The organism is Frankia nepalensis (assembly GCF_016786325.1).
GTDB lineage: Bacteria > Actinomycetota > Actinomycetes > Frankiales > Frankiaceae > Pseudofrankia > Pseudofrankia nepalensis.
Genome location: NZ_JADWYU010000220.1, coordinates 5,468 through 51,311, shown reverse-complemented (window position 1 = coordinate 51,311; position 45,844 = coordinate 5,468). Strand labels below are relative to the sequence as shown.

The window sequence follows — 45,844 nt, the reverse complement described above, 5'->3', positions numbered from 1 at the left end:
AGGACGCGGCGCGGAGGTCCCTTGGGAGCGCAGCGAGCAAGGGGCCGGAGCGCCGCGCCCGGACGGAGCGAACCAGACAACTCAGCGCGCGGTCTCGATGGCGCGGGTCTCGCGGACGACGGTGACGCGGATCTGGCCCGGGTAGGTGAGCTCGTCCTCGATCTGGCGGGCGACGTCGCGGGCGAGCAGGTGCGCGGCGGTGTCGTCGACCTCGTCGGGGACGACCATCACCCGGACCTCGCGTCCGGCCTGCATCGCGAACACCCGCTCGACGCCTGGCCGCTCGCCGGCGATCTGCTCGATCCGTTCGAGGCGCCGGACGTAGGACTCGAGGCTGTCGCGGCGGGCACCTGGGCGGCCGCCGGAGATCGCGTCGGCGGCCTGGGTGAGCACCGCCTCGACCGAGCGGGGCTCGACCTCGTTGTGGTGGGCCTCGATGGCGTGGACGACGTCCTCGTGCTCGCCGTAACGGCGGGCGATCTCGGCGCCGACGAGCGCGTGCGAGCCCTCGACCTCGTGGGTGAGCGCCTTGCCCAGGTCGTGCAGCAGGGTGCCGCGTTTGGCGATCGCCCCGGGCAGCCGCAGCTCGGCGGCCATCACGCCGGCCAGGTGCGCCGACTCGACGAGATGCGCGAGCACGTTCTGGCCATAGCTGGTGCGGTAGCGCAACCGGCCGAGCAGCACGACCAGGTCCGGGTGCATCTCACCGATGCCGACCTCGACGAGGGCGTCCTGTCCGGCACGCACGCAGCGGGCCTCGACCTCGCGCTGGGCGCGCTCGTACTCCTCCTCGATGCGCTGCGGATGGATCCGGCCGTCGGCGACCAGCGCGGACAGGGTGATCCGGCCGACCTCCCGGCGGACCGGGTCGAAGCAGCTGAGCAGGACGGCCTCCGGGGTGTCGTCGATGACGACGTTCACCCCGGTGACCGACTCGAAGGCGCGGATGTTGCGGCCCTCCCGGCCGATGATCCGCCCCTTCATCTCGTCGCCTGGCAGGTGCAGCACCGAGACCACCGATTCGGCGGTCTGCTCGGCGGCGACCCGCTGGATCGCGAGGGTGACGATCCGGCGGGCCCGGTCGGTGGCCTCCTCCTCGGCGCGGGCCTCGATCTCGCGGGCGAGCGTGGCGGCTTCCAGGCGGGCCTGCCGCTCGACGACGGCCAACAGCTCGGTACGCGCCTCCGCCGACGTCATGCCGGCCGCCTGCTCGAGCGCGGACACGCGGCGGGCGTCGAGCTCCTCACCCTCCCTGGCGCGCCGGGCCAGCGCGGCGTCACGCTCAGCCAGCTCCCGGTCGCGGGTCTCGATCCGACGGGTCTGGTCCTCCAGGGCGGCGAGCCGTTCCTCGATGCGGGCCTCCCGCTGGCCGAGCCGGTTGTCCCACTCGCGCAGTTCCTCGCGCTGGCCGCGCAGCTCGGCGAGGGTCTTGTCCCGCTCGGCCAGCGCCTCGCGGCGGGCGGCCTCGGCGCGGTCTCGTTCCGCCTCGGCGAGCTTGCGGGCGAGTGCCTCGGCCTGTTCCCGGGTCGTGGCCTCGGCCTTCTCCCGCGCGGCGGCCTCCGCGCGGGCGACGGCCTCGGCCTGGGCGGCCAGCAGCGCGGCGGTCCTCTCGGTTCCGCCCGGATCGGCCTCATCGAGCGGGGAGATCCGCGCGGCGGCCTCGGCCGTGGGAGGTGGGGGGACGGCCGCGGCGCCGGTGGCCCGAGCCCCCGCGCGCATCAGTCTCAGGACGACCACGGTCAGGGCGACGACGGCGACCAGCACCACCGCGACGAGGGCCACGAGCACGCTGACCAAAGCTGCTCCTCCCGCTGCCGCCAATGCCCGTGGAACGGGCCGGAGCGGCGAAGGACCCGCGCAAGACGGCGGCGTCCACCAGGGCGGGGAGAAGACGCGGCCACGCCTTCATGCACCGTCGACAATCGACGTGTGATCCTGAGCCGACAGCGGCGTGAACAACGACACCACGCCGTGGCAGGGCCCTTGAGCACGTTCGCCGAACGCTCGGAGTTGCCCTCGTGTGCAGTTAGCCAACTATCGCGACCGCGTTGTCCGCGGGAGTCCTCGCACTGTTGGCGAGCGTAGGTCGATCGCTTTTCCTGGGTCAAGAAATAGCGATGAGCGGACCGACGGTTCCCGCCCGGTCCAGATGAGCCGACACCCCTGGAGGCGCCCTCAGTGGATCACGGACCGATCGTCGGGTCGTCAGATGTCGTCCGCGAGATCGGCTTCGGCCTCGTCGCCGGCCTCGTCGCCGCCGGGTCCGAGCAGGTCGGTGACCACCCGGACCGCGAGGTCCGTCGAATACCCCTTCCGGCCGAGCATGGCGACCAGTCGACGCAGTTGGACGCGCCGCTCCAGTCCGTCCATGGTTCGCAGCCGGCGGGCGGCGAGCGCGCGGGCAGTCGCCTCCTCGTCGCCGCTGAGGCCGGCGAGCGCGCTCGCCGCCACCTCGTCGTCGACCCCCCGGCGGCGCAGCTCGGCCGCGAGCCCTTGCCTCGCGAGACCCTTGTTCTCGCGGCCCGAGGAGATCACCGCGGCGGCGAAGGCGTCGTCGTCGATCAGCCCGACCGCTGTCAGCCGGTCCAGGGTCTCCTGGGCGACGTCGTCGGCGACCCCACGCCGCCGCAACGTCGCCGCCAGTTCCGCCCGGCTGCGCGCCCGCACCGTCAGCTGCCGCAGACAGATCTCCCGGGCGACGCCCACCGGGTCCCGACCGGCGTCCACCGCCCCACGTCCCGCCGACCCCGACCCCACCATCGATCCTCCTGAACCAGCTCACCGTTGAGATCTAGGGTGGCCCGGCCGTCGGGCGCCGGGGCCGGGCCGCCCCCACGACCACGCGTGCCGCCGACCGTCGGACGAGCCGCGGCACACCCGGCACGGCGGATGTCACGAGGCCGCCTGACCGAGACGTCCAACCGGCGGGGGCCAGGGGCGAGGCCCCCTGCCGCGGAGTCCGCCGCACCCGGCCTCCTCGCGGGCCGGGCCGCCGTGTTCACCGCCATCGGCGGCCTTCCGGCGGCCCGTCGCTCCTCTACAGGTCGACCGGGACGGGGGCGTCGCTCTCGAGGGTGGGGACGATGCCGAGCTTCTCCTTGATGCGCTTCTCGATCTCGTCGGCGAGGTCGGGGTTGTCGCGCAGGAAGTTGCGGGCGTTCTCCTTGCCCTGGCCAAGCTGGTCGCCGTCGTAGGTGTACCAGGCGCCGGACTTGCGAATGATTCCGTGTTCCACACCCATGTCGATGAGCGAGCCTTCACGGCTGATGCCGCCGCCGTAGACGATGTCGAACTCGGCGGTGCGGAACGGCGGAGCAACCTTGTTCTTGACGACCTTCACCCTGGTCCGGTTGCCGACGGCGTCCTGCCCGTCCTTGAGGGTCTCGATCCGGCGGACGTCGAGACGGACCGATGCATAGAACTTCAGCGCCTTGCCACCGGTGGTGGTCTCCGGCGAACCGAACATCACGCCGATCTTTTCGCGAAGCTGGTTGATGAAGATCGCGGTGGTGTTGGAGTTCGACAGCGCACCGGTCATCTTCCGCAGCGCCTGGGACATCAGCCGGGCCTGCAGGCCGACGTGGCTGTCGCCCATCTCGCCCTCGATCTCGGCGCGGGGCACCAGCGCGGCGACCGAGTCGACGACGATGATGTCCAGCGCGCCGGAGCGGACCAGCAGGTCGGCGATCTCCAGTGCCTGCTCACCGGTGTCCGGCTGGGAGACCAGCAGGTTGTCGGTGTCCACGCCGAGCTTGGCGGCGTAGTCCGGGTCGAGCGCGTGCTCGGCGTCGATGAAGGCGGCGAGGCCGCCGGCGGCCTGGGCGTTGGCGACCGCGTGCAGCGCGACCGTCGTCTTGCCGGATGACTCGGGGCCGTAGATCTCGATGATCCGGCCCCGCGGGAGGCCACCGATCCCGAGCGCGACGTCGAGCGCGATCGAACCGGTGGGGATGGCCTGGATCGGCGGGCGTGTGTCGTCCCCCAGGCGCATCACGGAGCCCTTGCCGAACTGCTTGTCGATCTGCGCAAGAGCGTTTTCCAACGCCTTCTCGCGGTCGGGTCCTGCCATGGGAGCTACTCCTGGCTGAGGTCGTCGAGTCTTTGTGGCCACGAGGGCGACGTTAGGACGTGGGTCCGACAGTTTCGAGACCCGGCCCGGAACTGTGGACAACGGCGCGCATGTGGATAACCCTAGCCGAACATCCGTTCGACTTCGAACTCGACACGCCCGGGCTACCCCGGAGCCCACTCCACATGGGCCGCGACGGGCCACGTGCCGGACCGCCGACGGCCCGCGGCACCCCGGCCGACACCTTGGGCGTCCCACCCGAGTTCCCCGACACGAACCCGGCGCCCGTCAGGCCCGCCGGACTCTCAGCGCTCCCTGGCGGGCACGTCGAACTCCTGGCAGACGGCCCGCCAGACGGCCTTCGCGTCGTCGCCGCGGGCGAGCGCGCCCTCGATGGTGGCGCCGCCGAGGCCGGCCAGCACATGATCACGGGCGATGGACTCCGCGTACCCGGAACCGAACTGTCGGTTCATCTGGGCCCAGAACTCGGTAAGTCGCACCCCTTCAGTCTGCCGCGCCCGGCCGGCGGGCCGGCGGGGCGGTCGGGGCGGTCGGGGCGGCTACCGCGACTCGGGCGCGAGCACCGTGGTGGGCAGCCGGCGGGCGATGAGCACGCCGACGAGGCCCACGGCCGAGGCGAGCGCGAACGCGGCCGCCAGCCCAGCCGTGGACGCCGTGGACGTGGACGCCATGGATGTCGTGTGCGCGGCGGTGGCCACCGTGTCCGCGGCCGTCCCGCCGCTCTTCGCGGTGCCGGCGACGATGACGCCCCCAAGCCCCGCGCCGAAGGCGACCCCCAGGTTGTCCGACAACGAGACCGCGCTGCTCGCCGCGCCCTGGCGGTCCGCCGGCGCCGCGTTCAGCGTCACGTTCATGATCGGCGAGTAGGCGACGCCGATGCCGAAGCCGGCGACGCCCCACAGGGCGATCCCGACCGGGAGGGGTACCGCGGGCACGAGCAGCGTCGTCCCCGCGCCCGCCACGCCGAGCACCACCGTGCTCATCCCGAGGGTGACCAGGAACCGGGCGGAACGGCGGGCGGCGAGCCTGGCCTGGGTCCACGAGCCGACGGTCCAGATCACCGCCGCCACCGAGACCGCTATCCCCGCGACCGCGGTCGAGGCGTGCCGCGCCGACGTGATGGCCAGCGGGATGAACGTGTCCGCGCCGAAGAAGGCGAACGTGAGCAGCCCTCGCACGGCGACCGCGGCCGGGGCGCCGGGGCGGGCCCGCAGCGCGCCGACGGGTAACAGGCGGCGCAGCGGCCCGGCCCCGGTCAGCAGACCGGCCGCGACCAGCGGGATGCCGAGGGCGGACCGGCTGGTCAGGCCGGCGAGTACCAGGGCAGCTCCCACCGACACCCGGACCGCCCTCAGCAACGGCCCCTTCCCGCCCTCCACGGCGGGCCAGATGTCCGGACCGCCTTCGTCCCACGCCGCCGGGGCGCTCCCGGCCGCCCGGATGCCGGCGGGCGCCGGCCCCGCGGCCGATGACTCCCGAGGAGACCCCGACCCGCCGTCCACGGCGTCCGCGGGGAGGTCCACGCCCGCGGGAGGATCCACGCCCGCGGGAGGATCCACGCCCGCGGCGGCCGGCGCGGGCCGGGCGGTGGCGCGGCGCAGCGCCCTGGCCGTGACGCCGCCGGCGACGACGACCAGCGGAATCAGGCCGCCGAACACCCACCGCCAGCCGACGTGCTCGGCGAGGAACGCGGCCGCCGCCGGCCCGCCGAGGCTGGGGATCACCCAGGCGCTGGCCAGCACGGCGAACACCTTTGGCCGCAGTTGCTGGGGATATGTCCGGCCGATCGTCGCGAAGCTGACCGCGGCGATCGCGCCGTCCCCGAGCCCCTGCAGCCCTCGGCCGACGATCACCATGGGCATGCTGACGGCGGTCGCGGCGACCGCCAGGCCCCCGCCGAACAGCACCAGGCCGATGACGAACGGGCGGACCGGGCCCGGCCCGGTCCATCGCCGAGCCGGCCAGCACGAGACCGACCACCGTGGTGAGGAAGAACGCCCCGGTGAGCCAGCCGTACAGGGAGAGGCCGCGCAGCTCCGCCGACACCATCGGCGCGACCGTCACGATGGCCAGCGCCTCGAAGGCGACCAGGGTGATCGTCGAGACCAGGCCGACGGTCAGGACCCGCAGCTCGGGGCCCCAGATCCGTGCCGGCGCCGCCGGCGGACGCGGCCGGTCCAGCACCGCCTCCGTCATCGCGGCTGTGCCCGCAGCCGCAGGCCGCCGCGCGGGGTCGGGTGGAAGCCGGCCCCCAGCAGCGCCTCGCCGAGCGCGCCGTCGACGACGGGACGCCCGTCGGCGCGTTCGACGGTGAGCTGACCCAGCCGGCCGTCGCGCACGGCCAGCGCGAGGGCGTCCACCGCGGGCCGCAGCGCCCGCGCCGCCTCAGGCCAGGACAGCAAGGTCTTCCCTCCGCGTTCGACATAGAGCACCAGGTCGCCGTCGACCAGCACCACCAGCGCCCCCGCCTTGCGGCCCGGGCGGTGGGCGGGCCCCTCGTCGCCGTCGAGCCGCGCCGGCCAGGGCAACGCCGCGCCGTAGGGGTTCGCCGGGTCGGTGGCGGCGAGCACGACGGCCCGCCGATCCTCCCGGGGCTGGCTGCCCCGAGGGGGTGGCGCGAATCCGCCGGGAGCTCCAACCGCGCCGAGGGCGCCCGGCATTCCGGCGGGGACCGGTCCGCTCGCTGGCCCGGTGGCCCACTCGGGCTCCTCGTCGGCGGCGCGCAGCTCGCCCGCGACGGCGCGTAGCCGGTCCACGGCGCCGGGCATGGCGAACTGGGCGGCGCCGAGGCCCTCGACGAAGTAGCCCCGCCGCGCCCGCCCGGCGTCCTCGAAGGCCGACAGGACCCGGTAGACGGCGGCGAACCCGCCCGGCGCGTGCTCGGCGGCGACCGCGCCGCGGGTGACGACGCCGTGCCGGTCGAGCAGTGTCTCGGCGAGCGCGTGCGCCCGCCTGGTCGGGTCGGGGTCGCGGTCCGGCAGCAACGACCACCGGCCCGCCACCGTGGGCGGCCCGGAGCGCCTGGGCGTCACCGGGCGGCCCCGGCCCGGGGAGGCGCGAAGATGTTCGTCCTTCGCGCCTCCGGCGGCCGCTTGGGAGAAGCTTCCGGTTCCGTAGCCGGAGGCGAAGCGCAGGCTGGTCCGGCGTGGCCTGGCTGGCGCTCGGTGGGTGACTCCCGAACCGCCGCCAAGGCGCACGCGCAGCGGCGCGAGCGTGTCGTTGGTGATCAGCCCCGCCCAGACCAGGTCCCAGATGGCGTCCGCCAGCGCGGTGTCGTCGGGGCCGCCGACGCGGTCCGACAGCGCGCGGAAGAACAGCGCGGCCCCGTCGGCGAGTGTCTCCAGGACCGCCTGGTGCAGCGGCGTCGCGGCCGCGGCGCCCAGGCTCGCGAGGTCGACCACCTCGTCCCCCGCGGCGCCATCGCCGGTCCCCGAGGCCGCGGACGCGGGCTCCACCGGCGCAAGGAGCACCGGGGCGGCCTCGGCGAGCACCAGCGTCATCCAGCCGTCGTCGCCGGGCAGCCCGCCGGCGCCCGCCCACAGCACCTCGCCGCTCGAGCACAGCTCGTCGAGCATCGACGGCGCGTAGTCGGTGACGCGCGCCGGCAGCACCAGCCGTTCCCAGGCGCTGGCCGGGATCAGCGCGCCCTGCAGCTGCTCGACCGCGCGCGCGACCGCGTCGACGCCGCGCGCGCGACCGGAGCTCACCGACTGCCAGGCCGGCAGGAACGCGCCGAGCGCCCGCGGCGGCACCGCCTCGACCTCGCGGCGCAGCGCGGCGAGGCTGCGGCGGCGCAGCCGGCGCAGTACCTCCGCGTCGCACCACTGCTCCCCGGAGCCGCCGGGCCGCAGCTCGCCGCGCACCAGCCGGCCGGCGCCGACCAGTCGTTCCAGCGCGGCGACCACGACCGAGACCCCGAGGCCGAACCGGGCGGCGAGCTCGTCGGCGTCGAACGGGCCCCGGGTGCGCGCGAAGCGGGAGACCAGGTCGCCCAGCGGGTCGCGCACGGGCTCGGTGAACGCCGCCGGCACGCCCACCGGGAGTGGCACCCCGAGGGCGTCGCGCAGCCGGCCGGCGTCCTCGACGGCGACCCAGCGCGCCTCGCCACCGATCCGGACCCGCAGGGCCCGGCCCGCCGCCGCCAGCGCCTCGAGCCACTGTTCGGTCGCGCCTCTGGCCAGCGCCTCGGCGGTGGTCAGGTCGCCCAGGACCCGCAGCAGGTCCGCGGTCCCCTCGACGTCGCGGGCCTGGCGGTCCGGCGTCAGCCGGGCCAGCTCCGCCTCGACGGCGGCGAGCGCCTCCGGGTCGATCAGCTCCCGCAGGTCCGCCTCGCCGAGCAGCTCCGCCAGCAGGCGGCTGTCCAGCGACAGCACCTGCGCGCGCCGCTCGGCCAGCGGCGCGTCCCCGTCGTAGAGGAAGGTGGCGACGTAGCCGAACAGCAGGGATCGGGCGAACGGCGACGGCGCGGGCGTCTCCACCTCCACCACGCGCAGCCGGCGGGCGTCGACGTCGCGCAGCAGGCCGACGAGGCCCGGGAGGTCGAAGACGTCCTGGAGGCACTCGCGCATCGTCTCCAGCACCACCGGGAAGTTCTCGAACTCGGCCGCCACCGACAGCAGCGCCGCGCTGCGCTGGCGCTGCTGCCACAGCGGGGTGCGCCGGCCGGGCGACCGGCGCGGCAGCAGCAGCGCCCGCCCGGCGCACTCCCGGAACCGGCTGGCGAACAGCGCGCTGCCCCCGACCTCGGCGCGCACGACCGCGGCGATCTCCTCCGGGTCGAAGACGACGTCGGCGGCGGTGGGCGGGGTGTCGGCGTCGGGCACGCGGGCGACGATGCCGTCGTCGGTGTGCATGATCTGGACCTCGACGCCGTGACGCTCGCGCAGCCGGGCGCCGATCGCCAGCGCCCAGGGGGCGTTCACCCGCGCGCCGAACGGGGAGTGCACCGCGAGCCGCCAGTCGCCCAGCTCGTCGCGGAACCGTTCGACGACGAGCGCGCGGTCGTCGGGCAGCCGCCCGGTCGCCTCCCGCTGCTCGGCCAGGTAGGCGAGCAGGTTGCCCGCCGCCCACGCGTCGAGGCCGGCGGCGCGCAGCCGCGCGTCGGCCTCGTCGGGGGCCAGCCGGGCGAGCTCGCGCAGGAAGGCCCCCATCGCCCGGCCGAGCTCGACGGGCCGGCCGGGCGAGTCGCCGTGCCAGAACGGCAGCCTGCCCGGCCGGCCCGGCGCCGGGGTGACGACCACCCGGTTCGGGGTGATCTCCTCGATCCGCCAGCTCGACGAGCCGAGCAGGATGACGTCCCCGGTCCGGGACTCGTAGACCATCTCCTCGTCGAGTTCGCCGACGCGGCTCGCCTTCTCGCCCACCAGGAACACGCCGAACAAACCCCGGTCGGGGATCGTGCCGCCGCTGGTGACCGCGAGCCGCTGCGCCCCGGGCCGGCCGCTCACCGTGCCCGCCGCGCGGTCCCAGACGATCCGGGGGCGCAGCTCGGCGAACGCGTCCGACGGGTAACGGCCGGCGAGCATGTCCAGGGTGGCGTCGAACGCGGACGCCGGCAGCGTCGCGAACGGGGCGGCCCGGCGGATCAGCGCTCCCAGCTCGTCGACCCCCCAGGTGTCCACCGCCGTCATCGCGACGATCTGCTGGGCGAGGACGTCCAGGGGGTTGCGCGGGTAGTGGGCCTGCTCGATCTCGCCGTCGCGCATCCGCTCGGCGACGACCGCGCACTCCAGCAGGTCGCCGCGGTGGCTGGGCAGCACCACCCCGCGGCTCGACGCCCCGACCTGGTGGCCCGCGCGGCCGACCCGCTGCATCCCGGCGGCGACGCTCGGCGGCGCCGAGATCTGCACGACCAGGTCGACGGCGCCCATGTCGATGCCCAGCTCCAGGCTCGAGGTGGCGACCACGGCCGCCAGCCGGCCCGCCTTGAGGTCCTCCTCGATCAGCAGCCGCTGCTCCCGGCTGACGCTGCCGTGGTGCGCGCGGGCGATCTCGGCGAACGCGGGCGGTGGCTGGGCGAGGCCCGCGGCGCCCATCATCTCGGCCGGCGTGAACCTCGGCGCGCCCGGCGCGAGCAGGTCGTCGAGGTCCACCCTGCCCGCGCCCCGCTCGACCGACGCCGCCTCGGCGGCGAGCAGCCGTTCGGCGCGCAGCTCGTTCAGCCGGGCGCAGAGCCGCTCCGCCAGCCGCCGGGAGTTGGCGAACACGATCGTCGACGTGTGCGCCTCGATCAGGTCGAGGACCCGGGCCTCCACCGCCGGCCAGATCGACGGCCGGGTCGCGACGGCGGCCGGCGGGCCCTCGTCGGGGTCCGCCAGCCCGGCGAGCCCCGCCACGCCGACGGGGTCGCCCGGCTCGGTCATGTCGGGCACCGGCACGACCACGTCCACCCGCAGCGTCTTGTCGGCCGGCGGCCGCACCACGGTCACGGGGCGGGCGCCGCCGAGGAACCGGGCGACCTCCTCGACGGGGCGCACCGTGGCCGACAGGCCGATCCGGCGCGCGGGAGTCTCCAGCAGCGCGTCCAGCCGCTCCAGGCTGAGAGCCAGGTGGGCGCCCCGCTTGGTGCTCGCGACCGCGTGCACCTCGTCCACGATCACCGTCTCGACCCCGCGCAGCGCCTCGCGCGCCTGGCTGGTCAGTACCAGGAACAGCGACTCGGGGGTGGTGATCAGGATGTCCGGCGGGGTACGGCCGAACGCGCGCCGCTCGGCCGCCGGGGTGTCGCCGGTGCGCATCGCGACCTTCACCTCGGGTACCTCGAGGCCCAGGCGGGTCGCGGCCGCCTGGATGCCGGCCAGCGGCGCGCGCAGGTTGCGGGCCACGTCGACGGCGAGCGCCTTCAGCGGGCTGACGTAGAGGACGCGGCAACGCCGTTCCGGTTCCGCCGGCGGGCCGGTGCGCCCCAGCTCGTCCAGCGACCACAGGAACGCCGCCAGCGTCTTGCCCGAGCCCGTCGGCGCGACCACGAGCGCGCTGCCGCCGGCGCGCACGGCCGCCCAGGCGCCGGCCTGGGCCGGGGTCGGCTCGGGGAAGGCGGCCGTGAACCACGCCCTGGTCGGCGCCGAGAAACCGGCGAGTGGGTCGGAGGCTGACACACTGGCCAGTCTGCCTCCCACCTGTGACACGACGCGCCCCCACGACACGCCGCCACGGCGCGTGGGGCGACCGCCGGCTGGGAGCCGGCGCCGTCAGTGCCCGGCTGGCTCGTCCCCCGGCAAAGCGACGCGGCGCGTCGGCGCCAGGCCGGGCGCGGAGACACTGAGGTCGCGCAGGGCGGCGGCGTAGCCGCGCAGGCTCTCGGCCCGCTCGGCGAGCCCCGCCAGGTCGACCGGCGTGACCCCGAGAGCCGCGCCGCCCGCGGCGAGCCCGGCGGAGGCGTCGCCCGCGGTGGCGCGCACTCCGGCGCCGACCACCTCGGCGGTGGCCGCTACCAGGTCGTCGAGCGCGCGTGCCGCGGCGGTCATCTCCTCGACGAGCGCCTTGGCCGTGGCGGTGAGCTGGGCGCGCCCGGCCGGGTCGGCCACGGCCTTGGCCGCCGCCTCGCAGGCCACCACCCTGCCGGCCCGCAGCCGCAGCCCGTCGACCACCTCGGCGGCGGCCGCCATCGCGGAGCGGATCACCTCCGCCGTCGGGCCGGGCGGCACCGGGCGGGAAAGCGCCAGGAACGCGGTGATCGTCCCCTCGCCCCGGCGCAGCGGCCCGGCGGCGGCCGAACCGCTCAGCGCGCGCACGCTCGGCGCCGGCGCCTGAGGGATCGGCGGGCCGGGGTTGCGCCGCTCGGCCCGGGCCGCCTGCCAGGCCCACAACCCTCCGTTGGCCAGCGCGCCGGCGCCGGTGGCCAGCCAGAGCCACCAGTCGGCGCCACCGACCGCCACCCCCACCGGGGTGCTGACCGCGGCGAACGCGGCCCAGCAGCCGGCGGTCCACCGGGCCCGCCTGGAGAACCGGGTGGCCTGCCTGGCCTCCCGCCACGCCGCGCGCCGGTCGAGATCGCCGGCCACCGCGTCCGACACCTTGGGCGTCACGGCCCTGCGCCAGTCCCAGCCCTCCGTCCGGACCCAGGGCCGACGGCCCAGGCCACGTGGACCGCCCGTGGGCGGCGGCGCGGGCGGGTACGGCCACGACGGCGGCGCGCCATAGGGCGGCGGCGCGCCGGGCGGACGCTGGCCCGGGCCCCAGCCGTGGCCCGGGCCTGGTGCCTGGTGGTGTCCCGGCCAGGTCACTCTGCGGCTCCTTCGCCGCGGCTGCGGGTCACTGGTCGGGCCCCGCCGCGTTCACGGAGCCGGCGCCGCGCGCCTGGTGCGCGCCCGGCGAAGGCGGCGGCGCGGTCTTGCCGAGGGCGACGCGGTCGGCGCCGGCGGGCACCTGCCCCGCCGGCTGGCCGGACGCGCCGCCCTCGGCGCCCGCCCCGGCGGTCATGCCAGCCCGCAGCTCGGCGAGGCGGTTGCTCGCCCTGGCGTCGATGCTGGCCCGGCGGACCTCCAGCATCCGCGCCTCCACCCCGGACGACGCCAGCTCGTGGCGGCCCATGGCGACGGCGTAGCGCTGCTCGACCTTCTCCCGGATCTCGGCGAGCGTCGGCGTGTCGCCCGCCGGGGTGAGATCGGACATCGAGTCCATCGCCTTGCTCATCTGCTCGCGCATGGCGGCGTGCTCGATCTGGGTGAGCAGCCGGGCCCGCTCGGCCAGCTGCTGGCGCAGCCGCTCCGTGTTGTCGTCCACGGCGCGGCGCGCGAGCTCGGACGACTCGACCGCCTGCTGGTGCAGGGCCCGCATGTCCTCCAGCGACGACTCGGCGGCGACCAGCTCGCTGGCGAACGCCCGCGCCGTCTGCTCGTACTGGTCGGCCGCCGCCCGTTCGCCGTCCGCGCGGGCGTTGTCGGCGAAGGTGAGCGCCGAGCGGGCGGAGTCGGTCAGCATGGTGACGTTCTCGATCTGGCGCGCCATCCGCATCTCGAGCTGGCGCTGGTTGCCGATCACCCGCGCGGCCTGCTGGCGCAGCACCTCGTGCTGGCGGCGGCTCTCCTCGATGGCCTGGTCGATCTGGACCCGTACGTCGGCCTTCTCGTCGAACTTCCGGTTCGCCGACGCGGACAGGTACCGGTAGACCTTGCGAACGACATTCGCCATGCTTCGATCGTCGCACGTCCACGCCGGACGGAAAGCCCTCCCGGCGGACCGCCGTATGCCAGCGGATGTCTCATCCCGGACAAGTTCAACAGCCATGGCGCCCGTCCGACTTCACGCGTGGGACGGCGATGCCCGGGCCGGCTCACTGGCCGGCCCGGGTGCGTCGCGATCGGCTCACCGCCGCGTCGCGGTCAGCTCATCGCCTGGAACATCCAGTGCTGTTCCTCGACCTCACGGAGCAGACTGATGAACAGGTCCTGCGTCACCGGGTCGGCCTGCTCGGTCGCCGCCATATGGGCCCGCATGTGCCGGCTCACCTCGCTGAGCCGGTCGGTCATCACCCGCACGACCTTCTCGTCGGGGAGGTAGCCGGTCTCGACGCCGTGCAACGGCGACCGGTCGTCCACCGTCGAGGCCTGGCCATCGGGGTTGTACCCGATCGCGACGGCGCGTTCGGCGGTCAGGTCGGTGTACCGGCGGGCCAGGTCGACGACCTGGTCCAGCTGCTTGTGGACGCTACGGAAGCTGTGACCGATGACGTTCCAGTGCAGCTGCTTGGCGAGCAGCGAGAGGTCGATCAGCTCGACCAGCGCGGCCTGCAACGCCTCGCCGGTGGTCGTCCGGGCGTCCTCCGCCAAGGGACTGCGAATGGTGCTCATCGTCGTCCTCTCACCTCGGGATCTGGTCGACGCGACCGTGCCCCGAGGTGGGCGAACTAACCGAGCATCACGCCAGCATGCGCTCCGTCACGCCGATGCCTGACCGCGCGTCAGCGCCTGCCCGTGGGCAGGGCGAGCCGCGGGCATGCCGCGCGGCGCGCACGCCGCGGCCGGCGCACCGGCCGGCCCGGGTGCCCGGCCGGGCCTACGCGGCGCGGTCGACCATCGGGGCGGGCGAGCGGGCCGGGACGACGACCGACGCGCCGACGCGGGCCGCGCCGGCCGCGAGCTCGGCCACCTCGGCCATCTCGACGTCGTCGCTGACCTCACGGAGCAGGTCCGCGAGCCGCACCCCGAGGGCGTCGCAGATCGACGCGAGCAGCTCGGAGCTTGCCTCCTTCTGCCCGCGCTCGACCTCGGACAGGTAGCCGAGCGACACCCGGGCCGCGGACGACACCTCCCGCAGCGTCCGGTGCTGATCCTGGCGGCGACGGCGGAGCGCCTCACCGATCATGCGTCGGAGCAGGACCATCGCGCCTCCTCCTTCGTCCACGGGCTGGGTTTCACCGTATACCCACCGGCGCCGCCACCGGGCGGCCATTGACGGGACCGTAGCTGAGTAACCACCATGCGACCGGCGAACAGTCCCAGGGATGCCCAGGACGCGGCCTCGGAAGCGTCCTGGGAGAACGGGACGGCCGACACCGGCCAGCGGGGCGTGCCGCCGGCCTGGCGCGCCGACGGCCGCGGGGACCCGGGAGGAGGGCACCTGGACGCGTGACCGACCGCCACGAGCATCAGCACGCCTCCTTCCGCCGTCAACTGGCGGGGATCTCTCCCGTTGGCCCGGCGCCGTGCACCGGCAGTCCCGAGAGCGTACGACGTAACACGTCGAGCGCCTGCACGACGGCGAACGTCTGGATGCGTGGACGGTCACCGGGCAGCCGCAGCGAGCGAGTGGTCGTGCCGTCCGGACCGGCCAGTCCCAGGTGCAGGGTGCCGACCGGCTTGCCCTCCTGCTCGTCCGGCCCGGCGACACCTGTGGTGGCCAGCCCCCAGGTCGCGCCGAACAGATCGCGCGCGCCGGCGGCGAGCGCCGCGGCCGCCCGCGCCGACACCGCCCCGTCGGTCGCCAGGATCTCCGCGTCGACGCCCAGCACCGACGCCTTGGTGTCTGTCGCGTACACGACCGCGCCGCCCCGGAAGTAGGTGGAGGCGCCGGGCGTCTCGGTGAGGGCCGCGGCCAGCCGGCCGCCGGTGAGCGACTCGGCCACCGCGACCGTGGCGCCCAGGGTGGCGAGCCACGCCCCCACCACCCCCGCCAGGGTCTCGTCGTCTACGCCGTAGACCGCCGGCCCGAGCGCCGCGCGCGCCGCGGTCTCGACCGGCGCGATCAGCCGCAGCGCCTCGGCCCGGTCGCCGGCCCTGGCGGTGACGCGCACCCGGGTCTGGCCCTCGCTGGCGAGGAACGCGATCGTCGGGTTGCCGACGTCGCGCAGCCTGTCGACCTCGCCGGACAGCGCCTCGGCGACCGACGACTCCCAGATGCCCGCCGTGCGCAGCACCCGGTGCACCACCACCGACGGCTGGCCGGCCCGGCGCAGCAGGTCGGGCAGCACGCTCGCGGTGAACATCGCGTACAGCTCGTGGGGCACGCCGGGCAGCGCGTAGAGCGCGGCGCGGCCGATCTCGATCCGGATCCCTGGCGCGGTTCCCGGCCCGTTGGGCAGCGGCTCGGCGCCCTCGGGCAGGTCGGCCTGCCGGTAGTTCATGGCCGGGACGTCGCGGCGCAGCTCGGTGAACCGGCGCCGCAGCAGCGACTCCAGGAACTCGTCGCGGCGCAGCGCCACCCCGGCGGCCGCGGCGATCCCTTCCCTGGTGAGATCGTCCTGGGTGGGTCCGAGCCCGCCGCTGACGATGACGACGTCGGCGCGCCCGGCGGCGGCCCGCAACGCCCGCTCGATCATCTCGACGTCGTCGCCGACCACCACCGAGGTGGCGACCCGTATCCCGACGTCGGCGAGCTGACGGCCGAGCCACGCGGCGTTGCCGTTGATGATGTCGCCGTAGAGCAGCTCGTCGCCGACCGCGACGATCTCAGCCAGCATCGATGTCCCGTCCGCCCCCATCGGCGACCTCCCCTGACCCGGCCCCGGCCGCGGGGGCGTCTCTCACGGCGGAGACGCGCCGCAGCCGCAGCGCCCGGGCGACGTAGTCGACGCCGGTGACGACCGCGACCAGCACGCCGGCGGCGAGCACCGCCGAGCTCACCGCGGCCGCCGGACCGGTGAGCGGCAGCACGGCCAGCCCGAGCGAGATGTTGAGCAGCAACGTCTTGAGCTTGCCACCACGGCTCGCCGCGATCACGCCGAACCGGATCACCCACAGCCGCAGGAGGGTTACTCCCAGTTCACGGACGACGATGACGGCCGTGACCGCCCACGGGACCTCGTCGAGGATCGACAGCGACACCAGCGCGGCGCCGGTCAGCGCCTTGTCGGCCACCGGGTCGACGAACGCGCCGAAGTCGGTGACGAGTCCCCGGCTACGGGCGACGGCGCCGTCGATCTGGTCGGTGATCGCGGCGACCGCGTACGCGGCGAACGCGGCGATCCGCCAGACGGCGTCATCCGGGCCGACGAACAGGAAGGCGACGAAGACCGGCACGAGCACCAGCCGCATGATCGTCAATATGTTGGCGATGTTGAGCAGCCGTGCCTGAGTCGCGGGGGGTGCCGGAGGACCCGGGAGGTCGGCGACCGGAGGGGGCATCGCGGCGGGCATGGCCTCGTCGTCCGGAGCCGGCACGCCGGAGGTGACCGCGGAGCCGCTCACGGTGTCCCCACCCGGACGCCGGTCACCGTCACGCGCGCGCCCCGGCCAGCGGGACGTCCCGGCCTGGCATGGCCGTCCCCTCGCGGACCCCGGGGGGCGTGCCGGGAACGCGGGCCCGATCGAGCACCGAGACGAAGTCGGCCACGAGGTCGACCCCCTCCGCGCCGATCACCCGGGCCGCCACCAGGTCGCCGACCGCCACCGGCGGACCGTCCGCCCCGCCCGGCCCGCCGGGCGCGCCCGGCAGCCGCACGGCGCAGGCGCCGTCGGTCTCGGGCTGCTGGTGCGCCGCGCAGCCGTAGGCGTGGCCGCCGTCGGAGATCTCCTCGACGAGCACCTCGACGGTCTCGCCGACGCGCCGTTCGGCGCGCGCCGCCGTCAGCTGCTCCACCAGGTCGGCGACCTGGGCGCGGCGATCCTCGATCTCGTCCGGGTCGAGCTTGCCGGGCAGCCCGACGGCCTCGGTGCCTTCCTCGTCCGAGTAGCCGAACACGCCCACCGCGTCCAGATCCGCCTCCTCGAGGAAGGCGGTCAGGATGTCGAAGTCCGCCGCGGTCTCGCCGGGGAAACCGACGATCACGTTCGAGCGGGCGCCGAGCGCGGGCGCGAGGGCGCGGCCCCGGCGCAGGAGATCGAGGAAGTCGACCGAGCCGCCGAAACGGCGCATCCGGCGCAACACCGTGGGACTCGCGTGCTGGAACGACAGGTCCAGGTAGGGCGCGACGCCGGGCGTCGTCAGCAGCACCTCGAGCAGCGAGGGGCGCAGCTCGGCCGGCTGCAGGTAGACGGGCCGGACCCGGACGATCCCGGCGGTCGCGGCGAGCTGGGGCAGCAGCTTCTCCAGCGCGCGCAGGTCGCCGAGGTCCTTGCCGTAGGAGGTGGAGTTCTCGCTGACCAGCACCAGCTCACGGGCGCCCTGCCCGGCGAGCCACTCCGCCTCGGCGAGGATGTCCTCGGGCGGCCGGGAGACGTGCGAGCCTCGAAACGAAGGGATCGCGCAGAAGGCGCATCGCCGGTCGCAGCCGCTGGAGATCTTCAGGGCGGCCACCGGGCCGTCGTCGAGCCGGCGCCGGACCACCGGAGCCGCCACCGCGCGCGCCGTCTCGGACGCCAGGGTGCCGTGCCCCGGCACCACCACGCCGGCCACGGCCGCCCGGCCCCGGTCGACCGGCGTGATCGGCAGCAGGCTCCGGCGGTCGCGGGGGGTGTGCGCGGCCGGCCGCTCGCCGTCGAGCACCGCGCGTAGCTTCGCGGCGATGTCCGGGTAGGCGTCGAAGCCCAGCACGGCGTCCGCCTCGGGCAGGCTCTCGGCGAGCTCCGCTCCGTAGCGCTCGGCGAGGCAGCCGACGGCGACGACGGCTCGCGGCCCCGCGCCCGGGCTTCCCGCCGGATCGCCGACGGGAGCGACCCCGTCGCCGGTCCGGGAGGTCTGGGCGCCGGGCGCCGCGCGCAGGCCGTCGGCGGCGAGCAGCGCGTCGATCGAGTCCTTCTTGGCGACGTCGACGAAGCCGCAGGTGTTCACCACCACGGCATCGGCGGTGGTGGCGTCGTCCACCACCTGCCAGCCGCCCGCGGCGAGGCGGGCGGCGAGTTCCTCCGAGTCGACCTCGTTGCGCGAACAACCCAGCGTGACGAGCGCGACGCGACGGGTTTGACCAGCGGACACCAGGTCAGGCTACCGGGCAACCGCGAGCGGACGCCGCCGCTCCTGCCGCCCACGCCGAGCAAAACGCGCTACCCGGGGGCTCGGCGGCCTTTCTCACGCCGTTTCGCGGCTAGTTGGGCCCACCCGCCGCCGGAGGGGCGCCGTTGACCGCGCAGTTCCCCGAGGGGGTAAGCGCGACCTGCACGGTGACCACCTGGCCCGGCCCGCCCAGCTTGCCCAGGCTCTGGCCGTTGCAGGACAGGTCCATCGCGCCCGCGTTGCCCATCTTGACCCGCAGCGACTTGGCGGTCAGCGTCCTGCTGTCGCCCTGGGCGAGGATCTGGCGCAGCACCACCTGGTCGCTGTCGTCGCTGACCTCCAGCCAGCTCTGGGCGTCGACGGCCGCGAGGCGCAGGCTGACCTGCGTCGGCGGCGCGGTCGCGGTGCTGGGAGGCGCCGCGACCGCCGGCGCGGCGCTGGCCGTCGGCGTGGGCGTGGCCACGGCCGGGGTCTCGCCGTCGTCGCCCGACGAGCCAGGAATCACCAGCGCGATCAGCGCGAGCAGGCAGAGCACGGCCGCCGACACGACCATGGCGGTGCCCCAGCGCCGCCCGCCGCGGCGGCTCTCACCGTGCCGCAACGGGTCGAAGGAGCTCGTGGGCGCGAACGACGGGGTGGGCGCCCGTTCGTGGGTGGAGTCGTAGGCGGCGAGCAGCGGCTCCGGGTCGATCTCGAGGGCGCGGGCGATCCCCCGGATGTGGCCGCGGGCGTAGACGACGCCGCCGACCATGGAGAAGTCGTCCTGCTCCATCTGGCGGATCAGCGTCGCCCTGATCCGGGTACGAGCGCTGACCTCGTCGACCGACATCCCGGTGGCGGCCCGCGCCCTCGCCAGGCGGCCGCCAACCGTGGCGGGCTCGTCGGCGCCGGCCCGGGCGTCGGGCACGACGGCTTCCTGCTTCTTCACTAGCCGCCCCTCGACGAGCCGCCCCTCGACGGGCCCGTCGTCGGAGTCATGGTGCTGGTCGCGCGGTTCGACAGCCACCACGAGCGAACCTCCGCACGCGTCCGGCGCTGATCCGCGCCGTCGCGGCGCCGATGACTCGACATCGACACGGCGGCGACGAGCGCCGGCGGCCAAGGACGATCAACGGGCAACGGGTGGGAGCGGTCAACGACGATGAACAGACGTTGCCTGAGTTTACGATTCACCGCCGGGAATCGAAACCCGCCACAAGTCCCCGGCAGAGCAACTGACCGACGTCAGCCACTCCGGAGCGTGGTGAGAAGTCCTTCCAACTCATCGGGCATCACCAGGACATCACGGGCCTTCGAGCCCTCGCTGGGCCCGACGATCCCTCGGCTCTCCATGAGGTCCATCAGCCGCCCGGCCTTCGCGAAACCGACCCGCAGCTTGCGCTGCAACATCGAGGTCGACCCGAACTGGGTGCTCACGACGAGCTCAACGGCCTGCAGGAACAGCTGCATGTCGTCGCCGATCTCCTCGTCGATCTCCTTGCGCGGCCCGGACTCCTCCTCGAACACGTCCTCGCGGAACGCGGGGGGCGCCTGTTCCTTGGTGTGGTCGACGATCGCCGCGATCTCGTCCTCGGAGACGTAGGCGCCCTGGATGCGGGCCGGCTTGCTCGCCCCCATCGGCAGGAACAGCGCGTCGCCCAGGCCGACGAGCTTCTCGGCCCCGGCCTGGTCGAGGATCGTGCGGCTGTCGGCGAGCGACGCGGTCGCGAACGCCAGCCGGGAGGGCACGTTGGCCTTGATCAGACCGGTGACGACGTCGACGGACGGCCGCTGGGTCGCCAACACGAGGTGGATGCCGACGGCACGGGCCATCGCGGTGATCCGGCAGATGGCGTCCTCGACGTCGCGCGGGGCGACCATCATCAGGTCGGCCAGCTCGTCGACGATCGTCAGGATGTACGGGTAGGGCGTGTAGACGCGCTCCGAGCCGGGCGGCGCGACGATCTCACCATTGCGGACCTTGCGGTTGAAGTCGTCCACATGGCGCACGCCGCAGGCCGCGAGATCCTCATACCGGTTTTCCATCTCCTTCACGACCCACTGCAGCGCGTCCGCAGCTTTCTTGGGATTCGTGATGATGGGCGTGATGAGGTGCGGAATTCCTTGATAGCTGGTCAGCTCGACGCGTTTGGGGTCGACGAGCACCATCCGTACCTGATCGGGGGTCGCCCGCGCGAGGACGCTTGTGATGAGCGTGTTGATGCACGTCGACTTACCGGCGCCAGTCGCGCCGGCGATGAGGATGTGCGGCATCTTCGCCAGGTTCGCGAGGACGTATCCGCCTTCGATGTCCTTGCCGAGCCCGACGAGCAGGGGGTGCGGGTTGCCTGTGGCGTCGGAGCTTCGCAGCACGTCGCCGAGCGAGACCAGCTCCCGGTCGGTGTTCGGGATCTCGACGCCGACCGCGCTCTTACCCGGGATCGGGCTGATGATACGGACATCTGGACTTTTCACCGCATAGGCGATGTTCTTCGCCAGTTGGGTGATCCGCTCGACCTTGACGGCCGAGCCGAGCTCGACCTCGTACCGGGTGACCGTCGGGCCGCGGGTGAAGCCGGTGACCCGGGCATCCACCTTGAACTGGGCAAACACGTCGGTGAGCGAAGCGATCACCGTGTCGGTCGCGGCGGAACGCAGCTTCGGAGGGGTGCCGGATTTCAGCAGCGTCGGCGACGGGAGCGTGTAGTCGCCCTCGACCGGGACCGGCACGAGCCGCTCGATCTCGTCGTCCGCCCCGGCCGCTCCCCCGCCAGCCCCGCCGTCCGCCCCGGACCGGGCCGATCGCTGGCCCTGCCGCCGGTCGGACGCCGGCCCCGGCTGACGTGCCGCGCGGCGGGGGGCGGCGGGCTCGGCCACCTCGGCCTCCGGATCGAGCCCGAGGTCGAGGCCCAGATCGAGATCGAGGATGTCGCCGACCTCGACGCCTGGGCCGTGGCTGTCCGGCGGCGGAACCCTCCGGCCGGCCGGGCCGGCGAACTCGGCGTCGGCGTCGTACACCTCGGCGCCGGCCTTGCCGACCCGGCGCCGAGCCCGGGAGCGGCCCCGTCCGCCTGCCGGCGCGGCACCGTCGAGCAGCTCGTCGACGAGCCCCGCCCGGCCGGGTGGGACGACCGGTTCGTCGTCGAGCTCGTCCAGGCCGTCGCCCGGGAGCCGGGACCCGCGCGGGGCCCGGCCGCCGGAGTTCGGGGAGTCCCGGTCGTCCCGCAGCCCGGTGGCGAGCTTGTCGACGACCCCGGCGAACAGGGCCGGGACCTGGCGCAGCGGCGTCCGAGTGATCACAAGGGCGCCGAACAGCGCCAGCAGGATGAGCAACGGCGCGGCGACGTACGGCGTGACAGCGGCCCCGAGCGGCGAGGCGCCGGCGAACCCGACCACGCCGCCGGCCGCGCGCAGGGACCTGGAGCCGCCCGAGAAGTCCGGGGTGCCGCGCACCACGTGGTAGAAGCCGAGCGCGCCCAGCGTCGTGGCGAACCAGCCGATGACCACCCGGCCGCGGCTGTCCGGGTCCGCCGGCGCCCGCACCAGCCGCCAGGCCGCGCACAGCCCGATCACGGGGAGCAGCAGGGCGCCGGCGCCGAACAGGAACCGCAGCGAGACGTCGAGCACCGAGCCGACCGGGCCGGCCGCGTGGAACCACACGGCGGCCATCGTCAGGATCGCGCCGCCGAGCGTGGCGAGCCCGACACCGTCGCGCCGGTGCTCCGGCTCGATCCGCAGCTCGCGCCCGCCACGGTTGAGGTGCCGCAGCGTCGAGCCGAACATGGCCGCGAGCGCGCGCCACAGCCGCGCCACGCCGCGCAGGAGCAGCAGCGTCAGCGCGAGCGCCCACGGCGTGCCGGGGTCGCGGCGCGCGGCGCCGCCTGACGACGAACGGGTCGTGCCCGCGCCACGGCCACGGGAGGCCGGCCGGCTGGTGCCGCTGGCGCTCCGGGACGAGGCCGCTCCTCCCCGGACGCGTGCACTCGTACCGGTCGTGCGTGTGGCCACGTCAGAACGTTACAAGCCCCGCCGCACCACTCCCGGCAACCCCGACCTTCCGGGCGCGCCGCGGACCCATCGGGGCGTCATACCTCGACGACGACGGGGACGATCATGGGGCGGCGGCGGTAGGTGTCGCTGACCCAACGACCCACGATCCGGCGGACGAGCTGCTGGAGGGCGTTGACGTCGGTCATGCCGTTGCGCATGCCATCGGCGAGCCCGTCGGCCACCATCTTGCGGACCTTGTCGAAGGCGCCCCTGTCGTCGGAGAACCCACGGGCGACCAGGTCGGGCCCGGCGACGACCTTGCCGGCGGCGGCGTCCACCACGGCGGTGATCGTGATGAAGCCCTCCTCGCCGAGGATGCGCCGGTCCTTCAGGCTCGACTCGCCGACGTCGCCGACCGCCATCCCGTCGACGTAGACGTAGCCGCAGGGCACGGACCCGGTGATGTTCGCCTGGCCCTCGACGAGGTCGACGACCATGCCGTCCTCGGCGAGCACGATCCGGTCGGCGGGCACGCCGGTCAGCTCGGCGAGCGCCGCGTGTGCCCGCAGGTGCCGCCACTCGCCGTGGATCGGCATCATGTTCGACGGCCGCGTCGCGTTCAGGACGTAGAGCAGCTCGCCGGCGGGCGCGTGCCCGGAGGTGTGCACCTTGGCGACGCCCTTGTGGACCACCTTGGCGCCCCACCGGGTCAGCCCGTTGATGACCCGGTAGACCGACTCCTCGTTGCCGGGGATCAGGCTGGAGGCGAGCACGACCGTGTCGCCGGCCTCGATCCGGATCGCGTGGTCCCGGTTGGCCATCCGCGACAGCGCCGAGAGCGGCTCGCCCTGCGAGCCGGTCGAGACCAGGCAGATGTTGCGGTCGGGCAGCGACTCGACGTCGCGGGCGTCGACGATCAGGCCCGGCGGCACCCGCAGCAGGCCGAGATCACGGGCGACACCCATGTTGCGGACCATCGAGCGGCCGATGAAGGCGACGGAACGGCCGTGCGCCTCGGCCGCGTCCAGGACCTGCTGCACCCGGTGCACGTGGCTGGCGAAGCAGGCGACGATGATCCGCTTGCCTGCGTCGCGGAACACCCCGTCGAGCACCGGGGCGATCTCCCGCTCGGGGGTGACGAAGCCGGGGACCTCGGCGTTCGTCGAGTCCGACATCAGCAGGTCGATGCCCTCGAGGCCGAGCCGGGCGAACCCGCCGAGGTCGGTGAGCCGGCCGTCGAGCGGCAGCTGGTCCATCTTGAAGTCGCCGGTGTGCAGCACCAGCCCGGCCGCCGTGCGGATCGCGACCGCGACCGCGTCGGGGATCGAGTGGTTGACGGCGAGGAACTCGCAGTCGAACGGGCCGAAGGTGTGGTGCTGCTCCTCGGCGATCTGCAGCGTCACCGGCTTGATCCGGTGCTCCTGGAGCTTGGCGACCATCAGCGCCAGCGTCAGCCGGGAGCCGATCAGCGGGATGTCCGCCCGTTCGCGCAACAGGTAAGGAACCGCGCCGATGTGGTCCTCGTGCGCGTGGGTGAGGATGATCGCCTCGACGTCGTTCAGCCGGTCCCGGATCGCGCTGAAGTCCGGCAGGATCAGGTCGATGCCGGGCTGGTCCGACTCCGGGAACAGCACGCCGCAGTCGACGATGAGCAGCCGGCCGTCGAACTCGAAGACGGTCATGTTCCGACCGATCTCGCCGAGTCCACCGAGCGGGATGATCCGCAGGCCCTCGGGAGGCAGCGGCGGCGGGGCACCGAGCCCCGGGTGCGGATGGCTCATGAAGCCACGCCAGCCGCGACCGGCGCGGTGGCCCGCGCCTCGCTTCCCGGCGGTTCCAGAACCGCGGCGGCCAGGTCGAGGCGCAGCTGCGCGATCTCCGCCTCGGTCGCGTCCGCCAGCGGCGGGCGGACCGGGCCGGCGGGCAGCCCTCGCAGGGTCAAAGCGGCCTTCGTGGTAATCACTCCCTGAGTTCGGAAAATGCCCTTGAAAATGGGCAGCAGGTCCTGGTGCAGCCGCCGGGCCGCCACCGGGTCGCCGGCGTCGAACGCCGCGATCATGGCGGCCAGCGCCGGCGCCGCGACGTGCGCGGCCACGCTGACGAGACCGACGGCACCGACCGCGAGGAACGGAAGGGTCAGCACGTCGTCGCCGGAGTAGTAGGCAAGATCGGTCCTGGCCATGACCCAGGAGGACTCCTCCAGGTCGGCCTTGGCGTCCTTCACCGCGACGATGCGCGGGTGCTCGGCGAGCGCCACCATGGTTTCGGTGAGCACCGGCACCCCGGTCCGCCCCGGAATGTCGTAGATCATCACCGGCAGTCCGGTGGCGTCGGCGACCGCGCGGAAGTGCGCGGCGAGGCCGGCCTGCGGCGGCTTGCTGTAGTACGGCGTCACCACCAGCAGGCCGTGCGCGCCTGCCCGCTCGGCCGACCTGGCGAGCTCGATGGTGTGGCGCGTGTCGTTGGTGCCCACGCCCGCGAGGACGGCCGCGCGGTCGCCGACCGCCTCGAGCACGGCGCGCAGCAGCAGGTCCTTCTCCGCGTCGGAGGTGGTCGGCGACTCACCGGTGGTCCCACTGATCACCAGGCCGTCGTTGCCCGCGTCCACCAGGTGGCTCGCCAGGGCGGCCGCGCCGTCGAGGTCGAGGCCGCCGTCCGGGAGGAACGGCGTCACCATGGCGGTGATCAGGCGCCCGAACGGCGCCACGGGCAACACTGACATACCGGCCACGTTAGCTGGCACCTCCGACATCACGATCGGCTCGAACTCCCGGCGGCCTCGGCCCGCCCGGCCTCGGGTCCACGGACCCGGGCTCCCATTCTCCCGCCGGACCCGACCGCGCGCCGACCCGCCGACGTTCACCACCGGACGAGAGCCCAGCCACACCGACGATACGGCGCGAGATCCCACCACCCCGGCCACACCGCGCCCAAGGCGCCGCCATCCCTAGATCCGCCCCCGCGAAAATCCCCGCGTCACCACGGGCATCCCCGCGCCACCGCGAAGGCCCTCAGCGACCACGAAGGCCCCACGCCACCGCGAACATTCCACGTCCCCGCGAAGACCCAACGTCCCCGCGAACGCCCTCACGCGACCGCTGAGACCCTCACGCCACCGCGAACATCAACCACCCGGTCGGGCAACCACCCGGTCGGGCGAAGCCCGACACCGGGGGTCCGGGGGTCGCCCCCCGGGGCAGACATGGCTGAGTGGGCCTCCGGGAAGCCGCCCGAAGGGCGGCGACCACGTTCACCCAGCCCGCTCAGCCCTCCGCTTTGGGCGACGTGGGGTCGACGGCACGGCCCCGGAAGGTCATGCTCCGGTCGAGTCGCTGCCAGAGGTCCCGGCGGGCGAGCCGGACGAGGGAGCGGCCGGCGCCACGCGGGTGCGTGCGCACCGAGACACCGAGACCGAAGTTCTTCGGCATGATGATCCGTCCGTCCGGCGGCGAGACTTCCTCCGGTCAGGCTAGCGCGCCGCGACGCACCCGTCAGCGGCACGAGCGCATCCGTCGGTCGATATGCCCTAGTCTGCACCGGTGACCACGGGCAGTGACCACCTTCTGGCTACTCGAGCGGGCGGATAGGCACGATGACAGCCGCGGATGACCCCGCGCGCAGGTGGCGGCGGCGGGACGACGCGTCGGAGGCGCCGGTCCTCGACCTGACCGACGTCGACGAGGTGACCACGACGCTGCTCGCGCCGCCGGAGGAGTTCCGCGGCCTGCGCCGGCGGGTCGTCGACCAGTTCACCCTGCTGTCGGCGAACCGCGCGCGGCTGGCCCGGTCGGTCAACTGGGGGCCGCTGGACGGCCTGCTCGCCGCCGTCGTCCCGCCGACCGGCCGGGTCGACACCCGCGGCCATCTGCCGGCCGAGGTGTCCGTCCTGCTTCCGCTGTCCACGCTGCCGAAGCGGGCGCTGGTCGCCTTCGACCTCGCCGGCCCTGGCGGTGACGCCGCCCACCTGGTGCCCTACCCCACCTCGGTGGCCCTGCAGGGCAACGTCGTCACGCGGCTCGCCGAGGAGATCGGCCTGCCGGCGGCGCCGACCGTGCGCCGGGTCGTGGACGCCATCTCCCGGTTCCGGCCAGGGAAGCTTTCCGGCAACCACCTCGGGCTCGTCTCGCCGAGCCGGCGCCGTCCGCTGGCCGTCGGCGAGCTGCGCACCTACCTGGAGCAGTCGGCGGACCTGGCGGTGCCCGAGCCGAGGCTGCGTCGCTGGGCGGCGCTCGCCGCGCCCGCGCAGCGCGAGCTGGTCGCGGCCCTCGACGAGCCGTTCGACCCGCTGTCCAGCGCGGACACGCTGCTGATCGCCGTCGGCGAGCTGTGGCGCGACCCGGACGTGCCCACCCCGCTGGGCCTCGACGACATCGAGGGCTACCTGGCCGCGTTCGTCGACTGGGTCGGCGACCTCGCCACGGCCGGGCCCGCCGCCGTGCCGGTGCTCTCGACGGTCGCCGAGTACGGCCGGCGCTGGGAGGCCCTGGCCGCGGTCACCCTGGACCCGTACCGGCCCAGCCTCATCAAGATGACCGAGGAACGCCGGGCGGCCCTGAGCCGCCGTCCCCCCGCGCCGGTGCTCGCGAGCCGCGGCTGGCGGTGGCGGCGCGTGGCCGGCGCGGTCGCGCTGGCGCCGGTCGCGCTGCTCGACCTCGACCCTGGCAGCTTCGGCAGCTATCACGTCAGCATCGGCACCGACGACTCGAGCATCGAGATCAGCCACCCGGTCGTCCTCGACCTGCTCGGCCGCCCGGTCGAGCGGACCTACGTCGAGGACGTGCAGCACAACCGGGAGGTCTACGCGTACTACACGACAGACGTGCGCCGTCCGAGCCGGGCCCAGCTCGCCGTCGGCCTGTCGATCTCACCCGACGTCTCCCGGGTGACCGTCGCCATCCTCGTGCTGATGGCGCTGGCCGTGGCCCTGGCGGCGCTGCCGTTCGAGCTCGGCCCCGACGCCGTGGCGGTCATCGCCGTTCCGTCGTCGTTCGCCGCGACGATCCTGCTCACCCGGGAGCGCAGCAGTCTCGCCGCCTGGGTCCTCGGCCCGGCCAAGGTCGCCATGCTGGCCCTCCTGGTCGCGCTCGCCGTCCTGTCCGGCCTGCGCGCCCTCGGCTGGCACCAGTCGGGCGACTCCGCGCCGGCGCCGTCGCCCGCCTCCGCGAGGAACGCGCCCGACCACGACCGGCCCCGGTGAGCTGGTCGAGATCAACCGGTCGCCGCGCGCGGGGCTCGGCACCCTGGGCGGGCCCGGTGTCACCCGGCGGCCAGCACGGAACGGACGCCGCGGGCTATCTCCAGGTCCTCGCGAGCGGCGACCACGAGGACGCGGGTGGAAGCGCCCTCGCCCGTGAGGTCCGTGTCTCCGGCCGAGGCGGCGTGACCGGCATTGCGGGCGGGGTCTATCCCGACGCCGAGGAAGGCCAGGCCGTCCGCCGCGGCGGCCCGGATCTGGGGGGAACGCTCGCCGACGCCGCCGGTGAAGACCAGGGCATCCAGACCGCCGAGGGAAGCCGTCATCGCGGCGATGCCGGCGCGTAGGCGACGCAGGTAGACGTCCAGCGCGAGGACGGCGGCCTCGTCGCGCCCGGCGGCACGGTCGACGACGGCGCGCATGTCGGCGGTGCCCGCGAGCGCGAGCAGCCCGGACGCGTGGAACAGCGCGTCCTGGAGCTCGCCGGCGCCGAGGCCGGCCGAGGTCTGCAGCCACAGCAGCAGCCCCGGGTCGACGTCGCCGGACCGGGTCGACATCACCAGCCCTTCGAGCGGGGTGAAGCCCATCGTGGTGTCGACGCTCGCCCCGTCCAGGACGGCCGCGAGCGACGCGCCCGAACCGAGGTGGCAGGTGACGACCCGGCGGGCGCCGGTCAGCTCCGCGGCCCGGCGGGAGGCGTAGGCATGGGACAGGCCGTGGAAGCCGTAGCGCCGGACTCCGTACCGCTCCCGCCAGGACGCCGGAACCGCGTACGTGGCGGCGGCTGGCGGCAGGGTGGCATGGAAGGCGGTGTCGAAGCAGGCGACCTGGACGGCACCGGGAAGCACCTCGCGGACCTCGTCGAGCGCCGCGAGCGCCGCCGGCTGGTGCAGCGGCGCGAGCGCCGTGAGCTCGGCCAGGCGCGCGGCCACCGCCGCGTCGATCCGGACGGGCGCCGCGAAGTCCCTGCCGCCGTGCACCACCCGGTGGCCCACGGCCACCCGGGCGCCGCCGTCCGCGCGCCGGTCGAGACCAGCCTCGGCGAGCAGTTCGTCGACCGCGGCGCGGACCTCGGCGAGGTCGGCCCGGCCGCCCGGCGCGGCCAGCTCGCGCGCGCCGCGCAGCTCGTCGTCAGGCGCGACCAGCGCCAGCTTCAGCGTCGCCGAGCCCGCGTTCACCACCAGCACGTCCGGGCCGGTCGCCACCGCAGGGCCGGCTGGCGCGGCCGGTCGCGCCGCGGCGTGCCCGTCGGCGGGTGGAGATCTCCTGATCACGCGTCATCAGCTCCAGCGAGTTGCCGGGATTGCCGTACGACTCATCCCCCGTGGTCGTGGTTCACGCCCGACCCGCGACCAGGAGGTATGCAAGGACGTCCGGCAGCGGCTCAGTACGGCCAGACCCAGTCGCGGATCTCGGGCGGGTCCTCGCCGTGCTCGCGGGTGTAGGCACGCGCCCGCAGCCGCTCGTCGACCATCGCCTGCCGGACGTGCGCGGCCCGGGCACCGAGGGCCGGAACCCGGTCGATCACGTCCGCGACCAGATGGAACCGATCCAGCCGGTTCATCATCACCATGTCGAACGGCGTGGTCGTGGTGCCTTCCTCGACGTAGCCACGGACGTGCATGTTGTGGTGGTTCGTCCGCCGATAGGTCAGCCGGTGAATGAGCCACGGATAGCCGTGGTACGCGAAGATGACCGGCCGGTCAGGGGTGAACAGCGCGTCGAACCGGGCGTCGGAGATGCCGTGCGGGTGTTCCGACTCGCTCTGCAGCGCCATCAGGTCGACGACGTTGACCACCCGGACCCGCAGCTTCGGGAGGTGGCGGCGCAGCAGGTCGACGGCGGCGAGCGTCTCCAGCGTCGGAACGTCGCCCGCGCAGGCCATGACCACGTCCGGCAGCCCGTCCCCGCCGGCGTCCGCGCCGTCCTGGTCGTTGCTGGCGAAGTCCCAGATCCCCAGGCCCCGGGTGCAGTGGGCGATCGCCTCCTCCATGGTCAGGTAGTTCAGCGCCGGCTGCTTGCCAGCCACGATCACGTTGATGTAGTCCCGGCTGCGCAGGCAGTGGTCGGCGACCGAGAGCAGCGTGTTCGTGTCCGGCGGCAGGTAGACGCGGACGACCTCGGCCTTCTTGTTGACGACGTGGTCGATGAAGCCGGGGTCCTGATGGGAGAAGCCGTTGTGGTCCTGGCGCCAGACGTGACTGGTGAGCAGGTAGTTCAGCGACGCGATCGGGCGGCGCCAGGGGATCTCGCGGGTGGTCTTCAGCCACTTGGCGTGCTGGTTGACCATCGAGTCGACGATGTGGATGAACGCCTCGTAGCAGGAGAAGAGGCCGTGCCGGCCGGTGAGCAGGTAGCCCTCCAGCCAGCCCTGGCACAGGTGCTCGGAGAGCACCTCCATGACACGTCCCGCGCGGGCGAGGTGCTCGTCCGTCGGCAGGATCTCCCCCTCCCAGACCCGGTCGGTGACCTCGAAGGCCGCGCCGAGCCGGTTCGAGGCGGTCTCGTCCGGGCCCATCAGCCGGAAGGTCGTCGGGTTGGCTCGGATGACGTCACGCAGCAGCGCGCCGAGCACCGTCGTCGCCGACGTGGACGAACGGCCGGGAGCGGCCACCTCGACGGCGTAGCCGCGGAAGTCGGGCAGCGTGAGCGCGCGCAGCAGCTCGCCGCCGTTGGCGTGCGGGTTCGCGCTCATCCGCCGCTGCCCCGCCGGGGGGAGCGCGGCCAGTTCCGGGCGCAGCCGCCCGGTGGCGTCGAAAAGCTCCTCGGGACGGTAGCTACGCATCCAGTCCGCGAGCTCGGCGACCCGGTCCGGGTGCGCCCGCGCATCGGTGATCGGTACCTGGTGCGAGCGCCAGGTGCCCTCGACCGGCTTGCCGTCGACCTCGCGCGGCCCCGTCCAGCCCTTGGGGGTCCGCAGCACGATCATCGGCCAGGCCTGCCGGGGAACCTCTGTGCCCGCGGCCGTGGCGGCCCTGGCCTCGCGCTGGATCCGGGCGATCTCGTCGAGCGCCTCGTCCAGCACGGCGGCGAGCCGGCGGTGGGTGTCGGCCGGGTCCTCGCCCACCTCGGCGGTGACATGCAGCGGGGCGTAGCCATAGCCACGCATCAGCGCGTCCAGCTCGGCCTCGGGGATGCGGGCGAGCACGGTGGCCTGGGCGATCTTGTAGCCGTTGAGGTGCAGGATCGGCAGCACGGCGCCGTCGTGCGTGGGGTCGAGGAACTTGTTCGAATGCCAGCTGGCCGCCAGCGGACCGGTCTCGGCCTCGCCGTCGCCGACGACGCAGGCGACGACCAGGTCGGGGTTGTCGAACGCGGCGCCGTAGGCGTGCGCCAGCGCGTAGCCCAGCTCACCGCCCTCGTGGATCGAGCCGGGTGTCTCCGGGGCCACGTGGCTCGGGATCCCACCGGGAAACGAGAACTGTCGGAACAGCCGGCGCATCCCGGCCTCGTCCTGGCCGATCGTCGGATAGACCTCGGAGTAGGTGCCCTCGAGATACGCGTTCGCGACGATGCCAGGACCGCCGTGCCCCGGGCCGATGATGTACATCATGTCCAGGTCACGTGCCCTGATCACCCTGTTGAGGTGCGCGTAGACCAGGTTGAGCCCTGGGGTGGTCCCCCAGTGGCCGAGCAGGCGTGGCTTGACGTGCGCCGGTTCGAGCGGCTCGCGCAGCAGCGGGTTGTCCAGCAGGTAGATCTGCCCGACGGACAGGTAGTTCGCCGCCCGCCAGTAGGCGTCGAGCAGCGCCACCTCCTCGTCGGAGATCGGCCCGCCGGCGTTCGCGGCCGCGGGCGACGGCCCGGCGGGGAGGTCGGCGGTGAACTCGGCGAGCTGCGTGGCGGGGGCGTCCGCGGCACCGGTCATCGACTGGCCCTTTCCTGTGGAGGCCGGCTGGTCAGGCTGAGGGGGACATCTGGCCTGAGCGCGCCCAGGGCCCCGCAGCACTGCTGGTTCGGCGGGTCACGGGTCGCGTAGGTCCATTCGACCATCCTCCCGCCGCCCCGATGTCCTGCCCCGCGGCCCTGGCACTCATGACCTCCTTCCTGAGAAATGTGGCCCGCCAGACCTGACGCGACGCCCGCTCGTAACGCTTTCGGCCCTCGCCTCGGGCTCCCGCTGGCGTCGGCTCCACGGCACGCGGCCGTCGGGCGGGTCGACGCGGCCGGCTCAGCCCGTCGGGCTCGCCGGCTGCCCGCTCTCGGGAGCCTTGGTCGGTACCGGGTCACGGATCTCCGGGCCGTCCGGGGTGGAGTCAACCACCTCGGTGGTCACGGCCGTGTAGGAGATCGCGGTACCCGCCGGCACGCCGGACATCCAGCCGTCGCGCAGGACGACCTCCCGCTCGCCGATGTACTCGCCGGTCGCCGGATCGAAGATGATCTCCTGACGGGTGTCGCCGCCCTCGTCCCGGCCGATCGCGACGCCGGCCCGGCCGGCCAGGTTCGCGGCATGGTCGGTCACCTCCACCCCGGGAATGCCTGTCGCCGCGCGGAACAGGGCGGCCCGCAGGTCCACCGGCACGAACCCGCCCCGCAGCAGGTCGGCGATGAACACCAGCGCCTCGCCGTGCCTCGACCTTCCCTGGCCCTTCGAGTCGCGGTAGATCCGGTCGAGGAGCTGACCCGGGTCGCGTGGCAGGCTGGCGACGAAGTCGGGCGTCGGGTTCTGCCAGCCGGGGGCAGCCGGGCCGTAGAACGCGCCGCCGGCCGCGCGGATCAGCGTCGGCTGGGGTGGCGTCATGAATCCCATTCCCCGGACGGCGGCCTCGTCGGCCGGGTCGAACCAGTGCACCGGCTGACGGCCGCTCCTGCGCAGGACCCATGGCCTCGCCGGGTCGGCGGGGATCCAGGTCTCGATGATCTCCTCGTCCAGCCAGGTGACCTCGTCGCCGTGCTCGTCGTTCACGGTGGACGACCACACCGCCCTTACCGTGATCTTCCGGTACTGGGCGGGGCCGACCGGCGGGTCGGCCGTCCCCGCCGAGTTGACGGCCGCCTGCTCCAGCAGCGTCGCCGCCTCCGCCGTGGCCCCGGCCGAGCCGCCCACGCGCAGGGTGTCGACCGCGAAGAGGCCGGCGGCCGCGACCACCGCGGCGACCGCGACCGCCACCGCCCGGCGCGCCGTGACGAACCGGCGCCGCCGGCCGCGCCGCCGCGCCGTGGCGCCGGTGACCGTGGCGCCCGGCTCCGGGGACTCGTCCACGGCCGCCACGCGGTCCAGGAGGCGTCGGCGGGCCTGGGCGAGCTGGGCGGGGGCTGGCTCCGCCACGTCCGTCCACAGCGACGCCAGCGGCGCGAGCTCGGCGCGGGCGGCCGACTCGTCCGCCGGGGTCCCCGGCAGGCTGTCATCCATGGTGGCTCTCCTTGATCAGGCGCGGGGCCGTGGCGGGGCCGTCGGCGCCGAGGGCGGCGCGCAGGCGGCGGCGCGCGCGGTTCAGTCGTGAGCGCACGGTCCCGAGCGGGATGCCGACCGCCTCGGCGATCTCGGCGTAGGAGAGGGCGGCCCAGGCGAACAGCAGCAGCACGTCCCGGTCCTCGGGGGACAGCTCGGCCACCGCCGCCGCGACGGCTCGCTTCGACGCCTGAGCGTCCGCCCGTTCCAGGGCGCGCTCGATCCCGTCCTCGGCCAGCCCGTCGACGCCGGCGCGGGCGTAGGCCCGCAACCTGCGCTCCTCGTCCCGGTGGAACCGGCCGAGGAGGTTGGAGGCGATGCCGTACAGCCAGGGGCGCGCGTCGGCCCTGGCGCCGTCGTAACTGGCCCGCCGCTCGAAGGCGACCAGGAAGGTCGAGGCCACCAGGTCGTCGGCGACCTGGGGGCCGGCCCGGCGGGCCAGGTAGCGATGGATCGCCGGCGCGTGCCGGTCGAACAGCGCCGCGAAGTCCGCGGGCGCGCCGACCGAGCGGGCTACGACCTGCGCGTCGGTCGGCCCGGACCGGGCCGGTGGCCGGTCCGGTTCCGCGACGCCAGCCGGGCCGGCGGGGCGCGCGGGCGCCGAGCCCGCCGAGCCCTCGGCATCCGCGGGGACACCGGTCTCTGTGCTCACACCCTTATTTGCCCGATGTGGCCACCGGGGTTCACGCGCCCGCGCGCGACGGCCCGCTACAGGCGGTCGCGGGCGGGCAGGTAGCGGCGGGCCGGCGCGGCGGCGAGGGAGGCGACGACGAGGCGGCCGGCCGGATCGCGCAGGCAGCCGAAGACGGCGACGTGCAACGGGCGCGCGGCGGGCAGGGCGAAGCCGTCGTCGAGCTCGTAGCGAGTGTTGGTGACCTTGCGGGACTGCGCGGCCGGGTCGTTCGCCGCGATCGGCGGCGCGTCGGGCCGCCAGACGACGAAGACCTCGGTGCAGCCGTCGGGCCAGACCCAGCGAAGCCTGCCGGCGACGACGGCCAGGTCACGGGCCGGCTCGAGGGCGTCGGCGGGGGTGCGGGTGAGCAGCCGGGTGCGCTCGTCGTCGTCCGCGCCGGCGTCCGGGTCCGTCGCCGTGGCGGGGCTGACGGGCGGCTCGGCCAGCGCGCCCGCCGCCGGCCGTTCGGCGGGGTCCGCCGCGGGCTCGGCCACCGGGACGGCCGGCGGCTCGGGCTCGGGCTCGACCACCTGGGGCCACACGGCGGGCCGCGACCAGATGTCGCCGACGCCGGCGCGGACCTCGTAGCCGGGCAGGTCGGCGCCGGCCCGCACTCCGCCGTCCTCGATGTAGGTCGCCTCGGTCGAGCCGACGGTGCGGGCCGAGCCGTCGGCTCCGATCCTCGTGACCCGGTAACGGACCCCGGGGGTGGGGGACGGAGCCCAGCGCACCTCGACGGCGCCCGAGCCACGCGTGACCGCCAGCGCCGAGGGCGGAGCGAGGCTCTCGGCGAGCAGGGCGCGCGCCGCGACCGAGTCGGTCACCAGCTCGAGCGCCGCGAGCGCCACGGCGGCGCGCTCGGACGGCCCCCCGGCGGGCGCGGACGCGACCAGTTCGGCGGCCTGGCGCAGCCGCTCCTCGATCCGCGCGGTCACCTCGGCGAGCTCGGCGCCCTCCGGGCCGGGCACGTCGCGGCCAGTCCTGGCGAGGCTCTCGGCCAGCCGGCTGGCCTGCTCGAGGCGGCCGTCGGCGACGGCCCTGACGAGCTGGGCCCACCACTCGATGGACCGTCGGACGGCGGCCTCGATCTCCTCGCCGAGCTGGCGGATCGGGGGCAGCGCGCCGCCCGCGAGCTCCTGCGCCAACGCGCGCCCGTCGCTGGCGGCGATCGGCGTCCCGGCCTCCAGCGCGGCCCTGGCCTGGGCGAGCACCTCCTGCCAGCCCGGATGGCCCGGCCGCGCGCCGGTCGTGCCCGGACCGGGCCGGGCCGGTGGGCGGGGCTCGACCCGCGGCGTCGGCGCCGGCAGCGGACGAGGCTCCGTCCGGGGCGTCGGCGCCGGTGTCGGAGTCGAAGTGACCGGGGCCGCCGGGCGAGGCTGGGTCCGCGGCTCGGCGGCGCCACCGAGCGCGGCGGCCACGGCGGCCTCGTCGAGGCCTTCCTCCCTGGCCAGGGAGCGGACCAGGGCGGTGGCCCTGGCCGGGTCGAGCCCTTCGTCGCGCGCCAGTTTGACCAGGGTCCTGGCGTCGTCCGGGGTGAGCCGGTCCTCGACGAGCAGCGCCGCCTTGAGCCGGGGGCGCAGCACCTGGGCCGCCGCCGCGGCGAGCGCGTCGAGGTAGGCCTCCGGGTCGCCGTCGACGAGCAGGGTGGTCACGGCGGCGAGCAGGTCGTCGATCAGCGCGCGGCGCCGGTCGGGCCGGCGGGCGCGGTTGCGGGCCGCCGTCTCCTCGCGGACCGCGCGGATCGTCTCCCGGTCGGCGCCAGGCGAGATCCCGAGCAGCTCGAACAGGCTGCGGGGCGCGTCCTCGCCGACGATCCGGCCCAGCTCCTCCAGGTCGGCGCGGACCTGGCGGAACACCTCCGCCGGCACCTGGCGGCGCCCGGTGCTGGCCGGCGCGCCCGCGCCGAGCCGCTTGTGGTGGGCGATCCGGGCCTCGAACTCGGCGTCGCTCACGCCGGCCGCCGCGGCGATCGCCCGCAGTCCGGCGATCTTGTCCTCGGGCAGCCCGCCGAACCGTTCGACGAGCCGGGCCGCGGCCGCGTCCAGGGTCTTGAAGCGCTCTCCTTCGCGCTCGGACCGGGCGAGGCGCACCCGCTCGGCGAGCTCGGTCCGCGAGGCGCGCGTACGCAGCGCCTCGGAGAGCTCGTCGTGGTGGGTCAGCAGGCCGAGGATGACGCCGCGGTAGCGGGGATGGTCGCGGCTGCGCTGCCAGAACGCCCAGACCGCGTCGATCTGGGCCGCGACAGCGGTGTCCGCGAGGGTTGCCGCCTCGTCGAGCGGGATGTCGTACACCTCGAACGGGTCGCTGTACTCCACACCGCCGCGGGCGTGGATCGGCCCAAGTACCCGGCTTCGGTAGTCATTGGCGTCGAACGGCCGCATTGGTGATTCCGCCCTCCGTCGCCCTTCCCGCATCCGCCAGGAACGTTCTCGTCGGCCGCCGGGTGCGCGGGAAAGGCTCGGGCGCGCACCTCCTGGCCGTCGGTCAGGTCCAGCCGGTCGGCGGGCCGCCTAGCCCGCCGCGCCGGAACCCGGGCCCTGGGCCCTTTCCCGGGCCGCTGTCGCCGGGCTTGCTGAACCGGCTCGCGTCCCTGGACCGCCGGGCCCGCGCGACCTGCTCGCGCTCGCGCGCGACGTCGGCCTGGCTGAGCGCGGCGGACGTCTCCACCCGCACCGTCAGCGCCCGGTCCGCGAGCCCCTCGTGCCGGGCGGTGACCTCGAGGATCCCGTCGAAGCCCATCCGGAACGTGATCTCGATCTCCGTGCCGGCCGGGTAGCCGGGCGGGATGTCGGTGATCTCGGCGGAGGCGATGATCTTGTTGTCCTCGATCCGGCGGGACTCGGTGCCGCCGGCCTGCTCGACGACGTAGACCGTCACCGTGTCCTGGTCATCGCGGACCGTGCCGAACGGGCGCTTGACGATCACGGGCAGCCGGTCGTTGCGATGCACCAGGAAGACCGCGCCGTGCTCGCCGAAGCGGTCGAGCGCGAGCACGCCGAAGCCACGAGAGATGACGTTGACGACCTGCACCTCGACGGTGCGGCGCACGCGGGCGGGCGGCAGGCCGAGCGCCTCGGCGAGCCGCCGGCAGGCCGCGTCCAGGTCGGCCGGGTCGGCGGCGTCGACGCCGGCGCCGTCGGCCAGCTGGCCGCGGGTCACCAGGTCGTTGACGACGAGGCGCTCGAGGGCCTTCTTCTCGCCGTAGAGCGCGGCGCCCCGGGCCACGGCCAGGTCCGGGTCGTTGAGCTCGACCGGGACGTTGAACTCCTCCGCGAGCCGCTGGGCGACCGCCGGCATCCGGGACGCGCCGCCGACGAGCAGCACCCGGTCGACGCCGCGCACCCCCCGGGCCCTGGCGGCGTCGATGGCCGCGTGGGTGAGGATGACCGTGCGGTCCAGCAGGCCACTGGTCAGCCGCTCCAGCTCGGCCCTGGTCACCTCGACGTCCAGCTCGGCGCCCGCGTGCTCGACGCGCACCGTCGTCGTGGCCGCGTCGGTCAGCTCGCGGCGGCCCTGCTCGGCCGCCAGGGCCAGCGCCTGCGCGGACGCGCCGTCGTCGAGCAGGTCGGGCAGCTCGGGGTGCGCGGCGGCGAACGCGTCCGCCAGGTGCAGCACCAGCTTCTCGTCCCAGTCGGCCCCGCCGAGCTGGTGGTCGCCGTCGATCGCCACCACCGAGACCCGCCGGTCGGCCAGCTCCACGATCGTCACGTCGAACGTGCCGCCGCCCAGGTCGTAGACGAGGGCGACCTCCTCGTCGGCGGCGCTCGGGCCGGCCAGCGTGCGCCGGTTACCCACCTCGAACCGCGCGAAGCCGTAGGACAGCGCCGCCGCCGTCGGCTCGTTGATGACGTCGATGACGTTGAGCCCGGCGTACTCGCCGGCGAGCACCGTCGCGCGGCGCTCCTCGTCGCCGAAGTAGGCCGGCACGGTGATGACGACGTCGCGGACCGGCTCGCCACCGGTGAGCTCGGCGTCCGAGACCAGCGCCGACAGGATCAGGCCGCTGACCGCCGGCGCGGACCAGGCCGTCCCCGGCGAGGTCCCGCCGGGCGCGAACCGCCAGTCGCCGTCGCCCATCCGCCGCTTGACCAGCGAGCAGACGTCGTCCGGCCGGGAGCGGGCGAGCTGGCGGGCGGTCTCGCCGGTGATGTAGTCGTCGGTGCCGACGAACAACACGACACTCGGAAGCGTCAACGAACCGTCCAGCAGCGGCACGATCTCCGCCTCGCCGGCCGGGGAGACGCGGGCCAGGCAGCTGAAGGTGGTCCCGAGGTCGATGCCGAAGACAGTTCCGTCGCCGGCCAGCCCGGATGAACCACCACGTCGTGCGCGCACAGGCAGAAACCTATCCGCTTCGGGACCACTTCGGGCTTCGGACTCCCCGTGGAGGCCGCCGGGTAGAGTAGCCGGCCGTGCACCTCTCTCGACATCGGTAGCCGCCCGAGCTGGCCGCTCAGGCTGGTCAGTGCCGCGCACGAGCGCCCGTCGGCCTCCCCCGCGCCGCGATGTCTGTCTGGGAGATGACACCCAGAGCCTCCAGGCCGCGCCACGCGGCCCGCGGCCGGGACGACAGCCAGCGCGAATGCCGGGCGACCCGCGTCCCCTACCCAAGTCCATGTGAGAGGTCAGGTTTCTCGCGATGAGTGACGCCCCGATCGTCCGGCCCGTCGCGATCAGCGGCTTTCCCGAATGGCTTCCCGGGGTACGGGCCGTCGAGCTGGACTGGCTCGACCGGATCCGCGCCACCTTCGAGCGCTACGGCTTCTGCTCGGTGGAGACCCCGTCGGTCGAGTCGCTCGACGTTCTCGCCGCGAAGGGCGAGACCTCGCAGGAGGTCTATGCGCTGCGCCGGCTGCAGGCCGAGGCCGGGGACGACAGCGGCCGGCTCGGCCTGCACTTCGACCTGACGGTGCCGTTCGCCCGCTACGTCGCGGCGCACTTCAACGACCTGACGTTCCCGTTCCGCCGCTACCAGATCCAGCGGGTCTGGCGGGGCGAACGGCCGCAGGAGGGCCGGTTCCGCGAGTTCACCCAGTGCGACATCGACGTCATCAACGTCGACCAGGTCCCGCTGTACTTCGACGCCGAGCTGCCGCGCATCGTGCACGAGGTGCTCACCGACCTCGGCATCCCCGCCTGGACGCTGAACGTCAACAACCGCAAGCTCTTGCAGGGCTTCTACGAGGGCCTCGGCATCGAGGACCCGGTGGCGGTCATCCGGGTGGCCGACAAGCTCGACAAGATCGGGGCGGACGGCGTCGCGAAACTGCTCGTCGACCAGGTCGGGCTCTCGTCCGCGCAGGCGCGCGCCGTGCTCGACCTCGCCGCGGTGAAGGCCGACGGGTCGGCCGCGGTTGTCAAGGCCGTCGGCGGGCTGGGCGTGAAGTCCGACCTGCTCGCCGAGGGACTCGACGAGCTCACGTTCGTGCTCGACGAGCTCGCCGACCTGCCGCCGGGCAGCGTCGTCGCCGACCTGTCGATCGCCCGTGGGCTGGATTACTACACCGGCACCGTCTACGAGGCGAAGTTCGTCGACTGGCCCGGCTTCGGCAGCATCTGCTCCGGTGGCCGCTACGACGACCTGGCCGGCTCGTTCATCCGGCGCAACCTGCCGGGCGTCGGCATCTCGATCGGCCTGACCCGGATCTTCGCCAAGCTGGTCGCCGAGGAGCTCATCACCCCCGGCCCGGCGAGCCCGGCGGACGTCCTGGTGGTCATCCCGAGCGCCGAGCGCCGCCGCGCCGCGGTCACCACCGCCGCGGCGCTGCGCGCCCGCGGCCTGAAGGTCGAGACCTACCACCAGGCCGACAAGCTCGCGAAGCAGATCCGCTACGCCTCCCGCAAGGGCATCGGCGCCATCTGGTTCCCGCCGTTCGAGGACGGCCGCCCGCACGAGGTCAAGGACATGGCCACCGGAGACCAGGCCCCCGCCGACCCTGAGACGTGGACTCCCTGAGACGTGGGCTCCCGGAGCCGCCCGGCCCCGGTCGGTTGACGGCCCACCGGAAGCTGGCGGGGACCAGCGATCGGTGGGCCGCTCGACCGGGCGGTGACGGGGGCGGAGCCTCCCGGCCGTTCGACGCGGCGGGCACGCGGCCTCCGGCTCCGCCGGAGGCGAGTACCGGTCGCCGCGCCGGTGACGACCGCCGGGTAGGCCTTGGGAGCGGTCGCCTTCTCCGGTGTACCACGGTCTCGGGCCCGCGCCGCCGTCCTCATCCGGCCGGGTGACCGGACGGGCGGGTGGGTGCGGACACCGCCTGATCGTGCGGACTCGCCCGGGGAGTCCGGATCTGTGCCGGTCGTCGTGCTTCGACGGGAAATCGGCGACGGACATGTCGATGGAGCCTCGGCCAGGCTGTGGTCAGGCGGTGGCCAGGCGGTCGGCGTCACCAGGGCCAGTAGTCGGAGCGGTGGCTCCCTGGCCGGCGAGGCCGGCCGGGCGGTTACGGTGGATCGGCCGCTTCGTCGGGCGGCGGAATGATCGTGGAGGTGGCAGTGCGAGTTCAGGTGATCGCGCGGACGGAGTTCCTGCCGCCGGCAGACGTGCCGTGGGAGACCGACGCCGACGGCGGGCAGGCGCTGGCCGAGTTCGCCGGCCGGGCCTGCTACCAGAGCTGGAACAAGCCGAACCCGGCCACGGCCACCAACGCCGGCTACCTGCGCCACATCCTCGACGTCGGCCACCTGTCGGTGCTGGAGCACGGCACCGTCACGGTCTACATCACCGGCGTGTCCCGCAGCCTCACCCATGAGCTGGTCCGCCACCGGCACTTCTCCTACAGCCAGCTCTCGCAGCGCTACGTGCCCGAGCGCGACGCCGAGATGGTCGAGCCGGACGTCATTGCCGCCGACCCGGAGCTGCACGCGCTCTTCGAGGAGGCGACGGCCGCCTCCCTCACGGCCTACTCGAAGCTGCTGGAGGGCCTGGAGAAGCGTTTCGCCGAGGTCGCCGCGCCCACGTCACGGCGCAAGCAGGCCCGCCAGGCCGCCCGCTCGGTGCTGCCGAACGCGACCGAGACCAGGATCGTCGTCACCGGCAACTACCGCGCCTGGCGCCACTTCATCGCGATGCGAGCCAGCGAGTCGGCCGACGTCGAGATCCGTCAGCTCGCGGTCATGGTCCTGCGTGAGCTCCAGAAGGTCGCCCCGAACGTGTTCGCCGACTTCCGGCTCTCCACCCTCGACGACGGCACCGAGGTCGCCTCCAGCCCGCTCGTCAGCGAGGGGTAGGAAACACCCAGCGTCGAGGCGCGAGGGCGGCCCGGAGACGCCTCAGAGGTCCAGCAGGGGGTCCAGACCGACGGTGAGCCCGGGGCGGGACCCGATCTGGCGGACGGCCAGCAGGACGCCGGGCATGAAGGAGACGCGGTCGAGCGAGTCGTGGCGGATGGTGAGGGTCTCGCCCGAGCCGCCGAGCAGGACCTCCTGGTGGGCCACCAGGCCGGCGAGGCGGATCGCGTGGACGGGGACGCCGTCGACCGAGGCGCCGCGGGCGCCGTCCAGCGCCGTCGTGGTGGCGTCCGGGCCACCCGGGGTGAGTCCGGCCTCGCGGCGGGCGGCGGCGACCAGCTCGGCGGTGCGCCTCGCGGTGCCGCTCGGCGCGTCGGCCTTGTTCGGGTGGTGCAGCTCGACGATCTCGACGGACTCGAAGAACCGGGCGGCCTGAGCCGCGAAGCGCATCATGAGCACCGCGGCGATGCCGAAGTTGGGCGCGACGAGCACGCCGACGCCCGGCGCGGACGCGAGCCAGCCGCGCACCGTCGCCAGCCGCGCGTCGTCGAACCCGGTGGTGCCGACGACGGCGTGCAGGCCGTTCTCGACGCACCAGCGCAGGTTGTCCATCACCGCGCCGGGGTGGGTGAAGTCGACGACCACCTCGGCCTTGGTCAGCGTCGCCAGGTCGTCACCGGCGTCGACGGCGGCGACCAGCGCCAGGTCGTCGGCGGCCTCGACGGCCGCGCAGACGGTCGCGCCCATCCGGCCGCGCGCCCCGAGCACACCCACATTGATCATCACTGAGCCACCCATCACCCCTGCGCGAGCACGCCCACGGGCCCGCGGCGCTCAGCCAGCCTAGCGACGGGGCGGCACGCGCCGGCGCCGGTCAGGAGAGCAGCGTGGCGAAGTCGTTGTCGTTCTTGAACGGGCCGATGACGCCGAGGCCCCACGGCTGGGCGACGAGTTCGCCCGCGATCGCCCGGACGTCGTCGAGGGTCACCGCGTCCACCCGCTCGAGGACCTGGTCGACGGAGAGCAGCTCGCCGTGGACCAGCTCACCCTTGCCGAGCCGGCTCATCCGCGAGCCGGTGTCCTCCAGCCCGAGGACGAGCGAGCCGCGGGTCTGGCCGCGGGCGCGGTCGAGCTCGCCGGGGGTGATGCCGTGCTCGGCGATCCGCCTGACCTCGTCCCGGCAGATCTCCAGCACCTCGCGGGCCCGCTTGGGCGCGCATCCGGCGTACAGGCCGAACAGGCCCGCGTCGGCGAAGTGGGTCGCGAACGAGTAGACCGAGTAGGCGAGCCCGCGCTTCTCCCGCACCTCCTGGAACAGCCGCGAGCTCATCCCGCCGCCGAGCGCCGTCGACAGCAGCCCGAGGGCGAAGCGGCGCGGGTCGCGCCGGGACATCCCGGCGGTCCCGAGCACCACGTTCGCCTGCTCGGTCGGCCGGCGCGACACCAGCAGGCCCGGCTTGCCCGGGTAGCCGTAGGCGCCGGAGCGCGGCCCGTCCGCGTCCGCCGGGCCGGTGAGCCGGTCGGCGAACGCGTCGGCGACCATGGCGAGCGTCCGGTCGTGGTCGATGTTGCCGGCGACCGCGACGACGAGCGCGGGCGGCGTGTAGCGGCCCCGGTAGTAGTCGGCGATCGTGTCCTTGTTGAGCGACTCGATCGAGTCGGTGGTGCCGAGCACGGGCCGCCCGAGCGCGGACGCGCCCAGGACGGCCTCGGCGAACACGTCGTGGACGACGTCACCGGGGTCGTCCTCGTGCATGGCGATCTCCTCCAGGATCACGCCACGCTCCGCCTCGACGTCGTCCGCCGTGATCAGCGAGTTCGCGACCATGTCGCAGACGACGTCGACGGCCATCGGCAGGTCCTCGTCGAGAACCCGCGCGTAGTAGCAGGTGTACTCCTTGGCGGTGAAGGCGTTCAGGTCGCCGCCGACCGCCTCGACGGACGCGCTGATCGTCAGCGCGTCCCGGCTCGGGGTGCCCTTGAACAGCAGGTGCTCCAGGAAGTGCGAGCAGCCAGCCGTCGCCGGGTCCTCGTCGCGCGAGCCGACGCCGACCCAGACGCCGATGGCCGCCGAGCGCACGCCTGGCACCTGCTCGGTGAGCACCCGCAGGCCGCCGGGCAGCACGGTGCGCCGCACCGTCCCGGCGAGCAGTTCCTCGGTCGGCCGCCCGGCGAGCAGCGCCTCGGCCCGCGTCGAAGGGGCCTGGGTCGGGTGGATCTGCGTCACTACGCCTCTACCTCGGTCACTCCGCTGGGTTGCCGGGGCCGCCCACGCCCGTCGGCGTACTGCATCCTCGTCGAGATCCTCGTCGAGCGAAGCCCGACAGGAGGTGAAAGTGGCCGCATTGAGCAGACATTCCCCCTCCGCTCCCCCGCCCTGAGCTCACCGGACGGGGCGTGCGGATGTTCGTCGAGCGAGACTCGAAATCAGGGCTTCGAGCGTGCTTCGGGAACCAGGTCCCCGAAGCGGACATCGCGGGCGGGCCCGCCGGAAGCCGCCCTCGGGAACTCCCCGGGGCCGCCCCGGGGGACCCACCCCCCGCCGGGGGCCCGGGGCCCCCCCCCGGCCCCGGGGGGCCCCCCCGGGGCCCCCGCCCCCGGCCGCGGGGGGCCACACCCCCGGGGCGGAGGCCCGGGGCCCCCGCGCGGACCCGGTGGGCCCGCCCGTGTCACGCGTCCGCGGTGGCCGCGGCCTCCTCGGTCGCCGGGGAAAGGCTGATCTTGCCCCGGCTGTCGATCTCGGTGATCTCGACCTGCAGCTTCTGGCCGACGGAGAGCACGTCCTCGACCTTCTCCACCCGCTTGCCGCCAGAGAGCTGCTTGAGCTTGCTGACGTGCAGCAGGCCGTCCTTGCCCGGGGTCAGGGACACGAACGCGCCAAAGTTGGTGATCTTCACGATCGTGCCGAGGTAGCGCTCGCCGACCTCGGGCATCTGCGGGTTCGCGATCGCGTTGATCGCCGAGCGGGCGGTCTCGGCGGACGGGCCGTCGGCCGCGCCGATGTAGATCGTGCCGTCGTCCTCGACCGTGATCTCGGCGCCGCTGTCCGCCTGGATCTGGTTGATCATCTTGCCCTTCGGGCCGATGACCTCGCCGATCTTGTCGACCGGGATCTTGACGGAGATGACCCGCGGGGCGTGCTCGGACATCTCGTCCGGGCCCTCGATGGCCTCGGCCATGACGTCGAGGATCGCGAGCCGCGCGGCGCGCGCCTGCTGCAGCGCGGCGGCGAGAACGCCGGCGGGGATGCCGTCGAGCTTGGTGTCCAGCTGCAGCGCGGTCACGAAGTCCCGGGTGCCGGCGACCTTGAAGTCCATGTCGCCGTAGGCGTCCTCGGCACCGAGGATGTCGGTCAGCGTGACGTAGGCGTCACCCTCGCGGATGAGGCCCATCGCGATGCCCGCGACCGGGGCCTTGAGCGGCACGCCCGCGTTGAGCAGCGACAGCGTGCTCGCGCAGACGGAGCCCATCGACGTCGAGCCGTTCGAGCCCAGCGCCTCGGAGACCTGGCGGATCGCGTAGGGGAACTCCTCGCGGCTCGGCAGCACCGGCAGCAGCGCCCGCTCGGCGAGCGCGCCGTGACCGATCTCGCGGCGCTTCGGCGAGCCGACCCGGCCGGTCTCACCCGTCGAGTACGGCGGGAAGTTGTAGTTGTGCATGTAGCGCTTGGTGCGATCCGGGTTGAGCGTGTCGACGGTCTGCTCCATCCGGAGCATCGCGAGCGTCGTCACGCCCATGATCTGCGTCTCGCCCCGCTCGAACAGCGCCGAGCCGTGCACCCGCGGCACGTAGTCCACCTCGGCGGACAGCGCGCGGATCTCGGTGGTGCTGCGGCCGTCGATGCGCAGGCCGTCCGCGACGACACGCTGGCGGACCAGCTTCTTGGTCAGCGCGCGGTAGGCGGCGGCGATCTCCTTGTCCCGGCCGTCGAACTGCGGGCCGACCTTCTCGACCGCGAGCGCCTTGACCCGGTCGAGCTCGGCCTCGCGCTCCTGCTTGCCGGCGATCCGCAGCGCGGCGGCCAGCTCGTCGCCGACGGCGGCGGAGAGCACGTCGAGCACGTCGTCGGTGTAGTCCAGGAAGACCGGGTACTCGCGGGTCGGCTTGGCCGCGGCGGCGGCCAGCTCCCGCTGGGCCCGGCACAGCTCACGGATCGCGGGCTTGGCCGCCTCGAGGCCCGCCGCGACGACCTCCTCGGTCGGCGCGGGCGCGCCGCCCTCGAGCAGCGTCACGGTGCCCGGCGTCGCCTCCGCCTCGACCATCATGATCGCGACGTCGGAGTCGTCCTCCAGCACCCGACCGGCGACGACCATGTCGAAGGTCGCCCGGGCCAGCTCGGAGTGCGTCGGGAAGGCCACCCACTGGCCGTCGACGTAGCCGACCCGGGTCGCGCCGATCGGGCCGGTGAACGGCAGGCCGGCGAGCGTCGTCGACGCGCTGGCCGCGTTGATCGCGACCACGTCGTAGAGCGTGTCCGGGTCGAGCGCCAGCACGGTCTCCACGACCTGGATCTCGTTGCGCAGGCCCTTGGCGAACGACGGGCGCAGCGGCCGGTCGATGAGCCGGCAGGTCAGGATCGCGTCCTCGCTGGGCCGGCCCTCCCGGCGGAAGAACGAGCCGGGGATCCGCCCGGCGGCGTACATCCGCTCCTCGACGTCGACCGTCAGCGGGAAGAAGTCCAGGTTCTCCTTGGGCTGCTTGCTGACCGTCGTCGCGGACAGCACCATCGTGTCGCCGAGGTAGGCGACCACGGCGCCGGCGGCCTGCTTGGCCAGCCGGCCGGTCTCGAACCGGATCGTCCGGGTACCGAGGGGGGTGGTGACGACCGCCTCGGTCGCCGTCGTCGAGTCATCCACGCGTTGCTCCTCCATCCTCTTCGCCTGCCCGGTTCGAGGCGAAGGGATGCCGGTGCTCAGTCGTGGGCCCCCCGGGGCCCCCCCCCGCGGCGGCCGCGGGGGCCGGGGGGCCCGGCTGGTAAACACC

General features: G+C 74.4%; 30 protein-coding genes. 3 read left to right on the top strand and 27 right to left on the bottom strand.

What is annotated here, in order from left to right; genetic code table 11:
- Positions 1–81 precede the first annotated feature (81 nt).
- From rny to I6A81_RS34675, 18 genes are all read right to left on the bottom strand, one after another.
- On the bottom strand, positions 82–1,797 hold the full coding sequence (gene rny, locus I6A81_RS34760; protein WP_203002425.1) for a ribonuclease Y: 1,716 nt from the start codon (positions 1,795–1,797) through the stop codon (positions 82–84).
- Positions 1,798–2,205: 408 nt separating this feature from the next.
- On the bottom strand, positions 2,206–2,760 hold the full coding sequence (locus tag I6A81_RS34755; RefSeq protein WP_203002426.1) for a regulatory protein RecX: 555 nt from the start codon (positions 2,758–2,760) through the stop codon (positions 2,206–2,208).
- A gap of 277 nt (positions 2,761–3,037) precedes the next feature.
- Positions 3,038–4,069, bottom strand: coding sequence for a recombinase RecA (gene recA, locus I6A81_RS34750; protein ID WP_203002427.1), 1,032 nt, complete (start codon positions 4,067–4,069; stop codon positions 3,038–3,040).
- 305 nt (positions 4,070–4,374) lie between these two features.
- Entirely contained in the window at positions 4,375–4,569 is a 195-nt protein-coding gene (locus I6A81_RS34745) for a DUF3046 domain-containing protein (protein WP_203002428.1), read from the bottom strand.
- A gap of 60 nt (positions 4,570–4,629) precedes the next feature.
- Complete coding sequence (locus I6A81_RS34740; protein WP_307875121.1) at positions 4,630–5,997, bottom strand: MFS transporter; 1,368 nt, start codon at positions 5,995–5,997, stop codon at positions 4,630–4,632.
- Between the two features lie 285 nt (positions 5,998–6,282).
- Positions 6,283–11,187, bottom strand: coding sequence for an ATP-dependent helicase (locus tag I6A81_RS34735; protein WP_203002429.1), 4,905 nt, complete (start codon positions 11,185–11,187; stop codon positions 6,283–6,285).
- A 93-nt stretch (positions 11,188–11,280) separates the two neighbouring features.
- Positions 11,281–12,117, bottom strand: coding sequence for a hypothetical protein (locus I6A81_RS34730; protein ID WP_203002430.1), 837 nt, complete (start codon positions 12,115–12,117; stop codon positions 11,281–11,283).
- 226 nt (positions 12,118–12,343) lie between these two features.
- Positions 12,344–13,222, bottom strand: coding sequence for a PspA/IM30 family protein (locus tag I6A81_RS34725; protein ID WP_203002431.1), 879 nt, complete (start codon positions 13,220–13,222; stop codon positions 12,344–12,346).
- Positions 13,223–13,413: 191 nt separating this feature from the next.
- Complete coding sequence (locus I6A81_RS34720; RefSeq protein WP_203002432.1) at positions 13,414–13,881, bottom strand: Dps family protein; 468 nt, start codon at positions 13,879–13,881, stop codon at positions 13,414–13,416.
- A 205-nt stretch (positions 13,882–14,086) separates the two neighbouring features.
- Positions 14,087–14,413: a helix-turn-helix domain-containing protein gene (locus I6A81_RS34715; protein ID WP_203002433.1), complete on the bottom strand. Its 327-nt coding sequence runs from the start codon at positions 14,411–14,413 to the stop codon at positions 14,087–14,089.
- 286 nt (positions 14,414–14,699) lie between these two features.
- Complete coding sequence (locus I6A81_RS34710) at positions 14,700–15,989, bottom strand: competence/damage-inducible protein A (RefSeq protein ID WP_203002434.1); 1,290 nt, start codon at positions 15,987–15,989, stop codon at positions 14,700–14,702.
- The gene (locus I6A81_RS34705) at positions 15,979–16,665 is read right to left on the bottom strand and encodes a CDP-alcohol phosphatidyltransferase family protein (protein WP_203002449.1); all 687 of its coding nucleotides are present in this window, start codon (positions 16,663–16,665) and stop codon (positions 15,979–15,981) included. The genes I6A81_RS34710 and I6A81_RS34705 overlap by 11 nt, the downstream gene beginning before the upstream one ends.
- Positions 16,666–16,744: 79 nt before the next feature.
- Positions 16,745–18,382, bottom strand: a complete 1,638-nt coding sequence (locus I6A81_RS34700; protein ID WP_203002435.1) for a MiaB/RimO family radical SAM methylthiotransferase — start codon at positions 18,380–18,382, stop codon at positions 16,745–16,747.
- A 109-nt stretch (positions 18,383–18,491) separates the two neighbouring features.
- Positions 18,492–19,406, bottom strand: coding sequence for a helix-turn-helix domain-containing protein (locus I6A81_RS34695; RefSeq protein WP_203002436.1), 915 nt, complete (start codon positions 19,404–19,406; stop codon positions 18,492–18,494).
- 218 nt (positions 19,407–19,624) lie between these two features.
- Positions 19,625–22,387 carry an FtsK/SpoIIIE family DNA translocase gene (locus I6A81_RS34690; protein WP_203002437.1) on the bottom strand — a complete coding sequence of 921 codons (2,763 nt, stop codon included), beginning with the start codon at positions 22,385–22,387 and terminating at the stop codon, positions 19,625–19,627.
- Between the two features lie 77 nt (positions 22,388–22,464).
- Positions 22,465–24,150 carry a ribonuclease J gene (locus I6A81_RS34685; RefSeq protein WP_203002438.1) on the bottom strand — a complete coding sequence of 562 codons (1,686 nt, stop codon included), beginning with the start codon at positions 24,148–24,150 and terminating at the stop codon, positions 22,465–22,467.
- Positions 24,147–25,091, bottom strand: coding sequence for a 4-hydroxy-tetrahydrodipicolinate synthase (dapA, locus tag I6A81_RS34680; protein WP_407661426.1), 945 nt, complete (start codon positions 25,089–25,091; stop codon positions 24,147–24,149). Before dapA ends, I6A81_RS34685 begins: the two co-directional genes overlap by 4 nt.
- A gap of 541 nt (positions 25,092–25,632) precedes the next feature.
- Positions 25,633–25,797 carry a hypothetical protein gene (locus I6A81_RS34675; RefSeq protein ID WP_203002440.1) on the bottom strand — a complete coding sequence of 55 codons (165 nt, stop codon included), beginning with the start codon at positions 25,795–25,797 and terminating at the stop codon, positions 25,633–25,635.
- A 164-nt stretch (positions 25,798–25,961) separates the two neighbouring features.
- Between I6A81_RS34675 and I6A81_RS34670 the strand changes: the two genes are divergently transcribed.
- On the top strand, positions 25,962–27,566 hold the full coding sequence (locus I6A81_RS34670) for a hypothetical protein (protein ID WP_203002441.1): 1,605 nt from the start codon (positions 25,962–25,964) through the stop codon (positions 27,564–27,566).
- A gap of 59 nt (positions 27,567–27,625) precedes the next feature.
- Here the strand turns inward: I6A81_RS34670 and I6A81_RS34665 are convergent, their stop codons facing one another.
- The 6 genes from I6A81_RS34665 to I6A81_RS34640 form a co-directional block, all read right to left on the bottom strand.
- Positions 27,626–28,768: an acetate/propionate family kinase gene (locus I6A81_RS34665; RefSeq protein WP_203002450.1), complete on the bottom strand. Its 1,143-nt coding sequence runs from the start codon at positions 28,766–28,768 to the stop codon at positions 27,626–27,628.
- 179 nt (positions 28,769–28,947) lie between these two features.
- Positions 28,948–31,431 (bottom strand): phosphoketolase family protein, encoded by a 2,484-nt coding sequence (locus tag I6A81_RS34660; RefSeq protein WP_238428862.1) that lies wholly within the window; start codon positions 31,429–31,431, stop codon positions 28,948–28,950.
- Between the two features lie 303 nt (positions 31,432–31,734).
- Complete coding sequence (locus I6A81_RS34655) at positions 31,735–32,919, bottom strand: CU044_5270 family protein (protein WP_203002442.1); 1,185 nt, start codon at positions 32,917–32,919, stop codon at positions 31,735–31,737.
- On the bottom strand, positions 32,912–33,610 hold the full coding sequence (locus I6A81_RS34650; RefSeq protein WP_203002443.1) for an RNA polymerase sigma factor: 699 nt from the start codon (positions 33,608–33,610) through the stop codon (positions 32,912–32,914). Before I6A81_RS34650 ends, I6A81_RS34655 begins: the two co-directional genes overlap by 8 nt.
- Positions 33,611–33,666: 56 nt before the next feature.
- Positions 33,667–36,012, bottom strand: coding sequence for a hypothetical protein (locus tag I6A81_RS34645; protein ID WP_203002444.1), 2,346 nt, complete (start codon positions 36,010–36,012; stop codon positions 33,667–33,669).
- A gap of 103 nt (positions 36,013–36,115) precedes the next feature.
- On the bottom strand, positions 36,116–37,966 hold the full coding sequence (locus tag I6A81_RS34640) for an Hsp70 family protein (RefSeq protein WP_307875120.1): 1,851 nt from the start codon (positions 37,964–37,966) through the stop codon (positions 36,116–36,118).
- Positions 37,967–38,270: 304 nt separating this feature from the next.
- Here I6A81_RS34640 and hisS point away from each other — a divergent pair, with 304 nt between their 5' ends.
- Positions 38,271–39,587, top strand: a complete 1,317-nt coding sequence (gene hisS, locus I6A81_RS34635) for a histidine--tRNA ligase (protein ID WP_203002445.1) — start codon at positions 38,271–38,273, stop codon at positions 39,585–39,587.
- A 521-nt stretch (positions 39,588–40,108) separates the two neighbouring features.
- Positions 40,109–40,861 (top strand): FAD-dependent thymidylate synthase, encoded by a 753-nt coding sequence (thyX, locus tag I6A81_RS34630; protein WP_407661425.1) that lies wholly within the window; start codon positions 40,109–40,111, stop codon positions 40,859–40,861.
- A 42-nt stretch (positions 40,862–40,903) separates the two neighbouring features.
- Here thyX and dapB read toward each other — a convergent pair whose 3' ends face one another.
- From dapB to I6A81_RS34615, 3 genes are all read right to left on the bottom strand, one after another.
- Complete coding sequence (dapB, locus tag I6A81_RS34625) at positions 40,904–41,644, bottom strand: 4-hydroxy-tetrahydrodipicolinate reductase (RefSeq protein WP_203002446.1); 741 nt, start codon at positions 41,642–41,644, stop codon at positions 40,904–40,906.
- A 91-nt stretch (positions 41,645–41,735) separates the two neighbouring features.
- Entirely contained in the window at positions 41,736–43,088 is a 1,353-nt protein-coding gene (locus I6A81_RS34620; protein ID WP_203002447.1) for a M16 family metallopeptidase, read from the bottom strand.
- Between the two features lie 442 nt (positions 43,089–43,530).
- On the bottom strand, positions 43,531–45,717 hold the full coding sequence (locus tag I6A81_RS34615) for a polyribonucleotide nucleotidyltransferase (RefSeq protein ID WP_203002448.1): 2,187 nt from the start codon (positions 45,715–45,717) through the stop codon (positions 43,531–43,533).
- Positions 45,718–45,844: the final 127 nt, after the last annotated feature.

What these genes read in the sequence shown, in the direction of transcription:
- I6A81_RS34755 (WP_203002426.1), bottom strand. Translation starts at nt 2,760, where the DNA reads ATGGTGGGGTCGGGGTCGGCGGGACGTGGGGCGGTGGACGCCGGTCGG.
- recA (WP_203002427.1), bottom strand. Translation starts at nt 4,069, where the DNA reads ATGGCAGGACCCGACCGCGAGAAGGCGTTGGAAAACGCTCTTGCGCAG.
- I6A81_RS34725 (WP_203002431.1), bottom strand. Translation starts at nt 13,222, where the DNA reads ATGGCGAATGTCGTTCGCAAGGTCTACCGGTACCTGTCCGCGTCGGCG.
- I6A81_RS34720 (WP_203002432.1), bottom strand. Translation starts at nt 13,881, where the DNA reads ATGAGCACCATTCGCAGTCCCTTGGCGGAGGACGCCCGGACGACCACC.
- I6A81_RS34715 (WP_203002433.1), bottom strand. Translation starts at nt 14,413, where the DNA reads ATGGTCCTGCTCCGACGCATGATCGGTGAGGCGCTCCGCCGTCGCCGC.
- I6A81_RS34710 (WP_203002434.1), bottom strand. Translation starts at nt 15,989, where the DNA reads ATGCTGGCTGAGATCGTCGCGGTCGGCGACGAGCTGCTCTACGGCGAC.
- I6A81_RS34705 (WP_203002449.1), bottom strand. Translation starts at nt 16,665, where the DNA reads ATGCCCGCCGCGATGCCCCCTCCGGTCGCCGACCTCCCGGGTCCTCCG.
- I6A81_RS34685 (WP_203002438.1), bottom strand. Translation starts at nt 24,150, where the DNA reads ATGAGCCATCCGCACCCGGGGCTCGGTGCCCCGCCGCCGCTGCCTCCC.
- dapA (WP_407661426.1), bottom strand. Translation starts at nt 25,091, where the DNA reads ATGTCAGTGTTGCCCGTGGCGCCGTTCGGGCGCCTGATCACCGCCATG.
- I6A81_RS34675 (WP_203002440.1), bottom strand. Translation starts at nt 25,797, where the DNA reads ATGCCGAAGAACTTCGGTCTCGGTGTCTCGGTGCGCACGCACCCGCGT.
- I6A81_RS34670 (WP_203002441.1), top strand. Translation starts at nt 25,962, where the DNA reads ATGACAGCCGCGGATGACCCCGCGCGCAGGTGGCGGCGGCGGGACGAC.
- I6A81_RS34660 (WP_238428862.1), bottom strand. Translation starts at nt 31,431, where the DNA reads ATGACCGGTGCCGCGGACGCCCCCGCCACGCAGCTCGCCGAGTTCACC.
- I6A81_RS34655 (WP_203002442.1), bottom strand. Translation starts at nt 32,919, where the DNA reads ATGGATGACAGCCTGCCGGGGACCCCGGCGGACGAGTCGGCCGCCCGC.
- I6A81_RS34645 (WP_203002444.1), bottom strand. Translation starts at nt 36,012, where the DNA reads ATGCGGCCGTTCGACGCCAATGACTACCGAAGCCGGGTACTTGGGCCG.
- hisS (WP_203002445.1), top strand. Translation starts at nt 38,271, where the DNA reads ATGAGTGACGCCCCGATCGTCCGGCCCGTCGCGATCAGCGGCTTTCCC.
- thyX (WP_407661425.1), top strand. Translation starts at nt 40,109, where the DNA reads ATGATCGTGGAGGTGGCAGTGCGAGTTCAGGTGATCGCGCGGACGGAG.
- dapB (WP_203002446.1), bottom strand. Translation starts at nt 41,644, where the DNA reads ATGATCAATGTGGGTGTGCTCGGGGCGCGCGGCCGGATGGGCGCGACC.